This window comes from Nocardia sp. NPDC055050 (assembly GCF_053608345.1).
In genome coordinates this window covers 170,669-227,074 of record NZ_JBSGVG010000006.1, presented here as the reverse complement: position 1 = coordinate 227,074, position 56,406 = coordinate 170,669, and the positions used below count along the sequence as shown (strand labels likewise).

The following is a 56,406-nucleotide window of genomic DNA, read 5'->3' as shown; positions in this document are numbered from 1 at the left end:
CGCCTACGCGGGAACCTCGTTCGCGACGCCCGATCAGCTCGGCACGCTGCGGTACGGCACACCGATCATGCACGTCACCGGTGACCGTACCCAGGTCAACGGGTTGAGCACCGTCGGGTACGACGACGAGGGCGTGGCGGGCCAGCGGTGGGACCTGGTGCGCGACGGCATCCTGGTCGGCTATCAGCTCGACCGCGTGTTCGCCCCGCGTCTCGGGCTCGATCGCTCCAACGGATGCTCGTATGCCGATTCGCCGCACCATGTTCCGATCCAGCGGATGGCGAACGTGTCGTTGCAGCCGGATCCCTCGCGTGACACGACCACCGCAGAGCTGATCTCCCGTGTCGAGGACGGCATCTACATCATGGGCGACAAGAGCTGGTCGATCGATATGCAGCGCTACAACTTCCAGTTCACCGGTCAGCGGTTCTTCCGGATTCGCAACGGCGAACTGGACGGGCAACTGCGCGATGTCGCCTACCAGGCGACGACCACCGATTTCTGGGGGTCGATGGAAGCGGTCGGCGGGCCGAGCACCTGGCAGCTCGGCGGCGCCTTCAACTGCGGTAAGGCACAGCCCGGTCAGGTGGCGGCGGTGAGCCACGGCTGCCCGTCGGTGCTGGTGCGCGGGGTCAACATTCTCAATACCCGGACGGAGGGCGGTCAGTGAACGAGGGTCTGTTCCCGGCGGGCACGGTGGTCGAGCGTGCGCTGGCGGCGTCGAAGGCCGACGAGGCGATCGTGATCGTCACCGACGCGCACGAGGCGTCGCTGCGGTGGGCGGGCAACTCGATGACCACCAACGGCTCGTCGATTTCGCGGGAGTGGGCGGTGATCTCGGTGTTCCGTGACGGCCCGAACACCGCGCGGGTCGGTTCCATCAGCTCCACCAGCGTCGATCCCACCGAGATCGAGGCCGTGGTGCGCGCCAGCGAGGAAGCCGCGCGCACGGCCGCCCCGGCCCGCGACGCGATGCCGCTGCTCGAACCCACCGACGACGACACCGCCGCGTGGGATCTGGCGCCCGGCGCCACCGAGATCGACGTGTTCGCCGGGCTGGCGCGCGACCTGTCCACCGGTTTCGACGGCACCGACCGGCTCTACGGTTTCGCCCACCACCAGGTGCACACCACCTGGCTGGGCACCTCGACCGGTGTTCGCCGCCGGTTCAGTCAGCCGACGGGTTCGGTGGAGATCAACGGCAAGCGCGGCGAGGGCAAGGATCTGGCGAGCGCGTGGGTGGGGGTCGGCACCGCCGACTTCACCGACGTCGACACCGCGGGCCTGCTCGCCGAGTTGTCGCGGCGCCTGGGCTGGTCCGCGCGCCGCGTCGAGCTGCCCGCCGGCCGCTACGAGACCCTGTTGCCGCCGTCGTCGGTGGCCGATCTGATGATCTATCTGGCGTGGAGCATGGAGGGCCGTGGCGCGCACGAAGGCCACACCGCGTTCTCCCGCGCCGGTGGCACGCGAATCGGTGAGCGCCTCAGCGACATTCCGTTGACCCTGTACTCCGACCCGAACGCGAGCGGTCTGGAATACCGGCCGTTCGTGGCGACCCCGTCGTCGTCGGAGTCGCTGTCGGTGTTCGACAACGGTCTGTCCGCGCGGCGGGTCGACTGGATCGGCCGCGGCGTCATCGAATCGCTGGTCTATCCGCGCGCGACGGCGGCCGAATTCGCCGCCCCCGCCACGGTTCCCGGCGAGAACCTGCTGCTCACCGGCGGCGGCGAGGCATCGCTGGACGACATGATCGCCCGCACCGAACGCGGTCTGCTCCTCACCTGCCTGTGGTACATCCGCGAGGTCGACCCCGCCACCCTGCTGCTCACCGGTCTCACCCGCGACGGCGTTTACCTGGTCGAGGACGGCAAGGTCACCGGCGCGGTCAACAACTTCCGTTTCAACGAAAGCCCCCTCGATCTGTTGCGGCGGGTGTCGGAAGCGGGTGCCACCGAGATCACCCTGCCCCGCGAATGGAAGGACTGGTTCACCCGGACCGCCATGCCCCCGCTGCGCATCCCCGACTTCCACATGTCGTCGGTGAGCCAGGCCACCTGACCGGGGTGAACCCCCTCCGTTGGACGGCCCCGAGCGTGAAAGCATGATCGGGTGACTGGTATCCGGATGTTCGCCACCGACCTCGACGGCACCTTGCTGCGTTCCGATCGCACGATCTCGCCGCGTACCGCCGAAGCGATGGCCGGCGCGCAAGCCGCGGGCATCGAGGTGGTGTGGGCGACGGCCCGGGCCCGCCATTCGGTCCACGAGCTGGCGCAGTCGTGCGGTTTCCGCGGCAAAGCGGTGTGTGCCAACGGCGCGGTGCTGCTCGACCTGGCCGACGGCACCCCGCAGATCATCGACACGGTCTCGATCGACACCGGCGCGGCGGGTGCGGTGATGGCGCAGATCCGCGATCTGATTCCCGGTGTGGTGTTCGCCAATGTCGGCGCCACCCGGTTCGTCGCCGAGCCCGCCTATGCCGCGCTGTGCACCTTCGCCGATCACCACCGCAACCCGCACGAGATGGAACTGTCCGATATCTTGCCGACGGGCGTCGACGCGATGGTGAAGATCGTCGCCCGTCATCCCGAGTTACCGGGCGCCCAGCTCTACCGCAAGGCGGTGGCGGTCGGGATCACCGGCGTGGAACTGACCCACTCCGGCGCCGCGTACATGGAGATGGCCGCGGAAGGTGTGTCGAAGGCCAGCGCGCTGGCCCGATTGTGCGCGCTCGACGGCATCCACCTGTCGGAGGTCGCGGCCGCCGGCGATGCGCTCAACGATGTCGCCATGCTGACCTGGGCGGGTACCGCGCTGGTTCCGGCCAACGCGGCACCCGAGGTCATCGCACTCGCCGACCGGGTGCTCCCGGCCAACGACGAGGACGGTGTCGCCTCCTACCTGGAGGAATTGGCCGGCTCGGCACAGCGCGACTCGGCTAGCTGACCGATGTCGGCGCCCGGCCCACGCTGAGGTGCAGGATCGTATCGGTCACGCGCACGGTGTCCGCGTCCAGCGGGAAGTACCCCTGCTCCTGGGTGACATCGGTGCGGGTGTGTCCGGGTCCGAGTTCTGCCGCCGGGATCAAACCCCAGGTGCCGATGCGGTTCTGCAGCGTGTGTTCGAAGGTGCCCGGCCCGGGTTCGGCGAGTTCGAGGCCGTCACTGCGTCCCAGACTGCCGAGTATCACCCCGTAGTGCTCCCCCAGCAGCGATCCGACGATCGCCCCCGCCCCGGACCAGACGAGCTCCATCGGCCCCATCCGCATGACGCTGGTGTTGCGCCGCAGGTGCAGGTTGTGCGAGTACACCAGGGTCGGACCACGGCGTGCTTCGGTGGACCGGATGTCGAGCAGGTTCTGGGCCATCAGCGCGTCACGGGCGGCGGCCAGGCTGTTCCATCGCACGCCGTCCTCGGTCGGCTGGGCCGCCTGCCGGTGGTACCGGAGCAGGCCGAGCCCGGCGGTGAGATGAATTGCCGCCCTTCGCCACTCGGCGAGTGACGTGGCCGCGATCCGTTCCGGTGCACGGGTGTAGAGCAGGGCGAGCATGTCGTCGGCCATCACCCGCAACCGCTCGGCGTCGGGGGTGGCACCGGGCGAGACGCCGGCGTCCAGGACCGCTTCGGTGCGGCTCCAGCGCTCGTCGCTGCCGGCGGGCCCGCTGATGTCGAAGTCGAGTTCGAGGTAGTCGCGGGCGAATTCGAGGTAGAACCGCGGGCTCGGCGCACTCATCGTCTCCATCGCGGCGTCGAATCCGTGGAAGCGGACCTGATCCTCGACCGGCCTGCCCGCGTTGTAGTCGCGCAGCCAGGCGACCAGGTGCCGGTTGCCATCGAGTTCGCCGAACTCGTGCGAGAAGCCGGTCCGCATCACCTCGTCGAAGGCGCCGTGGCCGCCGCGAACGTAATCGTCCACGGCGAGCGCGGCAACCCGATCTGTTTCGAGAGCGATCGACCGGAACCCACTCGCCACCAACTCGGCGAACAGCTCATTGCGGACCGACGCGAAGCCGGGTTCTTTGTGCGTCGGTTCCCCGAGCGCAAGCAGTTCACAGGACAAACGGACGAAGTCGCTGATTTTCTGGCTCATACCTATCAACCGTATCGTTGAAAGAACGGTTGAGACTCGAGCAGCATCGATTCGGGATATATGTCGTAAAGTCTCAAATCAGTGAAAACCCTACGACCGTCCGACCTGGCCCGCGAGCACGCGATTTCGACCCAGGCGGTCCGCAACTACGAGCAGGACGGATGCCTTCCGCCGGCCGAACGCACCCCTGCCGGCTACCGGATCTACACCGACCTGCACGCGGCCGCGCTGCGCACCTACCTCACTCTGATCCCCGCCTACGGCCACGCGCAGGCGGGCGACCTCATGCGCGCGCTGCACGCGGACGACCTCGACAGGGCTCTCACGGTCATCGACCGCGGGCACAGCCAGCTCCTGCGAGACCGTGAGACTCTCGCTACGGTCCGCCGGGCCGTCGACCACCTGATCACCGAATCGAGCTCTGCCACACCGGGTTCGGCCACGACAAGAACCATCGGCGAACTCGCCCATCACCTGCGAGTCACCCCGGCCACCCTGCGGGTGTGGGAAGCGGCCGACATCCTGTCTCCCGATCGGGACCCGGCCACCGGCTACCGCCGCTACGGCCCCACCGACCTCCGTGACGCCGAACTCGCCCACATCCTGCGCCGAGGTCACTACCGCCTCGACCACATCGCCACCGTCATCGGGCAGATTCGCGCCGCGGGCAGCACCGAGGCGCTGGCGAAGGCCCTCACCGACTGGCAGGCCACCATCACCGCCCGTGGCGTCCGCATGCTCGACGCTGCCGCCGCACTGAGCCGATACACCGTGGACATCCGGGCGCACCGTCCCCGCCCCGGTGCGCCCGCCTGACCTCAGACGCGTTCGAGTACCGCCGACGCGCCGATACCGCCCGCCGCGCAGATCCCCAGCAGCGCGGTCTCTTTCCCGGTCCGGGCCAGCTCGTTGGCCATGGTCGTGACCATGCGGGCGCCGGTGGCGCCGAAGGGATGGCCCAGCGAGATCGAGCCGCCGTGCACGTTCAATCTTTCGATGTCGACGGTGCCCACCGGCTCGTCGCGGTCGAGACGGGCCTTGGCCCACTCGGTGCTCTCCAGCATGCGCAGCACCGACAGTGTTTGCGCGGCGAAGGCTTCGTGGATGTCGACGAGGTCGATATCGGCCAGCGTCATGCCCGCCTTGTCGAGGGCGCGCGGCATCGAGATCGCCGGGCCGATGAGTACCTGGTCGGCAGGGTCGACGCTGACGAAACTCCAGGAACGGAAGGCGGCTTGCGGGGTGAACCCGAGAGCGCGCGCCTTCTCCTCGCTCATCAGCAGCACCGCCGACGCGCCGTCGGTGAGCGGGCTGGCGTTACCCGCGGTGACCGTGCCGTTCTTCTCGAACACCGGTTTCAGGGTGGCGAGTTTCTCGACGCTGGTGTTCGCGCGAACGAGTCTGTCGACGTCGATCAGCGTCCCCGACGGCGTGCTGACCGGCACGACCTCGTCGTCGAAACGTCCCGAGGCGATGGCGGCCGCCGCCCGCTGGTGCGAGCGGGCGGCGAACGCGTCTTGATCGGCGCGCGAGATCCCGTTGATGCGGGCCATCTTCTCGGCGGACTCGCCCATCACCTCGCCGGTGGTGCGCTCGGCGATCTTGGGCTGGCGCGGCAGGATGTCGGTGAACGGCGCGAGCTGGCGGACCACATCGAGGTAGTCCGTCGCCTTGGGCTTGCCCAGCGCGACCGGCGCGACCGCGTGCACGACCTTCTGCGGCAGCTTGATCTCGGCATTACTGGTGGAATCGCTGCCACCGGCGATCATGATGTCGTACTCGCCGCGTTCGATCGCCGCGGCCGCCGAGGTCACCGCCTGCAATCCGGACGCGCACGCGCGGGTGACCGTGTACCCCTCGCACCCGAAGTCCAGGTTCAGGTCGAGGGCGATCTCCCGCGCGATATTGGGCGCGTGACTGGGTAGCACGACGCCGCCCCAGACGATGGACTGGATCTCGCCGGGCGCGATCCCGGTCCGCTCGATCAGCCCGCGCACGGCCGCGCCGGCCAGGGCGATGCTGTCGAGGCGGGTGAAGTCGGTGAACGCGCGTACGAACGGCGTCCGCGCGCCCCCGACGACGACGGCTCGGTTGCGTTTGTCGGCCATGTGAGTCCCTTCGGAAGTGCTGCCGAAGACTCACAGTATTCGATACCGGCGGTTCTACATATCGGATCGACGCAAATCAGGAGGGCGTGATCTCGATGCCGATCGTGCCCGCCTTGCCCCGGCGCAGATTGCTGCCGAGAATCACGAGCGGGCCGGTCAGCCAGTACTTCTTGCGCAGCAACGAACGGAGTTCGTCGGTCTCGGCCGCGTCCAGCAGCCGGGCGGTGCCGGTCACGATGTCACCGTGCGCATCCCCGCGCACGTTGCAGGGTTGCACCGTCACCTCGGGGTTGCGCCGGACGCGCTTGACCTTCCAGCTGTCGGTGACCGTCCAGACGAACAGCTTGTCGTCGCGGGCCACCGCCCAGACGGGCGTCCCCACGGGCGTGCCGTCCTTGCGGAAGGTGGTGAGCAGTACGTAATTCGCGGTCGCCAGTTCGCCGAGGCGGTTCGTCATGCCCACAGCCTAGTGGGCGCGGCGATCCGCGGCCGAGCGGCAAAAAGAGTACGGGCGCTTTCGCGAAACTGTTCGTAACCTCTGGGGCGAATCGACTCTCTGGCGAAAGGCCGACGATGACCGATACCGCGGTGCCTCTGCTCTGGAGCGGCGACCTGCCGAGCACCCTCGAGTTCTACCGGGCGCTCGGCTACACCGTCACCCATGAGCAAACCCGCCCCTACGTCTACGGCGCGATCGAACAACACGGCTGCGCCCTGCATTTCGCGCCCGCGCCGCCGGGCATCGAGCTGCCGGTGGAGCATGCGGGCGCGCTGCTGATGGTCGACGACGTCGCCGCACGCCATGCCCAGTACACCGCCGCCCTGCGCGCGCACTACGGCAAGATCCCGAGCAAGGGCTGTCCGCGGATCACCCGATTCCGTCCGGGCCAGTCCCGGTTCTCCCTGGTCGACCCGGTCGGCAACACCGTCCTGGTGATCCAGCGCGACGAGCCCAGCGAACTCGAGTACGGTGGCTCGCGCGAGCTGGAAGGGCTGGCCCGGGTGCTCGACAATGCCCGTATCCTGCGCGATTTCAAGAACGACGACCGCGCGGCGACCCGCGCGCTCGAGGCAGGCTTGCGCCGTTTCGGGGCCGCCGCGAGCGCCTTCGAGCGGGCCCGCGCCTACGCCGCCCTTGCCGAACTCGCTGTCGTCGCCGCGGACACCGACCGGGCCGCACACTGGAAATCCGAACTCGACTCGGTCGAGTTGACCGCCGAGGAGCGCACGGCGATCACCGCCGGTGCCTCCGATCTCCTCACCGCTTTGCTCACCGCGACCGACCGAACCGGGTCATCGGGGCGATCGGCCAGTAGGCTTCGGCTATGCGAGGTCGATGGCACGAACGCACCACCCGTGGGCGGCTGATCCGTTGTGTGGCAACAGCAGTCACGGTTGCCGCCGCCCTCGGGGTGAGCCCGGCCGGTCCAGCGCAGGCTGGTGCGCCGTCGTGCGCCGACGGTTGGCACGTCGACGTGCTGGCGGCCGACCTGGGTGGCCTGGAGAACCTCGAGTACGACGGCCGCGGCGGCTTCTACGTCAGCGGCATCGTTCGCGGAGAGATCCTGCACGTCGGCGCCGACGGCCGGGTCACCACGATCCGCACCGGCCTCGACAACCCCGCCGGGCTGCGGCTGATCGGCGGCGATCTCTACTTCGTCACCGGTGACGGCACCACACCGAACGGCGGCGGCACCCTGAGCCGGCTCGATACGGCCACCGGCGAGGTCACCGTCGTGCTCCCGAACCTGGTGCAGCCCAACGGATTACTGCTGCTCCCCGACGGCGACCTGCTCATCTCCCAGCTCTCCGTCCCCTGGCCGCCGGTGGGCATCAGCCGCTACCGCCCCGCCACCGGCGAATTCACCCTCGCCTGGTCCCCTGTCCCCCGCCCCAACGGCCTCGCTCTCGCCCCCGACCACCGAGCGGTCATCACCGAGGACGTCCTCACCTCCCAGCTCGTGCGGGTTCCCTTCGACGCCCCCGACCGGCCCACTCCCCTCGCCACTGTGAACGACGGTCTCCTGCCCGGACTGGACGACCTCGATGTCACCGCCGCGGGCCTCACCTTCGTCACCGGCGACTACTCCGGCAGCGTCTACCAGGTCGACCCGGCCACCGGCGCCTGGTGCACGCTCGCCACCGGTTGGACCACTCCCCGGGGCTCGCTCCCCAGCCCACCGCCGATCGGGCCCACCTCGGCCCGCCTGGCCCCCGACCTCACCACCGGAGCGTGGTCGCTCTATGTCACCAGCATCGACGGCACACTCCGCCGTCTGCGGCCACCACCCGGTATCGACCTCACGCCCTCCTTCCTGCGCTGAGCACGAGCAAGCTCCGAGCGAAGAGTCAGCGGGGCCGCTCGGCCCGGAACCGGAACATTCCGAGACCGGTTTCCACGTCGATGCCCGTGAACCCCGCGACCGCCAGCCGGTCGGCGAGCGTGTCCGCCGGGACCGGCACGCACGTGTCACCCACATGCTGGAGCCGGAACAGCGGACTGTCGAGGCCGTCCGAGCCGGCGAACACCCCGCCGGGTCGCAACACCCGCAGCGCTTCGGCGAACAGGTCGTCCTGCTGTGCGGGTGAGGGGACGTGGTGCAGCATCGTGAAGCAGACCACCGAGTCGAACTCCTTGTCCGGCAACGGCATCGCGGTCGCGTCACCGTCGACCACCCGCAGCTCCCGCGCGAACCGGGTGCGCAGACGCGCGGCCAGCACGGGGTCGATTTCCAGGCCGGTGAGCGAGGCCGCCCGGTCCCGCAGTGGCGCCACGTTCGCGCCGAAACCCGGGCCGATCTCCAACGCGGACGCCCCGAGGTCGATGTCGCGCATCACCCACGGCACGATCTTCGTCGCCGTCACCCATTCCCACGCCGTGGACCTGCACAACAGCCTGTGCCAGTAATTCATCGCCATAGCTACGACGGTAGGACCCGGGGGGCCGTGGCCGACAGTCACTACGCTGACAGACTATGTCGCAGAACGGACATGACCTACTGCTGGCCGCGGACACCGGTCCCACGGCCATGGTGCTCGGCGCGGGAATCCTGCCCGCCGGATACTGGTTCGACGAGCACCGCCACCCCCAGCATCAGATCGCCTGGGCGGGTAGAGGAGTCATCGGGATCGACATCGGCGCCCACCACTGGGTGCTACCGCCGACCAGAGCCTTGTGGATACCCGGCGGCGTCGCGCATCGCACCGGAACGACGGCCGGGGCCGATATGCGCGGCATCTTCGTCGAACCCGACCGGTGCCCGGCACTGTTCCCCGGACCGACGCTGCTGAGCGTCTCCCCGCTGCTGCGAGAACTGTTCGACCACATGACATCACGGCGATTGACAGACGACGGACGGACGCGGGCCGAAGCGATGGTGTTCGATCTGCTGGAGCCGGTCGAGGTCGTTCCGATCGGCGCGCCACTGCCGACCGACCCCCGTGCACGCGTCGTCGCCGAGGTCCTGCTCGACAATCCCGCCGACGACCGCACCCTCGCCGAACTGGGCAGGCACGCCGCGGCCAGCTCGCGCACCCTGGCTCGCGCGTTTCGCGCCGAGACCGGCCTGACCTTCGCGCAATGGCGGACCCAGATCCGCCTGGCGGCCTCGCTGACCCCACTGGCCGACGGTGTACCGGTGACCCGCATCGCCGCCCGGGTCGGCTATCACAGCCCGAGCGCGTATGTGGCCGCGTTCCGGCGGGCCGTCGGCACGTCGCCGGGACAGTACTTCGCCGGCCCCGTAGGCAATCGGTCGTCCTGACCGGTCGGGGTTTCACGCGTGGTGAGGCCAGCGGTGGCGCATCGTCGGTTGCCGTGGTGGACTGGCGGATTCGGCTATCGGGAGGTCAGCGTGCGATCGGCACCGCAGTGGGCACGGCAGGACGGATTCGGGATCCGGATGGAGTGGGGGCGAACCGGCGCGGCGATACTCGGGCCGGGGGCCGGGTGCCTGGTGGTGATCGACGTGTTGTCGTTCACGACGTCGGTGTCCGTCGCTACCGCCGCCGGCACCGCGGTCTTCCCGTATCGGTGGCGAGACGAGTCGGCGCGGGACTTCGCCGCGGAGAATACCGCCGAACTGGCCGTCGGACGGCGGGAGGCCGGTCCGTGGTCGCTGTCGCCGGCGGCGATCCGGCGCGCGCCGTTCACGCCACGCCTGGTGCTGCCCTCGCCCAACGGTTCCACCATCGCCGCCGCTGTCGAGGAAACGCCGGTCGTCGCCGCCTGCCTGCGCAATGTCAGCGCGGTCGCCGACTGGCTCGTCGCCCAGCACTGGGGCACTCCCGATCGACCGATCGCGATCATCGCGGCGGGCGAGCACTGGCCGGGCACCGACACCGTGCGGCCCGCGCTCGAGGACTGGCTCGGTGCCGGTGCGCTCGCCGCCGCGCTGATCGATCGCGGCATCACTACCCCTTCCCCCGAAACACACACGGCTGCGGCAGCATTCGAGGCGGCAGCCGACGTGGGCGCGCTGATCACGGAGTGCGCGTCCGGCCGCGAACTCGCCGCGATCGGCTTCGCCGAGGATGTGGCCATCGCGATCGAACGCGACGCCGACGCCACCGTCCCGGTTCTCACCGGCAACGCCTTCGTCGACCGCCGACCCCGCTAGCAAGCGTCGGCACGTCCGGAGCCGCTCGATCAGTCGTGGGAGGTGAGGATCCGTGGGCCGTCGGCGGTGACGGCGATGGTGTGCTCGCTGTGCGCGCAGCGGGAGCCGTCGGCCGAGCGGATGGTCCATCCGTCGGCGTCGGTGTAGACCTTCGCCGTGCTCGCCGCGAACCACGGCTCGATGGCCACCGTGAGACCGGGCCGCAGCCGGAACCCGCGCCCGGCCCTGCCGTCGTTGGCGATATGGGGATCCTCGTGCATCGTCCGCCCGAGCCCGTGCCCGCCGAACTCGGTATTGACCGGGTATCCGTACCCGCGAGCGACGGTCGCGATCGCGGCGGAGATATCGCCGATCCGGTTGTCGGGTTGCGCGGCCGCGATCCCGGCGGTCAGGGCCTCTTCCGTGGCCCTGACCAGTCGCTCGTCCGCGGGTGCGGGGGTACCGACGATGAACGAGATCGCCGAGTCGGCGACCCAGCCGTCGATCGACACGGCCAGATCAGCCGTCAGCAGGTCGCCGTCGCGCAAGACATAGTCGTGCGGAAGCCCGTGCAGCACAGCATCGTTCACGGCCAGACACACCGTATTGCGGAACGGCCCGCGCCCGAACGACGGCGAGTAGTCCCAGTAGCACGACACCGCCCCGCGCTCGCGAATCCGTTCCCGCACATACGCTTCCAGTTCGAGCAGGTTCACCCCGACCGCCGCACGGTCGCGCACCCCGGCCAGCACGTCGGCGACGAACCGGCCGGTCACCCGCATGCGCTCGATCTCCGCGGGTGATTTCAGCTCCACCATCACGCCTCCACTTGGTATTTTCATACCGACACTAGCCGCGCCGGTATAAAAATACCAAAATCAGCGGTTCAGGTTGCCCATGTCCACCGGAATCTGCGCACCGGTGATCTGGCTCGCCTCGTACGAGCACAACCAGGCCACGGTCGCCGCGATCTCCTCGGGCTGACAGATGTGGCTGGGCAGGGCGTTCATGAAGATGGGCGCGAGAGTGGCACCGTACTCCTCGAACAGCGGGCCCATCTCGTTGATCTGCATGCCGCTCGCCACGCCCGCGGGATGGACGGTGTTCACCCGGATCCGGTGCGCGCCGAGCTCGTTCGCCATCGTCTTGGCCAGACCCGTGATCGCGTGCTTGGTCGCGACATAGTGGCCGGTGAACGGCGTGCCCTTCAGACCCGCCACCGAACTGATGAACACCATCGCGCCACCCTCGCCCTGCGCGATCAGGTGGGGCACAGCGGCTTTCGCGGTGTGGAAGACGCCCGTCAGGTTGACGTCGATGGTCTCCTGCCACTGCTCGGCGGTGATCTCCCACGACATCGCCGCCGAACAGATACCCGCGTTGGCCACCACCACATCGAGTCTGCCCAGCTGCTCGATGCCCGCCGCCAGCGCCGCGGACAGCCCGTCGAAATCGCGCACATCGACCTTGCTCGCGACGATCTCGGCGCCCGCCGCTTCGACGAGCTTCACGGTCTCAGCCAGATCCGCCTCGGTCGCGCCCGCGTAGCTGGTGCTGGCGAACTCCGCGCACGCGTCGATCGCGATCACGTCGGCACCCTCCTCAGCGAAGCGCACCGCCTCGGCCCTGCCCTGCCCACGCGCCGCTCCCGTCACGAAAACGACCTTGCCCTCGAACCGTCGTGTCATACCCATACCTTTCGAACTTCGATGTCCTCCCCTGACACCTACCACCGCCACCGCCCGGGCGAGGCGAAAACGGAGATCCCTACTCAGCTTGGCCATCGTGTTCGCGAGGACATACCATCGGTCGCATGGTCCGACTCCCGCTCAGCCCCGCGCAGGTCGAAGCAGGCCGCCGTCTCGGCCGCCGCCTTCGCACCGCTCGCGGCGACCGCGACCTCGCCGAGGTGGCCCTGCGAGCGGGTATTTCCCCGGAAACGCTGCGCAAGATCGAGTCGGGACGGCTGCCCTCACCGGCCTTCGGCACGGTCGTCGGCCTGGCCGAGGCCCTCTCGATTCCCCTGACCGAGCTGGCCGAGTCCTACCGCGACGAACAGGTCGCCGAGTCCGCCTGATCGGCACACCGCGCACACTGCCCGATGCTGCGCTCGACCCGCCTACCGGCGGTTCATCGACTCCTCGTTCTCGTATCCCAGCGTCACATCATGGGTGATCTCGCCGCGGGTCACCGATACCTGACTCGCGACGGGCGGGTAGCCGCGGGCGACCACCGTGTACTCCCCCTCCGGCAGGTCAGGTACCAGGTACCGCCCCTGTTCGTCGGTGCGCGCCGTCGCTGCCGGATCGCCGCCCGAGTCCAGGACCGTGATCTGCACATCGGCGACGGGGCGGTCGCCGTCCACCCAGGCCGAGCCCAGCAGGATGGCCATCGGTTCGAGGTCGATGTCGCGATGCAGCGAGCCCGTCTCCGGCACGGTCAGCGCGACTGCCGCCGGCCGCATGTGATCGGCGACCGCGACCAGGGTGTAGGTACCACTCACGACGTCGCGGCACACGTAGGTGCCGTCTTCGCCGGTGATCGCCGCGCCCACCACCTCGCCCTCGGGATCGGTCAGCGTGATCGTGGCACCCCAGAGCGGTTCGCCGCGCCGCGCCGATCGCACGATCCCGGTGAGTTCACCCGCGCCGGTGAGCATCAGGTCGACGTGCTGGGCGCGCTCCCCGATCGACACGCTCACCGCTTCGGGCTGATGCCCGGCCGCCGCGGCGATGAGTACATAGTTGCCCGGCCGGGGCGCCTCGATCACGTACGCACCGTCGGCGTCGCCGTTGCCACGGGCCACCTGATGCCCGTGCTGATCGATCAGGGTGAGCGTCGCGGCGGGTACCGGACGCGCGTCGTCGCGTCGCAGCAGCCCCGCGATCACCCGACCGGTGGCGACGGGGTGCAGTTCGCCCGCCATCTCGTGCGCGTCGTGCAGGCTCACATCGCGCAGCGCGGTGGCATCGGACTGATCGTCCGGCGCCGGATCCTCCTGCAGCGGAATCTCTTTCATGAAGACCAGCACCAGGCAGGCCACCACGGCGAGGTCGGCGGCGAGCAGGAACACGCTGTGCATCGAGTCGGTGAATCCCTCGAGGATCGGGATCCGCAACTCGTCGGGCAGCGTGGCGATGCCGCTGGTATCGCTCAGCAGGCCGTCGAGGCGCGCGCCGTCGAAACCGGGCGGCAGACTCCCACCGAAGGCTTCCAGGATCGACGCGGGCAGCCCGTCGAACAGCACGGTCAGGAACACCGCGACCCCCAGGGTCCCGCCGAGCTGACGGAAGAACGTCGCCGCCGCGGTCGACACACCCATCTCGGTGCGCCCGACCGCGTTCTGCGCGGCGATGACCAGCGTCTGCATGCAGCCGCCGAGCCCGAAACCCATGATCGCGCTGAAGGCCAGCGGCTGCCACAGCGGACCGTCATAGGTGATCCTGGCGAACAGCGCGCACCCGATCGCCAGGATCAGCGCACCGAGCACCGGCAGCACCTTGTAGCGGCCGGTGGCTTTCGTGATCAGCCCCGAGATCTGCGCGCCCACCATGATCCCGAGGACCAGCGGCAACATCAGCAGCCCCGCCTCGGTCGGTGAGAAACCACGAACGACCTGCAGATACTGCGGAACCATCGTGATCGCGCCGAACATCGCGACACCCACGAGGAACCCGCCGAGGATCGCGATGCTGAACGTGGAGCTGCGGAACAGCCGCAGCGGGATCAGCGCCGAGTCCTTCATGAGGAATTCGACCAGGACGAACAGCAGCAGCCCACCCGCGCAGATGCCGTAGCAGAGCAGCGATTTCGGCGCGGTCCACCCCCAGATCCGCCCCTGCTCGGCCACGATCAGCAGCGGCACCACACCCACGATGAGGGTGATCGCGCCGAACCAGTCGATCCGGCTGCGTTGGCGGGTGTGCCCCACGTTCAGCACCTTCGCGACCACGAGGAACGCCAGCACCCCGACGGGCACGTTCACCAGGAACACCCAGCGCCAGCCCTCGATGCCACCGAGGCTCTCGTAATCGGACAGGAAGCCACCGACCACCGGGCCGAGCACTGTCGCGATGCCGAACACCATGAGGAAATACCCCTGGTAGCGGACCCGTTCGCGCGGCGGCACGATGTCACCGACGATGGTGAACGCCAGCGACATCAACCCGCCCGCGCCCAGCCCCTGGAAGGCCCTGCACCCGGCCAGCTGATACATGGTGGTCGCGAAGCAGCAGGCGGCCGAGCCGATCACGAACAGGGCGATCGCCAGCAGATAGAACGGTTTGCGCCCGTAGATGTCGGCGAGCTTGCCGTAGAGCGGCGTGGTGACGGTGGCGGTGATCAGGTATGCCGTTGTCGCCCATGCCTGTTCGTCGAACCCGTCGAGACTGTTCGCGATCCGGACGATGGCGACGCTGACGATGTTCTGATCGAGCGCGGCGAGGAACACCCCCAGTAGCAGCCCGGACAGGATGGTGAGTGTCTGGCGGTGCGTGAGGCGTGATTCGGCAACGACGGTATCGGTCATGGAAAAGCCCTGGTTCTGATCGGCTGGCAAGTGGGGGTCGATCATTCGGCCCACACGAGGGCCGACAACCCCGCTGCGAGGAAAACATTGCGCCGCGGGTGGAACTCTTCATGCACTGGTGCGCAGAGCTTACCCACGTCGGATTCGCCGCCTTCACCGAGGGATCAAGTTACCGTTCGTTTCACCCGGAAACGATAGGCCGCGGGGCTGTGAACTGTCAGTTCGGCGCGCGGGAATTCAGCGGCCGAGTTCGGCCAGCGCGCACAGAGTTTCCGAGCAGCCCGCGTCGATCCGGAGGGTGGCGAGGTCGTCGCCGCGGGTACGTCCACGATTCACGATCACCACTGGCACACCGTTTTTCGCGGCTCTGCGCACGAATCGCAGGCCCGACATCACCGTTAACGAGGAACCGGCCACCAGGATCGCCTGTGCTCGTTCGACCAGGCCGAAAGCGGCTGCCACCCGGTCCGGCGGCACATTCTCACCGAAATACACGATGTCGGGTTTGAGCATTCCGCCGCACGCCAGGCAATCGACCATCCGGAATCGGTCGGTATCGGTCACCACGGCATCGGCGTCGGGTGCCACTTCGATACCGGTGGCGCCCGCCGAAACATTGTCCGCGAAACCGGGATTGGCCGCTTCGAGGTGTTGCGCGAGGGTCATTCGGGATATCAGATTCTCGCACCGCAGACAACGCACTCGCGCATACGTTCCGTGCAGATCGATCACCTGACGCGCACCCGCCTTCATATGCAGCAGGTCCACGTTCTGGGTGATCACTCCCGACACCGCACCCGCCCGCTCCAGCTGGGCGACAGCGCGATGACCGGGGTTGGGCCGGGCGGCGTCCATCCGCCGCCAGCCGATGTGGTTACGCGCCCAATACCGCTGCCGGAACACCGGGTCACCGACGAACTGCTGATAGGTCATCGGCGTGCGCGGCGGCGAGCCGGGACCGCGGTAATCGGGAATCCCGCTGTCGGTGCTCAGCCCCGCGCCGGAGATCACCACGGTGCGGCGCCCGCGCAGCAGCTCGGCCGCGCGCGCCACCGCGTCGGTGGTGTCGTGGTCCACCATGGGTTCCACTCTACGAGCGGGGCGGCGGCGCGTCGTGCGCGGGACGAACACGCCGGGGCCGAGTTGCGTGTGGTGGCCGCGCGGCGACATGATGTTTCCTCCGCCCGGCATCGACCGCTGCAGAGGAAAACCTATGTCCGACACCGATGAGCACGGCCGCACCGCGCTCAATGCCGCGGTCGACGGGACCATCGTCGCCGTCCGCCGGATGTTCTATGTCCTGGGCGACGAGATCGACCGCACCGAGGGCCCGATCGAATTCACCTTCCACAACGGTTCGACCCTGCTCTTCGACGCCGGCGTCGACGGTGCGGAACTGCGCATCGGCGGCGCACCGTGGCGCGACCCGTTCGAGCCGCTGGTCGACCCGGTGAACATCGAATACGTCGCCAACTCCGGCAAGTACACCGCCTTCGACGTCACCGACGAGTCACCCTACGACGAGCTCGCGGGCCGCCGCGTCGACGCGGTCTCGGTCGTACCACTGGCCGACGGCCGCCCCCGCGCGGCGACCCTCTACCTGGGCACCGGCATGGTGAAGGCCGAGTCGATCGCCGACGAACTCATCGTGACCCTGATCTCCGCGTAGCTCACGACGCGGCTGCCAGCCATCTGCCGACCAGCTCGGTGACAATGGCCCCACCCTGGTCACTGAGGTGGATGTGGTCCACCAAGAGTTCGAGATGATGACTGTGGGCGACTTCGTCCCACGTTCGGCCGAGTAGGTAGTGTTTCGCCGCGGCGCGGAAGGCGAGCGAAAAGCCGAAATCGAATGTCGTTGTAGCACTGGCAGATCGGCGTAAGCGGTCCGCGAACTGCTCGTTGACGGGAAGATAGCCGATACCGGCCGTGGTCGCGACGTTCTCGATCGCGGCATTGAAGTCGGCGAGACGGTGATTGATCGGGGCATCGAGATCCTCCCCCAGGGGCGGCAACGAGAGCAGTGCGATCCGCGCGGACGTCCGGGATCCGATGCGACCCACAAGTGCGCCGAGATCGGCGCGATACCGATCGACAGACACGTCGGCGCGCACGTCGTTGGTGCCCACCAGCAGAACGACGGCGTCCGGACGGCAGCGCACCACATCGGTGTCGACCCGGCCGAGTAGATCGGCGGCGGTATTGCCGTTCACCCCGGCGTTGACGAACGTGTAGCCGGCGAATTCGGGCCGATCGCGCAGCGCGCCAACCCAATTCGCGCCGAGCGTGCCCTGGGTCATGCTCGCTCCCGCCGCGACCACCACGGGCCCGGAGCCGGACGGCCTTCCCCCATCACAGGCCAGGGACGGCGAGTTCTCTGCCGACCGAAGAAAGGTGAGGTAGACAACGGCGCCGACCGCACCCAGCACGCCGATCAAGACCATGACCGCGGCAACGGCGATCGGCTTCTTCGGAATCTTTCGCGACACGATCGCGTACCTCCAGGTCGAACAGGGTTAGTGATTACTAACCACAGTGTGGGCTAGTATTCACTAACTGTCCAGTGCCGGAAGGATCACGGGTGAGCACACGGGATCGGATCCTCGACGCCGCGGCCGAGATTCTGCGGACGCGCGGTGTCGCGCAGGCGACCACCAAGGAGATCGCGCACGCGAGCGGCGTCTCGGAACCCACGCTGTACAAGTACTTCGGGGACAAAGAGCGCCTGCTATTGGCCGTCCTCCAGGAACGAGTGCCCGGGCCGTCACGCGTGACCATCGCCGCAGGCGCGGGAACGGTCGAAGGCAATCTCACCGAACTCGCCGCCGCGACGCTCACGTTCTACCAGCGATCCATTCCGATGCTGGGCGCACTGTTGGCCGACCCGCAGCGCATGGCAGCGCATCGCGACGCGATGAGCCGCCATGGTGCGGGGCCCGATCGGGCGGTCGAGTCGATCGCCGGATATCTGCGGGCCGAACAGGAACTGGGCCGGATCGCCGCGACGGCCGATCCCCACACCGCTGCGGCACTGTTGAACGGCGCCTGCTTCCACGAGGCGTTCTTGCGCTACTACGCCACCGGCCCCGATGCCGAGCCCGCACCACGTCCGTATGCCGAGGCGCTTGTCCGGTCGGTGTCCATGTCACTGCGGTGACACCCGCCCTCCGCCCACGTTCGCGGCACCGACAGCGTGAGGCTCGGCTCAGCGGGGCATTGACGGTTGGCCGCGGCGCTGTCGCCGGTTCCCGTCGCCCGGTCGATCACGCAGGGCTACCTGCTCGCCACCACGACGACCGGCACGATCCTGTGCGCGGCGGCGTTCACCGGACTTGCGGCTGCCCGAGCGCGTCCGCCGCGAACGACTCCGACAGCTCGTCGATGACATCGCCGCGGATCTGCCTGCGTTCGTTGGCCAGCGCGGTCGTCGTGCAGATGCCGAACGCGCCGCGCTCGTCGTAGAGCACCGCCGCGCCCGCCGCGATCCCGTCGTCGCTGAGGTGGCTCTCCGCCTCGAGGCCCATTTCGTCACCGACGGGCATGCGCGAGAACGTGATCGACACATCGGTGTTGATGAAACCGATGCCCTCGGTGCCCCAGTTGGTGACCAGGCTGGTCTGCTCGCCGGTCATCGCCGCGTAGCAGAACGGCGACGACGGCTCCCCCGCGACGACCGGAATATTGCGCACCCACTTGCGTTTGCGGGCGTCGTTCTGATGTTCGGTCATATTCATCGACCACCCCTGCCCGTCACTGCCGAACAGGTGCATCGTCTGGTCGATGGTGGCCAGCGCACTCGGGGGCGGCAGCGGCCGATCCCGGTCCGGGCGCCACACCTCGCCCGGCGGCTGGGTCGAACGCTTCAGCAGGAGCGCGCTGCCACGGGCGACGATCTCGCCGTCGGCACGCACGACGATGCTCACCGAGCGGACCCGGTTGCCGTCGCGGACCAGTTCGCTGGCGATGGTCAGCGGCACGGCGGGCACCGGACGGTGCAGGTCGACGGTCAGTCGCGCCGGGGCGAACCCGCCGGTGCAGTACCCCGCCTCCACCTCGCGCGCCATCAACCCGCACACCGGCGGCCCGGACAGCGTGCTGGGCGCCCACAGGCTCAGCGAGTACCGCATCGGCGTGTAGACGCCGTCCGCGTGCGTGAAATAGCCAGGGGAGCTACTCATCGTGCCCCTTTCCCTCGCGGGCGCCGGGCGGGATCGCCACGGCGCACCATGCCTCACACTAGAACGTGTTGCAGTTTTGCGGCAAGTGCGGTCACTCCAGCTCACCCTCGGTTTCCAGGTAGACCTGCCGCAGTTTGTCCAGGGTCTCCTGCTCGGGGTGCTCCCACAGCTTGCGCTCGGCGGCCTCCAGGAGCCGTTCGGCGATGCCGTGCAGGGCCCACGGGTTGGACTGCTCCATGAACTTGCGGTTCACGTCGTCGAACACATAACTCTCGGAGAGCTTCTCGTACATCCAGTCGGCGACGACGTTGGTGGTGGCGTCGTAGCCGAACAGGTAGTCGACGGTGGCCGCCATTTCGAAGGCGCCCTTGTACCCGTGCCTGCGCATCGCCTCGAGCCAGCGCGGGTTCACCACGCGGGCACGGAACACGCGAGCGGTCTCCTCCGAGAGCGTGCGGGTGCGCACGGCATCGGGACGGGTCGAGTCGCCGATGTAGGCCTCGGGATTCTTGCCGGTCAGCGCGCGCACGGTCGCGACCATGCCGCCGTGGTACTGGAAGTAGTCGTCGGAGTCGGCGATGTCGTGTTCGCGGGTGTCGGTGTTCTTGGCGGCGACCGCGATGCGCTTGTAGGCGGTGCGCATGTCGTCGGCGGCAGGGGCGCCGTCGAGGTCGCGGCCGTAGGCGTAACCACCCCAGGTGGTGTAGACCTGCGCGAGGTCGTCGTCGGTGCGCCAGCTCTTGGAATCGATGAGCTGGAGCAGGCCCGCGCCGTAGGTGCCGGGCTTGGACCCGAAGATGCGCGTGGTGGCGCGCCGGGTGTCACCGTGCTCGGCGAGGTCCGATTGCGCGTGTGCGCGAACGTAATTCGACTCGGCGGGCTCGTCGAGATCGGCGACGAGGCGGACCGCGTCGTCGAGCAGTGCCAGCACGTGCGGGAAGGCGTCGCGGAAGAACCCGGAGATGCGAACCGTGATGTCGATGCGCGGGCGCCCGAGTTCTTCGAGTTCGATCACCGCGAGCGAGGTGACGCGGCGGCTCGCCTCGTCCCACACCGGCCGGACACCGAGCAGCGCGAACACTTCGGCGATGTCGTCGCCGGAGGTGCGCATGGCCGAGGTGCCCCACACCGACAAGCCGACCGACTTCGGGTACTCGCCGTGGTCGGCAAGGTAGCGGGCCAGCAGCGATTCCGCCATCGCCTGACCGGTTTCCCAGGCCAACCGCGACGGGACAGCCTTGGGGTCGACCGAGTAGAAGTTGCGACCGGTCGGCAGCACGTTGATCAGACCACGCAGCGGGGAACCGCTGGGGCCCGCCGGAACGAACCCGCCGTTGAGCGCATGCAGCACACGCGGGATCTCGATGCTGGTCTCACGCAGGCGCGGCACGACCTCGGTGGCGGCGAACCGCAAGATGGTGGCGACCTGGTCCAGCCGCTCGGCGTCGGCGACCACCACGGCGAGGTTCGTGCTCGACGCTGCGGCGCGGTGCCCGTCCAGGATCGCGGTCTCGAAGTCCGCGACCAGCTGCTCGACCGCGTCGACCGACCAGTCCGTCGCCTGCAACGCACCGAGCAGTTCGCGAGCACGGGCCTCGACCACATCCACGCGAACACGGGCCTCGTCGCCGGATTCACTGAGCCCCAGCGCCTCTCGCAGGCCCGGCACATTCTGCTCGCCGCCCCACAGCTGACGGGCGCGCAGCATGGCCAGCACCAGGTCGAGTTCCATCTCCCCCTCGGGAGCCTGGCTCAGGATGTGCAGGCCGTCGCGGATCTGGACGTCCTTGATCTCGCACAGCCAGCCGTCGACGTGCAGCAGCATGTCGTCGAAGACGTCCTCTTCGGGGCGTTCGGCGAGGCCGAGGTCGTGGTCCATCTTCGCCGCGCGCATCAGCGTCCAGATCTGCTGACGGATGGCGGGCAGTTTGGCCGGATCCAGGGCGGAGATGTTGGCGTGCTCGTCGAGCAGCTGCTCCAGACGGGAGATGTCGCCATAGGTTTCGGCGCGCGCCATCGGCGGGATCAGATGGTCGACGAGGGTGGCGTGCGCACGACGCTTGGCCTGGGTGCCCTCGCCGGGGTCGTTGACCAGGAACGGGTAGATCAGCGGCAGATCACCCAGCGCCGCGTCGGTACCGCAGGAGGCGGACATGCCGAGGGTCTTGCCGGGCAGCCACTCCAGGTTGCCGTGCTTGCCCAGGTGCACCATCGCGTCGGCGCCGAAACCGTCGGGCGCGGACAGCCAGCGGTAGGCGGCGAGATAGTGGTGACTCGGCGCCAGATCGGGATCGTGGTAGATCGCGACGGGGTTCTCCCCGAACCCGCGAGGCGGCTGCACCATCAGCACCACATTGCCGAAACGCAGTGCGGCGATGACGATCTCGCCCTGGGGATCGGCCGACCGGTCGACGTAGAGTTCGCCGGGCGGCGGCCCCCACGCCTCGACGACGGCCTCGCGCAGGTCCTCGGGCAGCGACTCGAACCAGCGGGTGTAGGTGGCGGCGCCGATGCGAATCGGGTTGCCCTCCAGTTGTTCCGCGCTCAACCACTCCGGGTCCTGACCACCCGCGGCGATCAGGGCGTGGATCAGCGCGTCGCCGTCCCGTTCCACCAGGCCGGGGATCTCGTCGATATCGCCGAGATCATAACCGGCGGAACGCAGTTCGGTGAGCAGGCGGATCGCGCTGGCCGGGGTGTCGAGACCGACGGCATTGCCGATGCGGGCGTGCTTGGTCGGATACGCCGAGAGCATGATCGCGATCCGCTTGTCCGCGGCCGGGATGTGACGCAGGCGGGCGTGCCGTACGGCGATCCCCGCCACGCGGGCACACCGTTCGGCGTCGGGAACATAGGCGGACAGACCGTCGGCGTCGAACTCCTTGAAGGAGAACGGCACCGTGATGATGCGGCCGTCGAATTCGGGCACCGCGACCTGGGTCGCGACATCGAGCGGCGACAGGCCGTCGTCGTTGGCTTCCCATTGCGCGCGCCCGCTGGTCAGGCACAGGCCCTGCAGGATCGGCACGTCCAGCGCGGCGAGCGCGGCCACATCCCAGGCTTCGTCGTCACCGCCGGCCGAGGCGGTCGCGGGCTTGCTGCCACCCGCCGCGAGGACGGTCACCACGAGGGCGTCGGCGCGACCGAGCAGAGTGAGGAGTTCGGATTCGGCGGTGCGCAGCGAGGCCGCGTAGACCGGGAGCGGGCGAGCGCCTTTGGCCTCGATCGCCTTGCACAGCGCCTCGATGTAGGCGGTGTTGCCCGCGAGATGCTGGGCGCGGTAGTAGACCACAGCGACCGTCGGGGCGTGCGGTTCGAGGATCCGCGAGGACCGGTCGAGCTCGCCCCAGGTGGGCAGCTGCGCGGGCGGTTCGAAACCGTGCCCGGTCAGCAACACCGTGTCGGACAGGAAGTTGTGCAGCTGCAGCAGGTTCTCGGCGCCGCCCGCGGCGAGGTAGTTGTGCGCGTCGGCCGCGACACCGACCGGCACCGTCGAGCATTCCATCAGCTCGGCGTCGGGTGCGATCTCGCCACCCAGCGCCACCATCGGCACGCCACTCGCCCGGATCGCGTCGAGGCCCTCTTCCCAGGCGCGCTTGCCACCGAGGATTCGCACGATCACCAGATCAGCGCCGTCGAGCAGTTCCGGCAGATCCTCCACGAGCAGCCGCGCGGGATTGCCCCAGCGGTACTCGGCGCCGCTCGCGCGGGCGCTCAGCAGGTCGGTGTCGGAGGTGGACAGCAGCAGGATCACAGGGTGAGACCTTCCTCGGGTTACGCGCCCATCGGGGTATGCGGTGCTCGCCGGGGAGGGTCTGGCTGTTCACAGTGGCGCGACCGCACCGGATTTCCACCGGTTTCCTCGACGCCCGCCGAGCAAGACGATGCTACTGGGCCAGTCCCGCCCGCAACTTTCCAGCCCGCTCCCCGCCGCTGGACAATCGATCAGCAGGCGATGGCGCGAGGACTCCGCGCCACTGCCTGATGATCTCGATCCGCGAGGCGGTGCTCAGCCGGTCGCTGTCGTCAATGGGTGGGCCGCCGGGTGGTGTCTTCGGCCGCGATGGACACGGCGAGCTCGGCGACGACATTGCGGATCAATGCGCCGTAGTCGTCGTCCGGGAGGATGCCGAGTCGTTCGCGGGCGGCGTCGAGGTGGCGGGTGGCGGCGGGGAACGCGCCGAGGCGGCGGAAGTTGTCGGCGAGATTGAGGTGCAGCGAGGGGTAGAAGCCGGCGACCCGCAGGCCCGCGTGGTGGTCGTTCAGGCGGGTGTCGGTGAGGGCGTCGGCGGCGTCGAGGGCGCGAACGTCCCAGACCAGGGCTTCGGCCGGGTCGTCGTAGACGTCGGCCAGGTAGTGAGCGAGGGTGCAGCGGTGCAGCGGGTCACCGGCGGGGCCTACCTCGGCCCAGACCTCGAGCAGCGTCGTGCGGGCACGTTCGGCGTCGCCGGTGCGGAAGTCGGTGACTCCCTGGGTGATTCGGTTCATGATCGGGTCAGCGGTGGTCATCGGGAGGTCTCCTCGGTGGGTTCGGGTCTGCACGGCATGGCCAGGGTCGACAAGTCGCCGTCGTCGGCGGAGCGGATCAGAACAGGCTGGTCGGGGGCGATGAGGTCGAGCATCACGTCGGGTCCGACAGCGGTGGCGACGGCCGGGTAGAGGGTGGTGACGGCGAAATGGATCGTCATGGCAGGGCCGGTGACTGTCGCCTGTGGGATGTGCCGCGCCGCACCCGGTTCCGCGCACGCGGCGGCCGCGGCGCTCGAACTCTCCTGCTCGACCGGACCGCCCGTCGAGGCGGAGCGTGTCGGTGAGGCGTGCGCCGTCCACGGACCGGCGGCCGTCACGGATACGGAACCGGAGTCGGTCGTGTGCAGGACCACCGTGGGCGAGTCGGCGTGTTCCATGGCGTCGAGCAGCGCCGCACGAGTGAGCACGACGCGGGTCCGAACGGGGGCGAGCGCGGCCAGCATCGCTCGGTAGTCGGGGAAGTCGTGCGTCGATCGGCGGCAGCGGCAGCGGGTGCCATCGGGCTGGGCGGCGTGGCGCGTCGTCGGCTCACCGCCTCCGCCCGTGCGGTCTCGGTCGACTGAATCCGTGGTGGCCATGCGAAATTCGATGCTGTCGCGATGGGGTCGGATCGCGACCACGTGCCGGCGACGCAACCAGGACGCGGCCGCACGGAGGTCGTCGGCGTCCACCGTCGCGTTCCAGACCGCGGCACCGGCGCGGGTGGGGCGGACGGTGCGGGTCGCCAGGCGGTAGCGATCCGTCGCGGTGAGGATCAGCTGGTGCCCGTCGGTCTCGAACAGCATCGTGTCGAGTACCGCCAGATCCGGATCGGCGACCGTGGCCGTCGCGACCTGGTCGATCGCCGCCGCCAGCACCGGTCCGCGCACCCACACGTCGTCGCGCGTTCCCGGCAGACCTCGCTCCGACTCCGGGTTTCGCACGAGCGGCGATCGAGCACTGCCTCGATCACCGGTCGGCACCGAGACTTGGTCGCGATGCCCGCTCCCACCGACTCCGGACGCCGATCCGTGGGTGGCCAGGAGGGCGCCGAGGGCGGCCGCGGCAGCGGCGCGGACCTCGCCCTGGTGCCGGTCCAGGTCGGCGAGGTGCGCGTCGAGGAGGACGAGCGCACGGGCGGGATCGGGTTCGGCGAGCAGGGCGGTCACCGCGGGCAGTGGCATGTCCATCGCGCGCAGGTGACGCAGCAGGCGGGCGGGAGCGGACTGTTCCGGGGCGTAGTAGCGGTAGCCGGTAACCCCGTCGACGACGGCGGGGGCGAGGATGCCGGCGTCCGCGTAGAAGCGCAGGGCACTGGCGCTCAGGCCGCAGGCGCGGGCGAAGGCTCCGATGGTGATCAGCTCGGTGTCGGGCACCGGTTCATGATCGGGGTTCGAGTGAGTCGAAGGTCAAGTCGTCGGTCGGCCGGTGCCCGCGGCGACCATCTCCGGGGAACCCGTGCCGAGATTGCGGTACACGTTCGCGACCACCAGCTGACCGAGAGCGTTGTTGCCCACGCCACCGATCACCGCACCGATTCCCGCCGGAATCAGGGTGCCGAACAGCAGCAGTGTGCGTTTGACCAGGTAGTTGACGATGAACCGTTTGGCCGGGGAATCGGGCATGCTCGCCAGACCGGGGATGTGGTCGGTGACGACCGAGAGCCACTGGCCCGTCTTGTGGCCCGCGGTCTCGTCGAGCACCTTGGTGCCCGCGTCGCCGAGCACGACCTTCGACACCAGGTGCGCTTGCCGCGAGTCGTCGGGTTCGAGGCCGTACGCCGCGGCGGCGCCGACGGACAGCACCGACGACGCCTCGAGGAACACGAGGGTGTCCACTCCGGTCGCGGCCAGACCCAGCACCGTGCCCACCCCGGGCACCGCGGCGGTGAGCCCCACTGTGACGCCGCTGGCGGTGACGACCACCAGGTACTGGCGCGAGAGCCGCTGCACGATCTCCACCGGCGCGTCCTGCGGGTGCCTGCGGCCCAGCCAGTCGACGTAGCGGTGCACCACCGGCGCCTGGGCCTGCGCGACCCTGTCGAGCGCGGGAACGACACGCTTGTCCACGAATTCACGCAGCATGCGGCGACTCTCCTGTCAGTACTCGGCCGGCGAAGGATCCGCCACTCACCCTAGCGACTACCCGCGAATCGCCCCGTCACGCGAGAGGGCCCCGTCACATCCGCCGGACCGCGCGGGCGGGCGACCTCGCCGCTGGGCGGAGCGGGCGGCGGCCCCGCACGGTGCGGTACGGGCCGTAGCGGGTGCGTCGTAGGCTTGAGCATCATGACCAGGAGCGCGCCCGATTCTTGCCCAGGGGTTCTGCGGTTGCATCACGCTGCCGACGGGCCGTTGGCGCGGATCCGCGTGCCGGGTGGGCGGTTGACATCGGCGCAGCTGCAGGCATTGGCCGACGCTGCGCGTGACCTGGGCAACGGGAACCTCGAGCTGACGTCGCGGGGAAATATTCAGCTGCGGCAGGTCCGGGACGCCTCCGAACTCGCGCAACGGCTGGGTGCGGCGGGTCTGCTGCCCAGCGAGACCCACGAGCGGGTGCGCAATATCGTGGCTTCACCGCTGTCCGGGCGAGTCGGCGGGTTCGCGGACGTGCACGGGCTAGCGGTCGACCTCGACGCCGGATTGCGCGGCGATCCGCAGCTGGCGCAGCTGCCGGGACGCGTGCTGTTCACCCTCGACGACGGACGCGGTGATGTGAGCACGCTGCGCGGTGACATCGGCGTTCAGGCGGTGGGCGCCGACGAGTTCGCGCTGCTGCTGGCGGGCTCCGACACCGGGCTTCGGGTCACCGCGGGCGACGCGGTCGACGTGATGCTCGACGCGGCGCGCGGCTTTCTCGATCTGCGGGGGACCAGCGAGTCGGGGCAGTGGCGGTTGCACGAGATTGCGGGCGGGGTCGAATCGGTGGTCGAGACGCTCGACCGCTCGCCCGTCGGCGAACCGCTCGAACTCGGTGCGACACACGCTGTTCCGATCGGCTGGCTCGATCAGGAGGACGGCCTCGTCACGCTCGGCGCCGGGGTGCCGCTCGGCACGTTGTCGGCCAGGACGACCGAATTCCTCGCCGCTGTCGAACGCCCCGTCTTCGTCACCCCCTGGCGCAGCCTGGTGATCACCGACCTCGACGAGGGACCCGCTGAAACCGTGGTGCGGGTACTGGCGCCGATGGGCCTGATCTTCGATGCGAATTCGCCGTGGTTGCAGGTCAGCGCGTGTGCCGGACGCCCCGGCTGCGCGAAATCGCGCACCGATGTTCGCGCCGACCTGGCCGCCGCCGTCGAATCCGACCGTGTCCTGCCCGAAGCGGCCGGACTCGACGAGCCGACCGAGCACACCGCCACCTCAACCGATCCCGAGAACGGAACCGCGACTGCGGCTTTAGAGCAGCGCAGGCCCACGATGGAACTCGTCGCGGCCGAATCCGTCACCGTCGCGGGCCGCCAGCACTGGTCGGGGTGCGATCGGCGCTGCGGTCGCCCACGCGGTCCCGTGACCGATGTCGTCGCCACCGATCACGGCTATCGCGTCGACACCGACGACGCGACCACCACGCCCTGACCTCACGGCGGCCGAGCGAAACTCGATCGACGGTCGCGGGATCGTTTCGTACCCTTGCCTTCTCACTACGAGGGGGTTCCCATGTCCACACTGCGGGTGACAGCCGAGCGGCTCGTCGTCGTACCACATCCGAATGCCGATCGGCTCGAACTGGCCCAGGTAGGGCTGTACCGGGCCGTGGTCGCCAAGGGTCAGTTCACGACGGGTGATCACGCGATCTACATTCCGGAACAGTCGGTGCTGCCCGGCGAGCTGATCGCCGAGCTGGGCCTGACCGGGAAACTCGCGGGCTCGCTGCGTAATCGGGTGAAGGCGGTGCGGCTGCGCGGCGAGGTGTCGCAGGGCATCGTGTGCACCCCGGCCGCGCTGGACGGAGTGGATCTCGCGGCGGCCGCGCTCGCGCGGACCGACTTCGCAGAGTCGCTCGGGATCGTGAAATGGGTTCCGCCGGTACCGGTCTCGATGTCAGGCCAGGTCGAGCCGGCGCCGGATCTGCTGCGGTGGGTCGACGTCGAGAACATCAAGCGGTTTCCCGGCATCTTCGCGCCGGGGGAACCGGTGGTGGCGACCGAGAAGATCCACGGCACCGCCTGCCTGCTCACCCATGTGCGTGACGGTGACCGAATTCTGGTGTCGTCCAAGGGGGTCGGTAGCCGGTCGCTGTCGCTGACCGAGGCCGACGGCAACCTGTACTGGCGCGCGATCCGCGCCCACGGGCTCGACGAGACCGCTCGCAAACTCGCCGCCGCGCTCGACGCCGACCGCATCGGCCTGTTCGGCGAGGTGTACGGCGCGGGCGTGCAGGACCTGCACTACGGCGCGTCCGCCGCGCACGACGAGTCGCTCGGCTTCGGACTGTTCGACATCGCGGTGGACACCGGCACGGCACCGGTCCGCTGGCTCGACCATCACGAGATCAGCGCCCTGCTCGACGATCTCGGCCTCACCGTCTCGCGCGTGCCGGTCCTCTACGAGGGCGCCTACGACGCGGAGTTGCTCATGGAGCTGGCCGAGGGCACCGAAACCGTCAGCGGCGCGGGAACCAACATCCGCGAGGGCTTGGTGGTGCGACCTGCCACCGAACGCCAGTCCCCGATTCTCGGTGGCCGGGCGATCGGCAAGATCGTCTCCGCCGCGTACGTGCTGCGCGATGGCGGTACCGAGTACGAGTGAACCACCGCGCTACGCGTGCACTGCCCGTCTCCGATCCGATGTCGCATCGATCACGGGAAAGTGCACGCGTAGCACGGCATTCAGCAGATCCAGGTCGCTACACGGGACGCGCTGAGCGCATTGTCTCCGAGACCACCGCCGCGGCGAGGGTGCCCATCACGCCGAGCACCAACCACACCCCGCCGATGTGCGGCGCCGCCCCACCGAGCGCGAGCGCGACCACCAGGCACGGCACCGGCCACCGCAGCAACCACCGTGCCCCGGCGCTGCGCACCCCACCGAGGCCACACACCAGGAAGAAGGCGGCGGCACCACCACCGAGCACCCAGCCGAGCCCGGCGGGCAGATGACCCGACGGGTGCGCCGCGACCAGACCCAACCCCGCGGCGACGGTCGCGATCGCACCACTGATCGCGCAGTGAACCGCCATCACCCGCTGATAGGGCATACCGACAGCGCCCGGCGACTGCCCCATCAGGCGCGGCACGAACCCGTAGCGCAAGGTCAGCGCCCACATCGCGATCAGGCACAGGAACGATCCCGCCCCGATGACGCACACCGCGACGGTCCACTCCTCCGCCGACACCGCCGCGATCACCGAGATCACCCCTTCACCCAGCACGATGATCAGATACTGGCCGAGCCGTTCCCCCAGGTGCGGCGCATCGGCGTGCAGCGCTTGCAGTTTCGGTGGCGTGATCTCGCGCGAGCGTCGACCCGGCCCGCCGCGTGGCGGCCCACCGCCACCGCGGCGCAACCGGGCCCGCACCCGCCGTTCGGCATCGACCATCAGCCGTTCCGAGTCGATGGCGAACATGATCCACAGGTCGATCGCGAGCCCCACCGCCCACAGCACGAACTTCCACGGTGCGGGCACCCACAGCGACACCAGCCAGGGCACGGTGCCCGCACCGATCTGCGCGATCGGCCAGTCCACCACGATCTGGCCACGCTGCCACGCCGACGACGACGCCACCCGCACCAGCACATAGATCGCGGCGAAGACGTTCATGTGCTCGTCGGGGGCACCGTCGACCGCGGCCATCATCACGCACAGACCGAACATGCACCCGAACACCATCGTGGTGCGCGCCTGCTCGCCCGCGACGTTGCTGTACACGGTGACACAGGCCCACACCACCCAGAAGGCCAGATACAGCACCACATACAGCCCGAATTCACCCAGCGAGGGGCCGCGGTGCAACAGGTGGGTGAGCTGGCCGATACCCGCCACGGCGACCAGGTCGAAGAACAGCTCGGTCCAGCTCGCGCGCCGTTCCTCGGTGCTGTGCTCGGGGTGTGCCATCGGCCCAGTATGTGGGCGGTGGCGGTGGGGTCCGGCTAGCCCACGGCCGTGTCGCGGCGGGTGTGCAGCTCGAGCACGCAGCACTTCACGCCGCCGCCGCCCTTACGCAGTTCGGACAGATCCAGCGCAACGGGGACGAATCCCCGCGCCCGCAGCTGCGCGATGAGACCGGTGGCGCCGGGGTCGAGGAAGACGTGTTCGCCGTCGCTGAGCCCGTTCAAGCCGAAGCAGAGCGCGTCGTTGGCGTCGGCGAGGATCGCGTCGGGGTACAGGGCGGTCAGCACCTCGCGAGCGGCCGGGCTGAACGCGGCCGGGTAGTAGGCCACGGTGGTGTCGTCGAGGACCATCAGCGCGGTGTCGAGGTGATAAAAGCGCGGGTCGACCAGCTCGAGCGACACCACCGGCACGTCGAAGTACCGTTCCACCTCCGCGTGCGCCGACAGCGAACAGCGGAACCCGACACCGGCCAGAATCCGCCGCCCGGCGAACGCGAAATCGCCCTCCCCCTCGTTGGTTTCGGCCGCGGCGGCCAGCTCACGCAGTTCCCGGGCCGCGAACCACCGATGGAAGGCGGGTCCCTCGGCGGCGCGTTCGGGGTGGGCGAACCGGGCCGAGAGCGCGTGTCCACCGATCACGATGCCGCTGTTCGCGGCGAAGACCATATCCGGCAGACCGGGTTCGCCGGGCACCGTTTCCACGGTGTGCCCGTGTGCTTCCAGGGTCGCGCGCAGGATCTCCCACTGGGCGAGCGCGCGCGCCCGGTCGACCGGAGCGGCCGGATCCATCCACGGATTGATCGCGTAGGTGACCTCGAAATGGTCGGGGCGGCACAGCACATAACGGCGCGGGGAGGCGGTCCGCGCGGGTGCTGAGACACGAAGGGGGCTGGCGGCGGTCATCAGGACTCCTGGTGGCAGCGCGGACGGTTTCACCGACCGTAATCGCCGTCTCATTGCGCCCGGAACACCGATTCGTTGTGCATTTCGATGTAAGAATGGGGAATCATTGCGTGCCGACGAAGGAGCGACGTGGACGATATCGATCGGCGCATTCTCGCGGAGCTGCTCGTCCACGCCCGCGCCTCGTTCCAGGAGATCGGTTCGGTGGTCGGGTTGTCCGCGCCCGCGGTGAAGCGGCGGGTGGACAAGATGGTCGCGAGCGGACAGATCACCAGGTTCACCGCGCAGGTCAACCCGGCCGCGCTGGGCTGGAAAACCGAGGCCTACGTCGAGGTCTACTACCGCGACAACATCTCCCCGGCCGAGCTGCGCCGCACCCTCGAACCGATTCCACAGGTCGTCGGAGTGTGGACGATCGCGGGTGAGGCCGACGCGCTCGTGCACGTGATGGCCACCGACATGGCCGAGATCGAGGTGACGGTCGAGCGGATCAGGGAGAACGCGCGCGTCGGGCGCACCCGCAGCTCGCTGGTGATGTCGCGCATTCTCGAACGCCCCCGCACCTGAGCCGCCGGACACCACGTCAGACCCAGGTTCTAGGGTTGTCGCCATGTCCGACGTGCGTGCCAGCTACCTCACCGACGGGGCCGAGATCTATCGGCGCTCGTTCGCGACGATCCGCGCCGAGGCGGATCTCGCCGGTTTTCCCGCCGATGTGGAACGGGTGGCGGTGCGGATGATCCACGGCTGCGGGCAGGTCGACCTGGCCCCCGACATCGCCTTCTCCGCCGGTGTGGTCGCCGCCGCGCGCGCCGCGCTGCACGCAGGAAAGCCGATCATCTGCGATGCCAATATGGTCGCCTCGGGGGTGACCCGCAAGCGACTGCCCGCCGACAACGCGGTGCTGTGCAACCTCACCGACCCGCGCGTGCCCGAACTCGCCGCGCGACTGGGCAATACACGCTCGGTGGCGGCGCTGGAGCTGCTGCGCGACCAGCTCGACGGCGCGGTGGTGGCCATCGGTAACGCACCGACCGCGCTGTTCCACCTGCTCGACATGCTCGACTCCGGTGCGCCGCGACCCGCGGCGATCATCGGCATCCCGGTCGGGTTCATCGGTGCCGCCGAATCCAAGCAGGCGCTGATCGACTTCGGCGGGATCGAGTATCTGACCGTCCGTGGCAGGCGCGGCGGCAGCGCGATCACCGCGTCGGCACTGAATGCGATTGCGAGCGAACAGGAGTGAGTGAGATCAGCACCGGCAAACTGTGGGGCATCGGCCTCGGTCCCGGCGACCCGGAACTGGTGACGGTGAAGGCCGCCCGGCTCATCGCCGAAGCCGATGTGGTCGCCTTTCACAGCGCCAAGCACGGCCGCAGCATCTCCCGCGCCATCGCGGAGCCGTATCTGCGCGCCGGGCAGATCGAGGAGCACCTGGTCTACCCGGTGACCGTGGAGACCACCGACCATCCCGGCGGATACCAGGGCGCGATCGACGAATTCTACGAGCAGGCGGCCGCGCGGCTGGCCACCCATCTGGCCGCGGGGCGCACCGTCGCGTTGCTCGCCGCCGGTGATCCGCTGTTCTACTCCTCCTACATGCACATGCACCGGCGGCTGGCCGATCGATTCGAGGCCGAGATCATCCCCGGCATCACCTCGGTGAGCGCGGCCTCCGCGGCGCTGGGAACTCCACTGGTGGAGGGTGAGCAAGTGCTGACGGTGCTGCCCGGCACCATGCCCGTCGAGGAGCTGACCGAGCGGCTGCGCGAGACCGACGCCGCCGCGATCATGAAGCTGGGTCGCACGTTTCCCGGAGTACGCCAGGCACTCTCGGATTCCGGCCGGTTGGCCGACGCGTACTACGTCGAACGCGCGAGCAGCACTCGTCAGCGAGTGCTCGCCGCGGCCGACGTCGATGAGGCCGACGTGCCGTACTTCTCGATCACCCTGGTCCCGGGTCCGACGCCGACCACCGTGATCCCCGCGCGCGGCGCTTCCGTCCGTCAGCCCACCGCCGCCGACGACCGCACAGGCACCGCGACTGCGGCGCCTGGCCGTCCGGACATCTCGCCGGATGAATCAGCGGAGGCGCCGGGCGAAGTCGTCGTCGTCGGTCTGGGGCCCGGCGACGCGGACTGGACGACGCCGCAGGTCACTGCCGCGTTGGCGGAGGCGACGGACCTCGTCGGGTACACCACCTACATCAATCGCGTCCCCGAGCGGGCGGGTCAGCGACGGCACGCCAGCGACAACAAGGTCGAATCCGAGCGCGCCGCGATGGCACTGGACCTGGCCAAGCGGGGCGCGCGCGTCGCGGTGGTGTCCTCGGGCGATCCCGGCGTTTTCGCGATGGCGGCCGCCGTTCTCGAGGTGTCGGCCGAACCGCAGTTCCAGGATGTCCCGGTGCGGGTGCTGCCCGGCCTGACGGCCGCCAACGCGGTGGCCAGCCGGGTCGGCGCACCGCTCGGGCACGACTACGCGATGATCTCGCTGTCGGATCGGCTCAAGCCGTGGGAGGTCGTCGCACAACGACTTTCGGCGGTCGCGGCGGCCGATATGGCCATCGCGATCTACAACCCGGCCTCGTCGCAGCGCCGCTGGCAGGTCGGCGCCATGCGCGAGGTCCTGCTCGAACACCGCCCGCCGCACACGCCGGTGGTGCTGGGCCGCGATGTCGGCGGGCCCACCGAATCCGTCCGGGTGACCACTCTCGGTGAGCTCGATCCCGACGAGGTCGACATGCGCACCCTGCTGATCATCGGATCCTCGACCACCACCATGTTCGACACGCCGGAAGGCACCCGCGTTTTTACTTCGCGTAGGTACGGGTCGGTACCGAGCCGGTAGTCCGCGCCGGACAGTCCACGAACCGCACGGTCGCTACCCCGCGTCACCCGGGCCGAACGGCCGCCGAATCAGCACCGCGGACCACTCCGGCGACCCCGCGACCGACCGAGACTTCCGCGATCCTCGGCAACCCCCGTGGCCCGCGAGGCCCGGCGACACGCCCGTGCGATGGCACACTTGTTCCGCGGGCATGCCCGCATGCACACCAGTCTGACAGCTCGTTTCCTGGTTCGATTCCCCAACGCGTCCCACGAGGACGATGAAAGGATTCACCACGATGAGAGTTCAGCACCACGCACAGAACACGCTCGGTACCCGATTACGGCGCGGTGTGACGGTCGGCCTGATAGCCGCCGCCATGGCGGTTCCGGTCACCGCGGCCGCCCAGGCGCCCGCTCCCCCGGCCCCGCCTGCGCCCTCAGCGCCGGCTCCCGAAGCGCAGACGCAAGCGGACCCCGTCGCACCCGCGGCTCCCGCGGCACCCGCAGCGCCCGGGCTGCCTGCATTGCCCGGCTTGCCCGGAGCGCCTCTCGCCGAGGGTGCCTCCAGCATCACCTTGACGGTCAACGGCTTGGACGGCGAGCCCATCGCGGTCGATATCGACACCACGGCGACCGTCAAGGACCTCAAGGCCCTCATCCAGGAGCAGACCGGCGTTCCGGCGGCCGATCAGCAGCTCATCACCGAGAGCGAGGTCAAGCTCGAGGACGCCAACACTCTGGCGTCCTACGAACTGGCCGACGGTGACATCGTGAACCTCGCGCTGGCCTGAGCCTGACGAGTCGATCACCGCGGCGGTGGTGCTCAGCGCGCGAGCACCACCGCCGCACCCCGGTCCGGCGAACGCGCCGCAACACCGGCACTATTGGTGGACTGCGCACCCAGGCGTAACATTCCACTTAGGAATGTAGTTCGAAGGGAGTTGACCGTTGACCGACACCGCGACTCGACGCCGCCCACTGAACTCCACCGCGGCCTCGCTACTCGGGTTCCTGCACGAGGGCCCGAAGTCGGGCTGGGATCTCGCCACGCAGGCCCAGCAACGCATCGGCGACTTCTGGACCATCACCCAGAGCCAGGTCTATCGCGAACTGTCCACGATGGACGCCGCGGGCCTGGTGACCAAAGGCGAACGCGGCGCCAGAGAGCGCACGCCGTACCGGATCACCGATATCGGGCGCGAGGCCTTCGCCGAGTGGATCGGGCGCGATCCCGGCGCCGAGACCATCCGCGTGCCGCTGCTGCTCACGCTGTCCTTCGGCGAGCACCTGGATCCCGCGCATCGCGATCGGATCATCGCCGCCAACAAGAACATTCATCAAGATCGCCTCGACCGCTACCTCGACGAAGACGAGACCGCCCTGGCTCCCCACCAGCGCGCGACTCTCGAATTCGGCATCGCCTACGAGCGCGCTGTCCTGCACTGGTTCGACCAGCTGCCGACCATCTTCACGCCGCCGAACCCGCGCTGACGGAGTTCGGCCCCGCCGCCCGGTTCAGCGCACCCGGTGCGATGCGGACTCACGCAACCACTCGACCGCGTCGCCGACCTCGGCCACGGTGACGGCGCCCGCGGGCAGCGGTGGCCGGTCGATCATGATCACCGGCAGCCCCGCGGTGCGGGCAGCGAAGATCTTCGCCTCGGTCTGCTCGCCGCCACTGTTCTTCGTGACCAGCACATCGATGCGATGCCGCGACATCAGCACGAGTTCCTCGTCGAACGTGAACGGCCCACGCGCCAGCAACAGTTTGGCGCGCGGCGGCAGCGGGACCTCAGGGGCATCGATGGAGCGGATGACGAAACCGTGGCCCGTGCAGCCGACGAACGCGCCGACGCCCTGGCGGCCGATGGTCAGCAGGACCTGTTCGTCGCGCGCGGTCAGTGCCGCGGCCGCCGCGGCGAGATCGGGCACGCGCGTCCACAGGTCACCGCGCCGCTGCACCCACTCGGGGCGGCGCAGATGCAGCGCCGGGATATCCAGCTCGGCCGCGGCGGTGGCGGCGTGCGCACTCACCTGCGCGGCGAAGGGATGGGTCGCGTCCACGACAGCGTCGATCGCGTTCTCGCGTAGCCAGGTTCGGAGGCCCTCGACACCACCGAACCCACCCACGCGGACCGCACCGACCGGCAGCCGCGGATTGGCGACTCGACCAGCGAGGGAGGACACGATGTCGAGTCCACGCTCACCGGACGCTCTGCGCGCCAACTCCCTGGCTTCGCCGGTGCCACCGAGGATCAAAACTCTCAGGACAGCCCTCCGAAATCATCAGCGCCGGCATCACCATCGAACTTCGAGTACTTCATGTAACTCTCCATCGTGGAAAACGAACCGGGGGGATTACCCGGAACGGCAACGACCCTACCCCCGAGCCGTGGGTTCTACACGTTCGGTCCGAAACTTTTACGGCGCGCGGACCCTGCGGGAACGGATTCACCGTGATCTGCGCGTGATCTGACCGTGATCGGTGCTAAGCGTCCACACTCCGGCGACCAGCGGGTTTTCGGACAATCCACTGAGCGACCGGCAAGTGCGGTCGCCAGGCCGTGAACCCGCCGAGCGGTTCACCCCGATAGATCTGAAATTTGCGCAGGGTTCCGCCGAACCGCGCCGACCAGTCGAGCAGCAGCGCTTCCGATTCCGCGGTGACCGCGTTGGCGACCAGGCGGCCGCCGGGGCGCAGCCGCTGCCAGCACTGCTCGAACATGCCGTCCTGGGTGAGACCACCACCGAGAAATACGGCGTCCGGAGCCGAGATATTTTCCTCGGCTAACCCTGAGCGCACCTCACCGCGGATCGTTATTCCCGGCACCCCGAGGGCGGTGATATTGGTCGCGATTTGTTCCCGGCGAGCAGGCAGCCGCTCGAACGTGACGGCGCGGCACAGCGGATGGGTACGGCACCATTCGATGGCGATACTGCCCGACCCGCCGCCGATATCCCACAGCATTTCCCCCGGTGCGGGGGCGAGAGCGGTGACGGTGAGGGCGCGAACCTCGGCTTTGGTGAGCTGGCCGTCACCGGCGAAGGCAGCGTCGGCCAGACCGGGCAATCGGGTGTCGCGACGCGTATCGGGATCGGCGCGGCAGTCGATGGCGACAATGTTGAGCGGGTCGCCGGGCGGGTGTGACCAGGTAGCCGCGGAGCCGGTGTGGCAGTGTTCGGCGGGGCCGCCGAGTTGCTCGAGAACCGTCAGCGATGAAGCGCTGAATCCCTTGTCGCACAGCATTTCCGCGATTCTGCTCGGCGTCGTTTCGTCTTCGCTGAGGACGAGAATCCGCCGACTATCGGACAATTCGGGCACGACGGTGGGCAATGGCCGGGCAACCACACTCACCACCGGGGTTTCGGCCAGCGGCCACCCGAGCCGCGCGCAGGCCAGCGACGCCGACGAGGGCTGCGGGAACACCCGCAGCGCCGCCGGGCCGAACCGGCGCGCCAGGGTGACACCGATGCCGTAGAACATCGGATCACCGCTGGCCAGCACGCCGATGCGGCGACCGGCATTGCGCCCGAACAACTCCGGCAGGGCGGGCAGCAGCGGCGTCGGCCACGGCACCCGCTCGATATCGCCGGCCGGGAGCAGCGCCAGTTGACGCGAGGAGCCGAACACCACGTCACAGTCCCCGATTTCCCGGCGGACGTTCTCCCCCAGACCCGCCCAACCGTCGGCCCCGATGCCGGCCACCACGATCGGGTGGCCGGTCCAGTCCGCCGCCGCGTCGCCGGACGCGGTCACCGTGGCATCCGACGCCAGACCGATTGCGGGAGCAGGCGCATCACGAAGAAGGCGATGGCAAGGCGGCCGGGCACCGCGACCCGGGTGGCGCCCTTGCCGAGACTGCGGACCACGGCGTCGGCGACCTGGTCGGGAGTGATGGCCAGGGGCGCGGGTGCCATGCCGGTGGTCATGCGCCCGATCACGAAGCCCGAACGCACCAGCAACAGCTGCACGCCCGTGCCGTGCAGGGCGTCGCCGAGGCCGCTGGCGAAGCCGTCCAGGCCCGCTTTGGCCGAACCGTAGACATAGTTCGCCCGCCGCACGCGCACGCCCGCGATCGAGCTGAAGACGACGATCTGGCCCGATCCCTGCGCACGCATCACGGTCGCCAGGGTCGTGAGGACACTGACCTGGGCGACGAAGTCGGTGTGCACGACCGCCACCGCGTGCGCCGGGTCGTGTTCGGCACGATCCTGATCGCCGAGGACGCCGAAGGCGAGCACCGCTGTCGCGATGCCACCGTGCTCGGCGGCCAGTTTGTCCAGCAGGGGCGCGTGGGTGGCGGTCTCGTCGGCGTCGAATTCCACGGTGTGCACAGCGGTCGCGCCCGCCGCGCGCACCTGCTCGACCTCGGCCGCCAACGCGCCGGCACGGCGAGCGGCCAGGATCACCACCCGTCCGGGTGCCAGCCTGCGCGCCACTTCGAGGCCGATCTCACTGCGCCCGCCCAGGACCAGCACCGGCCCATCGTTCTGCTGCATTCCCATAGCGCCAGTCTGTCATCCGGCCCGTCCGGCCGGTGCCGGCCTACCTCTGTTGCGTGCACGGCGCGAACCCGCGCAGCGACGCGCCGGTCGGCCCGGCTACCGTTTCCGGCATGCCGACCGCCACCACACAGCTGTCCCCCGCTGCCCTCGCGTTCGTCACCGAGCGGCATCTGGCCACGCTCACCACGCTGCGCGCCGACGGCACCCCGCACGTGGTCGCCGTGGGCTTCACCTGGGATCCGGAGAGCGGGATCGCTCGCGTGATCACCGACGGCGCGTCGGTGAAGGCACGCAATGCCGGACGAGGCGGCTACGCGGCGGTGAGCCAGGTCGAGGGGCCGCGCTGGCTGACCCTCGAAGGACCGGCGACGGTACTCCACGACAGCGCCGACGTCGCCGAAGCCGTGCGTCGCTACACCGAGCGCTACCGGGTGCCCCGCGAGAACCCGACACGGGTGGTCGTCGCGATCCAGGTGCGCCGGGTGTTGTCGTCGGGCACGTTGAAATAGCCTCCGAAACCCCGCTCAGCGCCGTGCGGGCGCTTGTCGCTACGACTCGGCCGCTTACAGCACCGTCAGGCCGTGCGGCCGATTGTTCATCGACTCCACACCGTCGTCTGTGACGACCACGATGTCCTCGATCCGCGCGCCCCATTCGCCGCGGAAGTAGATTCCCGGCTCGATGCTGAACGCCATGCCCGGCTCGAGCACCAGGTCGTTGCCCGCCACGATGTAGGGCTCCTCGTGCACCGACAGGCCGATGCCGTGGCCCGTGCGGTGGATGAAGGCGTCGCCGAGGCCCGCGTCGGCGAGCACGCTGCGGGCGGCGGCGTCGATGGATTCCGCGCTCACCCCCGGCCGCACCGCCGCGACCGCGGCGGCCTGGGCGGCCTCCAGGACCGCCACCTGTTCGACGATCTCCGGGCGCGGGGTGCCGAGAACATAGGTGCGGGTCGAGTCCGAGTAGTAGCCGGGTTCGACGGGGCCACCGATGTCGATGACCACCACATCGCCCTGCTCGATGACGCGATCGGAGACCTCGTGGTGCGGGTCGGCGCCGTGCGGTCCACTGCCCACGATGACGAACGCCGCCTCGGTATGGCCTTCCTCGACGATCGCGGCGGTGATATCGGCGCTCACTTCGGCCTCGGTGCGACCGGCCCGCAGGAACTCGCCCATCCGCGCGTGCACGCGGTCGATGGCCGCGCCCGCCCGGCGCAGCGCGTCGATCTCGGCCTCGTCCTTGACCATTCGCGACTCGCGCAGCACCGGCGTCGCCGAGGCGGGCAGACCGGTGGTCGATTCGGCGAGCGGGATCAGGTGCAGCGCGGGCATGGCATCGGCGACCGCGATGCGGGAACCGGCGTGCAGAATCGAGCGGACCAGCTGGTACGGATCGACGCCGTCGACCCAGTCGAGCACCTGCAGGCCGAGTTCGCCCGCCGCGGAATCGGCGAGCGAGGCCAGCTCGAGTTTCGGGATGACCACCGAGGGCGTGGATCCGTCGGCCGGGATCACCAGGCAGGTGAGCCGCTCGAAGGATTCCGCGGCCGAACCGATCAGGTACCGCAGGTCGGGGCCCGGAGTGATCAGCAAGGCGTCCAGATGCGCCGCGCGCATCAACTCGACCGCCCGCTCCAGCCGCTGACCGTAGACCTTCGCCGCGAACCTGGCATCCGTGTGCGCGCTCATAGGATCCGACGTTACCCGCCCCGCACCGAGGGCAGCCACCGAAGCCCATCGGCACGGCCACGGCCACGGTGTCGGTGGTTCGGGGCACAATCACCGGGTGACCGCTGACGAGAGCACCCGTGGACCCCTGTTGATCCTCGACGGCGCCAGCCTCTGGTTCCGCGCCTATTACGCCATCCCCGACAAGCTCAGGGGCGCGGACGGCCGCTCGGTGAACGCGCTGCGCGGCTTCACCGACATGGTGGCCTCGCTGGTCACCAAGCATCGCCCGAGCAGGCTCGTGGTCGGGCTCGACCTCGACTGGCGGCCCCCGTTCCGGGTGGCCCTGGTGCCCTCCTACAAGGCGCACCGACTCGACACCAGCACCAGCGCGGCGCCCGGCGCGGAGGAAGTGCCCGACACGCTCACCCCGCAGGTCGAGATGATCCTCGAAGTACTCGAGGCGGCGGGCATCGCCACCGGCGGCGCGGAAGGCCTCGAGGCCGACGATGTGCTCGGCACCCTCGCCAGCCGGGAGCGCACCGACCCGGTTGTCGTCGTGAGCGGCGACCGCGACCTGCTGCAGCTGGTGCGCGACGAGCCCGCCCCACCGGTCCGCGTGCTCTACGTCGGTCGCGGTCTGGCCAAGGCGGAACTGTTCGGCCCCGCGGAACTCTCGGCGAAATACGGTGTGCCCGAACAGAACGCGGGACCGGCATACGCCGACATGGCGACCCTGCGCGGCGACGCCTCCGACGGCCTGCCCGGCGTGGCGGGCATCGGCGACAAGTCCGCCGCCCAGCTGATCACGAGGTTCGGCTCGCTCGACGCGCTCATGGACGCCGTCGCCGCTCCCGATTCCGATATCGCCAAGGGTGTGCGCGCGAAACTCGTTGCCGCACAGGACTATCTGAAGGTCGCCGCCCCGGTCGTGCGGGTGGTCCGCGACGCCGACGTGATCCTGTCGCGTCCGGACGTCCTGCCCACCACCCCCGCGGACCCCGACCGGCTGCTCGCGCTGGCCGCCGAGTACAACGCCGAGAGCCCGATCACCCGCCTGGTCACCGCACTGACCGCGGCACACACCGGCTGATCCGCCGGCGACGAGTTCGCGACGGCGCCACCGCCCGTCCGTATCTGCGCCGCCGGAAACGACACCGGGCCGCCCGCGTAGTCGCGGACGGCCCGGAAAACACAGTGCGAGCGCCTAGTTGGGGCGGCCGACCTCGTAGGTGCCGTCTTCCTTGGTGATCTTGACGGTGACCTTCTTCGCCTCGCCACTGACCTTCAGCTCACAGGTGAAGGTCGCGTCGACCTCCACCGCCTGGCCGGAGGGGCAGCTGACATCGGAGACGTCGGCGATGCCGTAGGAGTCCTTCAGCACGCGCGAGACACCGTCCTGCACGGCCGCGTTGTCGAGTTCGTCCGAGGAGAACACGACCAGGATCAGACCGATCACGGCGGCGACCACGAGCACACCCGCGGCGATGAGCCCGATGATCAGGCCCTTGCTCTTGCCACCGGAGGACGGCTGCTGGCCCCACTGCTGTTGCGGGGCGGGCTGCTGGCCCCACTGCTGCTGCGGCGCGGGCTGACCCCACTGCTGCTGTGCGTTGGCGGCCTGGTTGTTCCAGTCCTGCGGCGGCGGCTGGGTCTGGCCCCACTGCTGCTGCGGCCCGGTCGGCTGCTGCGGCTGCTGGCCCCACGGCTGCTGCGGCTGCTGGGGCTGTTGTCCCCACTGCTGCTGTGGCTGCTGCGCGTTCGGGTCATTCCACTGCTGGGTGGGCTGGGCGCCCTGTTGTGGCGGGTGCTGCGCGCCACCCCAGTGCTGGGTGGGACCGGCGCCACCGGCCCCCTGCTGACCCCCCCAGTGCTGGGTGGGATCGTTGTTCCCCTCCCCGGGGTTGTTCGGTCCGTAAGGGCCGCTCATCCACTCGCCTCCACTCGCATCATTAGTCCATACGGTAGCCCCCCGCGCCGGGCCTGCCGCATTCGCACGACATCCGCCTCACGGTCGGTACGCGAAGAAATCAAATCACAGACGTGCCGACTACGCGGCGTCCACCGCGACGACACCCCGCCGTACCGCACGCACCGCCTTGGCGGCGGTGGACGCGATCTCGGGGTCGTCGGCGGTGTTGTGGATCTGATCGAGCAGGTCGATCACCTGCCTGCACCACCGCACGAAATCGCCCGCCGACATCGTCGTACCCTGGTCGCCGCTGGCCAGCAACGCCTCGGCCAACGCATCACCGCGCGCCCACTTGTAGACCCCGGTGACGAACCCCAGATCGGGTTCGCGGGTGGGCGGAAGTTTGTGTCGCACCTCGTCGGAGCGCAGATCCGACCACACTTCGATGGTGGCCGCGACCGCACGGCGGATCGGATCGGTCGGTCCCGCCGGCGTCAGCAGGCCGGTTTCCTGGCGCGATTCGTAGACCAGTGCCGACACCACCGCCGCGAGTTCGGCCGGGCCGAGTCCGCGCCACAGACCCTGGCGCAGGGCCTCGGCGACCACGAGATCGCTCTCGGCATAGATTCGGGCCAGGCGCCTGCCGTCGGCGGTCACCTCGCCGTGGGCGACGAAGCCGCGTTCCTCGAGCAGCCCGACGATCCGATCGAACGTGCGCGCCAGCGAATTCGTGGTGGCGGCAACTTTCTGGCGCATCGTCTCGGTCTCACGGGCGAGCCGCGAATACCGCTCGCCGGTGCGGCTCAGCTGCTCCCGATCGGGACGATTGTGCGCGGGATGGGACCGCAGACTGCGCCGCAGCGTCGAGAGCTGACGATCTTCGCCGCCGCGAACACGATCGTTGCGCTTGCCACGGCGCGGAGCCGAGATTCCGGTGCCGCGCAACGCCGAGGCCAGGTCGCGGCGGATGCGCGCGGTCCGATGATCGACCCGGCGCGGCAGATCCATGCGCCCGAGCGCTTCGGCGGGCTCCGGGAAATCGGCCGCGGACACCCGACCGGCCCAGTGGTCCTCGGTCAATACCAGTGGACGCGGATCGCCGGGCGTCTGGTCGGGTTCGAGGATCACCGCGAGCCCGGAACGCTTGCCCACGGGGATGGACACCACGTCGCCGCGACGCAACCCGATCAGCGCTTTCACCGCGGCACCGCGCCGGTCTGCCCGCCCCTGCTGCTGGATATCGCGTTCACGCTGCTTGATCCGGTCGCGCAGCGACAGATACTCCATGAAGTCGCCGTCGACGCCGCCGAGCTGACTCTCCAGCTTGCGCAGCGCGCCCTCGTTGCGTTCGATCCCGCGGACGAGCCCCACGACCGACCGGTCGGCCTGGAACTGGGCGAACGACCGTTCGAGCAGCGTTCGGGCTTCCTGGGCACCCATCCGGTCGATCAGGTTGATCGACATGTTGTAGCCGGGCCGGAACGAGCTGCGCAGCGGATAGGTGCGGGTGGAGGCGAGGCCTGCCACCGCACTGGTGTCGACCTCGGGCTGCCACAGCACCACCGCGTGACCCTCGACGTCGATACCGCGCCTCCCCGCACGACCAGTGAGCTGGGTGTACTCGCCGGGGGTGAGCTCGGCATGGGTTTCGCCGTTGAATTTCACCAGCCGCTCGAGCACCACCGTGCGGGCAGGCATGTTGATGCCCAGTGCCAGCGTCTCGGTGGCGAACACCGCGCGCACCAGACCCTTGACGAACAGTTCCTCGACGGTGTGCCGGAACGCGGGCAGCATGCCGGCGTGGTGGGCGGCCAGGCCGCGCTGCAGCGCCTCGCGCCACTCCCAGTAGCCGAGGACCTCCAGATCGCCCTTGGGCAGGTCACCGGTGTGCTTCTCGATGATCTCGTCGATCTGTGCGGCCTCGCCGGGACGGCTCAGATCGAGGCGGGCGCGCAGGCACTGGGCCAGCGCGCCGTCGCAGCCCGCGCGGCTGAAGATGAAGGTGATCGCGGGCAGCAGGTTTTCCTCGTCGAGGCGCGCCAGGACATCCGGTCGCGGCAACGGGCGGAAATTGCCGCCGCGTCCACCCCGTCCGCGCGGACCGCCGTAGCCGTGCATCCGGTCGGCGCTCTCACGCTGGCGGATGAACCGCACGAGGTCTTCGTCGACCACGACCTTGTGGTCGCTGGACTTGGTGTCGAACAGGTCGAACATCCGCCGGCCGACCATCACGTGCTGCCACAGCGGCACCGGCCTGGTCTCGTCGACCACCACCGCGGTGTCGCCGCGCACGGTTTCCATCCAGGCGCCGAACTCCTCGGCGTTGGACACCGTCGCCGACAGGCTCACCAGCCGCACATCCGGTGGCAGGTGCAGGATCACTTCCTCCCACACCGCGCCCCGGAACCGGTCGGCCAGGTAGTGCACCTCGTCCATCACCACGTAGGACAGACCGTGCAGCGAGTCCGAGGACGCGTAGAGCATGTTGCGCAGCACCTCGGTGGTCATCACGACCACCGGCGCGCCGGGGTTGATCGACTGGTCACCGGTGAGCAGGCCGACACTGTCGCGGCCGTGGCGGGCGGTGAGATCGGCGAACTTCTGATTCGACAGCGCCTTGATCGGCGTGGTGTAGAAGCACTTTCCGCCCGAGGCCAGCGCCATGTGCACGGCGAACTCACCGACGATCGTCTTGCCCGCTCCGGTCGGGGCGCACACGAGCACGCTGTGCCCGTCTTCCAGCGCCGCGCACGCGGTGCTCTGGAAGGGGTCCAGATCGAACGAGATTTCACCGGCGAATTTCGCCAGTTCGCTGGGCAGCCCCGGAGTGTCGGTCACCCCTCAGAGCGTATCGGAGTAGTCCGACACCGGGCGCGCGGTTTTCTCCGGCTCGCTCACCGGATCGGCGGACGCCACCGGCTCGGGGGTCTCGAGCGGAGAGGCCTGTTCGTCGTCGAGCGTGCCCCAGCCCTCCTTCTCTTCCCGGCGGGCCTTGCGCGCGTCACTGAACCGCGCGAACTGCACGGCGAACTCGAACAGCACGGTCAGCGCGATCGCCAGCGCCAGCATCGAGAACGGGTCCTGCGGTGTGACGATCGCGGCGAAGACGAACAGACCGAAGATCATCCCGCGCCGCCACGCCTTGAGCTTGGTGTAGGGCAGCACGCCGACCAGGTTCAGCCCGATGATGATCAACGGCGTCTCGAAACTGACGCCGAAGATGATCAGCAGCTGGATGATGAAACCGAAGTACTGATTACCGCTGAGCGCGGTGATCTGGACGTTGTCGCCGATGGTCATCAGGAACGACAACGCGTGCGAGACCACCACGTAGGCGAGCACGGCACCCGTCACGAACAGCACCGAACCGGTCACCACGAACCCGACCGCGAGCTTGCGTTCCTTCGCGTACAGCCCCGGGGTGATGAACGCCCACAGCTGGTACAGCCAGAACGGGGTCGCGATCACCACACCGGCGGTGAATCCGACCTTCAACCGGAGCATGAACTGGTCGAAGGGGCCCGTGGCGAGCAGTCGGCAGGCGCCGCCGGGGGTCAGGCTGGCGCGCGCCGATTCGGGCAGCGCACAGTAGGGGCCGCGCAGGATCTCACCCAGGCTCTCCATCCCGAAGAGGGTGTGCGCGTACCAGAAGAAGCCGATCAGGGTGGTCACCGCGATGGCGGCCAGTGCCAGCAGCAGCCGGGTGCGCAGTTCCTGCAGGTGCTCGACCAACGACATGGTGCCGTCGGGATTCGTCCTGCGCTTGGTGCGCCGGGGATCGAACGGAATGCGCATGGTGGGTGGTGGCCTCTAACCCTCGGTTCGGCGGATGCTCGGCGGCAACTTCTGACGAGACAGCACTTCGCCCCGGAGCGATGACTACCGCTCCGGGGTGATGGCCGAGGTCAGAGGGTTTTGTGGCCCTGCTGCGGTTCGACGATCGGGGTCTGTGCCTGCGGCGCCGACGCGGACAGCTGCTGCTGCGGCGCGGGGGTGGCCGCCGGTGCGTCGGATGCCGACGACTCCGCCTGCATCTGCCCGACCTCGCTCTTGAAGATCCGCAGCGAGCGGCCGAGACCGCGTGCCGCGTCGGGAAGCCGCTTCGCGCCGAAGAGCAGAACGAACAGCAACGCGATGATCAGCAGGTGCGTCCAGCTGAACGTGCCCATTATCAGATACCTCCAAAGACTGTGGTGATTACCGATGCTACCTGGGTTCGGAGCGTGGTGGACGCCGAGCCGCAGCGGTGTTCGCCACGCGTTCAACCCGCGACAGCGGCCGCCGCCCCGGTCAGCTCGGCGAACAACCGGCTCCCGGTGAACCGGGCGGTGTCGCCGGACTCGGCGATCCTGATCAGCTCCGTCAACCGCCGGTTGACCGGCGTCGGGTGCCCGACCATGTCGCCGAGGCGCACGATTTCCCCGCACAACCACGCGATTTCGGTCCGCCGACCGAGCGCGAGGTCATCGGCCATCGACGAACGGGCGAGCGGATCGATGGCGAGCACGCGCCCGAACACCCGCCGGAAGACCGCGTCGGGAACGCGCAGCAAATGCACCATCAACTCGGGTGGAACGGGGGTGAGCTGCGCGGGCCGAATTCGCGCAGTGTTCATCACGGCGAGGGCTTCGGACTGGGTCAGCGCGAGGCAGCGGCGGTAGTCACGCTCGGCGAGTTCCTCACGCAGCGGCTTGCCCGACAGCGCGTTGATCGGGTTGTTCAGATTGAGCAGCAGTTTCGCCCATTGCACCGGACGCAGATCGCGGTGGCGGCGCAGCGGCAGTCCGGCCGCCCGGAAACGGTCGGCGAAGCGGTCGACGACCGGGTCGTCCTGGATCGCGAGGTCGCCATCGCTGGCGCGGTGGAAACACCCGCGACCGCTGTGCACCACATTGAACATCACCATCCCGGCCAGGGCGATGCTGGTCGGCAGAATCTCTCTGATCACACTGGCGTTGCCGATGCCGTTCTGCAGGCTCACGACCGGCGTGCCGGGGCGTAATCGGCCCGCGACGGCACGGACCGCGGCGGCGGTGTCGGCCGATTTCACCGTCACCAGGACCAGGTCGGCCAGCTCGGGTTCGTCGGGCTCGAGCGCGAGGCCGAACCGGTCGGGCGTCACCTCGGTCGAACCGCCGTCCAGATCGGTGAGGCGCAGGCCGTGTTCGGCGATGTCGTCGAGGATCCGCTGACGGCCGACGAAGATCACTTCCATACCCGCGGCGGCCAGGTGACCGCCGATGAAAACCCCGACGCTGCCCGCGCCGAGGACCAGTACTCGCTGACTCACGCGGGTTCGGTCTCCCCCACCAGTCCGGCGGCCGCGTAGGCGGCCAGGGCGGCGTCGGCGCGCAGGCGCACCGCCGCCACCAGTTCGGGTGGCCCGAGCACGGTGACGCCGGTGCCGAAGCCGAGCAGCAGCCGAGCCATCCAGTCCGGCGAGGCGAAGCGCATGCCCGCCTCGATACTGCCGTCGGCGCGCGATTCGATGCGGTGCATGGGGTACTGGTCGAGCACCCAGGCGTAATCGGCGCGGATCCGGAGCCGGGCCAGCGGCACGTCGGGGTCGTCCTGGAACAGGTCGAGTGCCGCGGCGTCGTTGGCGGCGTGACTCGGCGCACGGGCGGGTTCGTCGAGTTCGGTGGCGTCCTCGATCCGATCGAACCGGAACAGGCGAACACCTTCGGCCTGCCTGCACCAGGCCTGCAGGTAGCTGTTGTTGTCGACCAGCACCACGCGAATCGGGTCGACGATACGTTCGGACACCTCGTCGCGGCTGGCGGAGTAGTAGACCAGGCGCAGGGCTCGCGCGTCGGCGAGCGCGGCGCGCACGGTCGCGACCACCGGCTTCTCGACGGGGACATCGACCGGTTTGCCGGTGACGACGGCGTCGGTGCTGGCGATCGCCGATTCGATCTTGGCGATGGCGGCGTGCGCGGCGGTCGGATCGACCATGCCCGGCATCTCCACGATCGAGCGCAGCGCCACCAGCAGCGCGGTGGCCTCGGTGGAGGTCAGCCGTAGCGGCCGTTCGATCCCGGCCGAGAAGGTGACCTCGATGCTCTCCTCGGAGAACGACAGGTCGATCAGATCGCCGGGACCGTAGCCCGGCAATCCGCACATCCACAGCTGATTGAGGTCGCTCATCAGCTGTTTGGTGGTGACACCCAGTTCGGCGGCGGCCTCGGCCGCGCTGATACCCGGGTGCGCGAGCAGGTACGGCACCATGTTCAGCAGGCGCGAAAGGCGTAGGGACAGACGCGAACTCACGACGTGACCTCCGTGTGGTCGAGTACCGACCGTAGCCGGTTCATCACGTCGGCGCGCAGTTCCGGTGGTTCCAGAACGAGAACATCGGGACCGAGGCCGGTGATCAGCCGGGCCACCCAGTCGCGGGATCGGACCGGCACCGCGAGCACCGAGCCGGGACGTCCGCCCAGGTCACGGGTGTCGACTTCGGTGCCGATGCGGCGCAATTCGCGACCGCGACCCTTGGCGACCCATACGGTGGCCGACCCGGTGACGGGAGCGTCGCCGGTGACCCGGTCGACGATCGCGCGCAGATCGGTGTGCGCGGGCTTGTGGACCGCGTCGACCGGACCGTACGGCCGCACCTGTCCACCGATCCGCGAGAGCCGGAACGTGCGAACGGCATCACGTTCGCGGTCGTGGCCGACCAGATACCAGCGCCCGTGCCGGGTGACCACCCCCCACGGTTCGACATCGCGGGTCACGAACGGATCGGTGACGGCGCTGTGGTGGCCGAACCGCACCGCCTGCCCCGCGTCGATCGCCGCGAGGAGTTCCCGCAACACCGGCTCCGACCCTCGGGTGCGGGCGGGCACCGCGGGCACCGACACCCCGACGTTGTCGGTCTCGACGGTGACCCCGGCCGCGCGCAGCTTCAGCAGCGCGCCCTCGGCCGCGCCCGCCAATTCCGGTGAGGCCCACATCTGCACCGCGACGGCGACCGCCGCGGCTTCCTCGCTGGACAGGTCGATATCGGGCAGCTCGTAGGCGTCCCGGTTGATCCGGTATCCCTCGAGTGTCGAGAACCGTCCCACCGGACCGACTTCCAACGGGATGCCCAGATCGCGCAGTTCGTTCTTGTCGCGCTCGAACATCCGGCTGAACGCCTCGTCGGTCGCGGAGTCCTCGTAACCGGCCACGCTGGCGCGAATACGTTCCGCGCTCAGGAACTGCCTGGTCGACAGCAGCGCGATGACCAGATTCATCAGCCGCTCGACCTTGGATATCGCCACTCGATAGAGGGTAATGGTCGCGCCCGCTCCCCCGCGCGTCGGCGCACACTTGGGCCACGGTCCCGCGACCATGGGACCCACCCGCCGAAAGGATCACAATGCTCGTCGCCTTCTCCGTTGCGCCCAGCGGTTCCGCCCACCACGACGGCTCGGTCGGCGAAGCGGTCGCCGCGGCCGTCCGGGTGGTCCGCGCTTCCGGCCTGCCGAACCGCACCGACGCGATGTTCACCACCCTCGAGGGCGAATGGGACGAGGTGATGGCAGTGATCAAAGCCGCCACCGACGCCATCCTGGTCACCGCACCCCGCTGCAGCCTGGTCCTCAAGGCCGATATCCGACCCGGGGTCACCGACGCGCTGCACAGCAAGGTCGACACGGTCGAGCGCTATCTCGCCGACGGGTAGCCGATGCCCACGGGTGCGAGAATGCGAGGGTGAACCTCCGTCCGGCATGCCGTGCCGCGGGCATCGGCGTGGTGTCGATCAGCGAGCACGTCGGCCCCGCTCGGGCACATCGGGCCGTCCCCACCTTGTCGGCTCGACTCGTTGTCGGTCTCGGGGCTCCGCTCGAGGTCGACTACGGCGGACAGACCTTGCGCACGCAGGCTGTCGTGGCCGGCTTGATGCGGCCGGGGCTCGCGACGCCGGTCACCACCCTGCTGCCGCGGCAGCCGACGGCTTACGTCGAGTTGTCGGCGTCGGCCCTGCGCCGCCTGATCGGCATGCCGCTGAGTGAGGTGGACGCGGGCGGTGTGATCGCCGACGCCGTACTGCCGTGGGTGCGTTCGATGTGCGAGGAGTTGGCGGAGCACCCGGCCGCTCGACGCGAGGCTGTTCTGCGCATTCGGCTGCTCGACCAGCTGAACCGGGCCGGGTACGACACCACCGCCGACCACGCCCTGCGCGCGCTGGATCTGATCAGAGCCGGTGGTGGAACGGCGTCGGTCGACGATCTCGCCGACCACGTACACCTGAGCGCCCGGCGTCTGCGCGAGGTGATGCGACGCTCGCTGGGGGTCACCCCGAAATTCGCCTCCCGCGTGGCCCGCCTCGAGTGCGCGGTTCACCGCGCAGGCACGGGCGCAACGTCCTGGGCCCAGGTGGCGGCTGAGTCGGGCTACCACGATCAGAGCCACCTCGTGCGCGAGTTCCGCGACCTCATGAACACCACACCGACCGACTGGCTCGCGGAAGAGGGCCGAAATCTACAAGGCAGGCAACGCCCTGCTCCACGACCATGGGAAACATGAACAGCCAACTGGTCCCGAAGCTGCTGGTCTCCGACGCGGACGCCGCAATCACCTTCTACACCCAGGCGCTCGGAGCCGAGGTGAGTCTGCGCGTCGCCGAGGACGCGGTGGTGCACCACGCCGAACTCACGCTCGGCTCCGTCGTGTTCGCGCTGGCACACAGTGCCGAGGAGTGGGGGTGGGCCGACCCGGAATCGGTGGGTGGCTCGCCGGTACTGCTCGTGCTCACTGTCGCCGATCCCGACGCGACAGCGCAGCGGATGGCCCAGCACGGAGCCGAGGTCGTGATCCCCGTCGACAACCGTCCCTACGGCAAGCGACAGGGCAGGGTGAAGGACCCCTTCGGGCACCTCTGGGTCCTCAGCGGCGAACTGCGATAGGCCACCGGGCCGCTGTGGCGAGTGCGGGTGCCCTCGCCACGGCCGGATCTCACAGCATGCAGCGGGCGATCGAGTCGGCCACGCACGCTGGGCGGTCGGCGTTTTCGAGCTCGACGGTGACGTGACGGTGGACTTGGACGCCGCCGGTGACCTCGGTGACCTCGGTGAGCGTGAGGTGGGCGCGAATACGGCTGTCGACCGGGACGGGAGTGAGGAAGCGGACTCGGTCGAGGCCGTAGTTGATGCCTGCCTTCGCCGCGCTGACGGTCATGATCTGCTGGGTCATCGGCACGATCAGCGACAGGGTGAGGAAGCCGTGGGCGATGGTGGTGCCGTAGGGGCCCGCGGCGGCGCGCTCAGCGTCGACGTGGATCCACTGGTGATCGTCGGTGGCCTCGGCGAACAGGTCGATGCGACGCTGGTCGACGGTGATCCAATCGCTGGGGCCGAGTTCGGTGCCGACCGCCGCCCGCAGCGCGTCGACATCAGCGAAATCCGTGGTCATGCCGTTCCTCCGAAACGTTGGCGCAGTGCGCGTTTGAGAACTTTATGGGTGGGGCCGAGGGGTAGCTCGGTCACGAATTCGACGCGGCGCGGGTACTTGTACTTCGCGACCTGCTGCTTGGCGAAGTCGATCACCTCCCGCTCGGTCAGCGCGCCCTCGGGCACAACGACCGCCACGACCTCCTCACCGTAATGGGGGTCGGGCACCCCGATCACCGCCACCTGCGCGATCCGCGGGTGCCGCATCAGGGCCGCTTCGACCTCGGTCGGATACACATTGAATCCGCCGCGCAGGATCATCTCCTTGATCCGGTCGACGATGCGCACCCGACCGGTGTCGTCCCTCGTGCCGAGGTCACCGGTCCGGAACCAGCCGTCGACCACGGCCGCGGCGGTGGCTTCCGGCCTGCCGGTGTAGCCGCTGAACACGTTGTGCCCGCGCACCACCACCTCGCCCACGTCGCCGACCGGCAGCAGTTCGATGCGATCGGCGATCGCGGGATCGGCGATCTCCACGTCGACGCCCCACACCGGATGTCCGACGGTGCCGGCCTCGGTACCGAAGCACGGCTGGTTCACCGCGGCGGTCGGCGAGGTCTCCGACAGGCCATAGCCCTCGAGTACCGGCGCGTGGAAGACCCGCTCGAATTCCTCGAGCACGGCGACGGGCAGCGCTGCGCCACCGCTGATACAGAGTTTCAGCTCGGGCAGTACCGGCGCCGAACCCGCCGCTTCGATCAACGACAGATACATGGTGGGTACGCCGTGGAACAGGTTGACCCGCTCGGCCGCCATCAGCGACACCGCCGCGGCCGCATCGAATCTCGGCATCAGCACCAGGGTGCCGCCCACCCGCCACTGCGAATTCATCGATACCGTCTGCCCGAACACGTGGAACAGCGGCAGCGCGCCGAGAGCGATGTCGTCGCGGTGGATTTCGTTGGCGTCGAAGGTGTTCACCGTCGCGCACATCACCATGTTGAGATGGCTGAGCTCGGCGCCCTTGGGTGTACCGGTGGTGCCGCTGGTGTAGAAGACGACCGCCGTATCGAGCGGACCACGCGAGACGAAGTTCGAGATCGCCGTGCCGGCAAGCTCTTCGGGCGCCACCACATCGATGCCCACGTTCCTCGCCGCTTCGCTCCCGGTCGCCGCGACCATCGGATGACAGATCAGCAGCGAGGCACCGCTGTCACGCAGCACATATTCCATCTCCGGCGCGGTGAGCAGCAGATGGACGGGCACCACCGTCGCGCCCGCGGCGAGGACGGCGAAATAGGCGCGCGGGAAATCGACGGTATTGGGACACAGCAGCGCTATCCGGTCGCCGGGTCGCACACCACGCGCGATCAGGGCGCCGGCCTGTTCGCGGGCTTCGCGCCACAGATCGGCGAAGGTGATGCGGTGCTCACCCTCGATCAGAGCGAGGTGATGCGGGCGGCGGCGGGCGGGTTCGGCGAGAATGCTCGCCAGGGAAAGTGTGGCGTTCACGGGTGGTTCCTAACGACAACGTTGGCGGAAAGCAGTGGCCACCGCACAAGGCGGGGCTGGATGCGATGGCAACCGGGGGCGAACACCGCACCGGTCACGGATGCTCGTCACGATCGACGACAACCGCGCCACATCGTCGACTGCACCGAAATCCATGCTCGGCAGCCGCTGCACCGGGGCCGTGATCGCTTGTGCGGCAAGGTCATCGGGTTGAACCTCGGCCGGCGCGCCCCCGTACCGGCCGAACGGCGTCCGCACGCCGTCGACCAGATACGCGGTGCCGGTCACAAGCCCATGTCCTTGGCGATGATCATCTTCATCACCTCGCTGGTGCCCCCGTAGATCCGGTTGACCCGGTTGTCGGCGTACAGGCGGGCCACCGGGTACTCGTTGATGTAGCCGTAGCCGCCGTGCAGTTGCAGGCAGCGGTCGATCACTCGCGAGGCCACCTCGGAGCAGAACAGTTTGGCCGAGGCCGCGTCGGCGGCGGTGAGTTCCTCGCGGTCGAGGGCCTCCAGCGCCCGGTCGACGACCGCCTCGGCGGCATCGACCTCGGCCTGGCAAGCGGCCAGTTCGAACTTGGTGTTCTGGAACTGCGCGACCGGCCTGCCGAAAACGTCACGGCCCCTGGTGTACTCGAGAGTGAACCGGATCGCCGCCTTGGCCTGGGCATAGGCGCCGAGGGCGATCGAGAGCCGTTCCTGCGGCAGATTCCGGCCCAGGTAGCTGAACCCCTTGTTCGCCTCCCCCAGCAGGTCCGACACCGGAACCCGCACGTCGGTGAAGGACAGCTCGGCGGTGTCGGAGACCTTCAGACCCAGCTTGTCCAGCTTGCGTCCCACCGCGTACCCCGGCGACTTCGTATCGACGACGAGCAGCGAGATCCCGTGGCGGCGATCTGTTTCCGACGGCGGAGCGGTCCGCGCGCAGACGATCACCCGGTCGGCGTGCACACCGCCGGTGATGAAGGTCTTCGACCCGTTGAGCACATAGTGCGTGCCGTCCTCGGACAGCTGTGCGGTGGTGCGCATTCCGGCGAGGTCGGATCCGGTGCCGGGCTCGGTCATCGCGATCGCGAACATGATCTCGCCCGAGACGAATCCCGGCAGCCAGCGCTGCTTCTGTTCGTCGGTCGCGAGGTTCTTCAGATACGGCAGACACAGGCCCACGTGCACGCCGGAGCCGCCGAAAGACACACCGGCGCGGGTGGTCTCCTCCAGCAGGATCGCCTGGAACTTGAACGATTCGATGCCGGCGCCTCCGTACTGCTCGGGCACCTCGATCCCGAACACCCCGAGGCCGGCCAGCTCGGCGTAGAACTCGCGCGGCACGATGCCCGCCTCGTACCACTGGTCGTAGACCGGTGAGACCTTCGATTCGATGAACGCCCGCACGGTCTTGCGGAATGCTGCGTGCTCGTCGGTGAAAACTGTTCTCTGCATGGGGTTTCTCCGCAATCTAGAGACGGCGTCCGCCGTCGACGTACACGGTCTGTCCGGTGACGAAACCGGCGTCGTCGGAGGCGAGGAACGCCACCACGTTCGCGATGTCGGCGGGCACGCCGACCCGTCGCAGCGGGGTGATCTCGGCGGTCTTCGCCTGCAAATCCTCGGCACTCACGCCCATCCGCGCCGCGGTGGCCGCGGTCATCTCGGTGGCGATGAAGCCGGGGGCGACCGCGTTGACGCGAATCCCGAACGGGCCGAGTTCCATGGCGAGGGTGCGGGTCAGGCCCTGGATGCCCGCTTTGGCCGCCGCGTAGTTGGCCTGACCGCGATTGCCGAGCGCCGAGACGCTCGAGGTGTTGACGATGGCGCCGCCACCGTTGTCCACCATGTGCTTCTGCGCGGCCTTGCTGCACAGGAACGCGCCGCGCAGGTGCACCGCCATGACGGTGTCCCAGTCCTCGACCGACATCTTGAACAGCAGGTTGTCGCGCAGCACGCCCGCGTTGTTCACCAGCACGTCGAGCGAGCCGAGATCGGCCACGGTACGCGCGACGGCGTCGGCCACCTGCGCCTCGTCGGCGACGTCGCAACCGAGGCCGATCGCGGTGCCGCCTGCCGCGTTGATCTTCCCGGCGGCCAGCACGGCAGCGTCGGTGTCGAGATCGACGACGGCCACGGCGAATCCGTCGTCGGCCAGTCGGGCGGCGGTCGCCGCGCCGATGCCGCGAGCCGCCCCGGTGACGAAGGCTGTTCTGTGGGTCATGGGTCGTACTCCTGTGTCAGACAATGGCGTTCACGCCGGTGAGGGCGCGCCCGATGAGCAGTTTCTGGATCTGGGTGGTGCCCTCGTAGAGAGTCAGTACGCGCGCGTCACGCAGATACTTGGCGACGGGGTATTCGTCGATGTAGCCGTAGCCGCCGAACACCTGGATCGCGTTGTTGGCGGCCGAGACCGCGGCTTCGGAGGCGAACAGCTTCGCCATCGACGCGGCGGTGCCGAAGGCTTGCCCGCGGTCGGCGAGATCGGCCGCGCGCCAGGCGAGCAGCCGGGCGGCGTCGGTCGCGACGGCGATATCGGACAGCAGCTCCTGGACCAGCTGGTAACCGGCGATCGGCTTGCCGAACTGTTCGCGCTCACCGGCATAACGCACCGCGGCTTCGAGGCAGGCCCGGGCCACGCCGACGCACCCGGACGCGACCCCGATGCGGCCCTTGTCGAGCGCGGACATCGCGATCCGGAAGCCCTGCCCCTCCTCGCCGAGGCGCAGCGCGTCGGGCACCCGGACGCGATCGAGGACGAATTCGGCGGTGGCCTGGCCGCGCAGCCCGAGCTTGCCCTTGATCTCGGTCCGGCCGAAGCCCGCCGCGTCCGTCGGCACCACGAACGCGGTGACCCCCTTGGGGCCGGGCCCGCCGGTCCGCGCGAACACCAGCGCGTGATCGGCCCAGGTCCCGTTGGTGATGAAGATCTTGGTGCCGGACAGAACCCAGTCCGACCCGTCGCGGACGCCGCGGGCGTCCAGATTCGCCGCGTCGGAGCCGGTGCCGGGTTCGGTCAGCGCGAAACAGCCGAGCTGTTCACCCGCGCAGATCCCGGGCAGGAATCGCTGCTTCTGCTCCTCGGTGCCGTAGGCGGCGATCGACTTGCCGAACAGCCCGAGCGAGACCGACACGATGCCGCGCACCGCGCTGTCACCGCGGCCGAGCTCCTCGAGCAGCAGGCAGTAGTCGAAGGTGTCGCCGCCGGAGCCACCGTAGTGCTCGGCGATCCCGATGCCCAGGAAACCGAGAGCGCCGAGTTTGCCGACGATCGCCGGGTCCACCGATTCGTCGCGATCCCACTGCGCGGCATACGGCACGACTTCCTTGTCCACCCACGTTCGGGCGAGTTCACGCAGGTCGGACTGCGCGGGGGTGAGCTGGAAATCCACGGAACCACTCCTGAACCAAACGGCGTTAGGTTTACTCGGGCACCGTATCCTAACGCTGTTCGGTTAATCAAGAGTCATTTTCGGCATCGGTGATACCGTTCGATTCCCGACGAGAGAGGAAGTACCGCATGGCGAGGCCGCGCGTTCCGCTGTTGAGCCGCGAGCGCATTCGCGACGCCGCGCTGGTCCTGATCGACCGCGACGGGCTCGCCGAAGTCTCCATGCGCAAATTGGGCGCCGAACTCGGCGTGCAGG

57 protein-coding genes (2 of these 57 only partly in view) are annotated in these 56,406 nt (G+C 69.0%); 24 read left to right on the top strand and 33 right to left on the bottom strand.

All coding sequences use genetic code 11. The features are described from left to right. The 3 genes in view from ACWGCN_RS09225 to ACWGCN_RS09215 are tightly spaced (at most 51 nt apart) and all read left to right on the top strand, a layout consistent with a single transcriptional unit that may run on beyond the window. Positions 1-670: the 3' portion of a TldD/PmbA family protein gene (locus tag ACWGCN_RS09225; RefSeq protein WP_378987943.1), read on the top strand. Its footprint begins 863 nt before the window's first position; 670 of the gene's 1,533 nt are visible here — the last part of the coding sequence; its start codon lies beyond the left edge, outside the window; its stop codon occupies positions 668-670. Positions 671-678: 8 nt separating this feature from the next. Next, the gene (locus tag ACWGCN_RS09220; RefSeq protein ID WP_452459117.1) at positions 679-2,058 is read left to right on the top strand and encodes a metallopeptidase TldD-related protein; all 1,380 of its coding nucleotides are present in this window, start codon (positions 679-681) and stop codon (positions 2,056-2,058) included. Between the two features lie 51 nt (positions 2,059-2,109). After that, positions 2,110-2,946, top strand: coding sequence for an HAD family hydrolase (locus ACWGCN_RS09215; protein ID WP_379313882.1), 837 nt, complete (start codon positions 2,110-2,112; stop codon positions 2,944-2,946). Here ACWGCN_RS09215 and ACWGCN_RS09210 read toward each other — a convergent pair. Next, a complete protein-coding gene (locus ACWGCN_RS09210) occupies positions 2,939-4,090 on the bottom strand; it encodes an erythromycin esterase family protein (RefSeq protein WP_452459109.1) in 1,152 nt (383 codons plus the stop codon). The two genes, ACWGCN_RS09215 and ACWGCN_RS09210, sit on opposite strands and share 8 nt — an antisense overlap. An 81-nt stretch (positions 4,091-4,171) precedes the next feature. Here ACWGCN_RS09210 and ACWGCN_RS09205 point away from each other — a divergent pair, with 81 nt between their 5' ends. Further along, positions 4,172-4,906 (top strand): TioE family transcriptional regulator, encoded by a 735-nt coding sequence (locus ACWGCN_RS09205; protein ID WP_452459108.1) that lies wholly within the window; start codon positions 4,172-4,174, stop codon positions 4,904-4,906. A 2-nt stretch (positions 4,907-4,908) separates the two neighbouring features. On the opposite strand, the gene ACWGCN_RS09200 is transcribed toward ACWGCN_RS09205, so the two are convergent. Beyond that, complete coding sequence (locus ACWGCN_RS09200; protein ID WP_452528998.1) at positions 4,909-6,198, bottom strand: acetyl-CoA C-acyltransferase; 1,290 nt, start codon at positions 6,196-6,198, stop codon at positions 4,909-4,911. Positions 6,199-6,274: 76 nt separating this feature from the next. Continuing rightward, positions 6,275-6,655, bottom strand: a complete 381-nt coding sequence (locus ACWGCN_RS09195) for a PPOX class F420-dependent oxidoreductase (protein WP_452449115.1) — start codon at positions 6,653-6,655, stop codon at positions 6,275-6,277. A 116-nt stretch (positions 6,656-6,771) separates the two neighbouring features. On the opposite strand from ACWGCN_RS09195, the gene ACWGCN_RS09190 reads away from it, so the two are divergent. Beyond that, the gene (locus ACWGCN_RS09190) at positions 6,772-7,566 is read left to right on the top strand and encodes a glyoxalase (RefSeq protein ID WP_452459503.1); all 795 of its coding nucleotides are present in this window, start codon (positions 6,772-6,774) and stop codon (positions 7,564-7,566) included. Between the two features lie 8 nt (positions 7,567-7,574). Continuing rightward, positions 7,575-8,522 carry an SMP-30/gluconolactonase/LRE family protein gene (locus ACWGCN_RS09185; RefSeq protein ID WP_452459504.1) on the top strand — a complete coding sequence of 316 codons (948 nt, stop codon included), beginning with the start codon at positions 7,575-7,577 and terminating at the stop codon, positions 8,520-8,522. Positions 8,523-8,547: 25 nt separating this feature from the next. On the opposite strand, the gene ACWGCN_RS09180 is transcribed toward ACWGCN_RS09185, so the two are convergent. Beyond that, on the bottom strand, positions 8,548-9,117 hold the full coding sequence (locus tag ACWGCN_RS09180) for a class I SAM-dependent methyltransferase (RefSeq protein WP_387443374.1): 570 nt from the start codon (positions 9,115-9,117) through the stop codon (positions 8,548-8,550). 56 nt (positions 9,118-9,173) lie between these two features. Here ACWGCN_RS09180 and ACWGCN_RS09175 point away from each other — a divergent pair, with 56 nt between their 5' ends. Both ACWGCN_RS09175 and ACWGCN_RS09170 read left to right on the top strand, forming a co-directional pair. Further along, positions 9,174-9,962 (top strand): AraC family transcriptional regulator, encoded by a 789-nt coding sequence (locus ACWGCN_RS09175; RefSeq protein ID WP_452459505.1) that lies wholly within the window; start codon positions 9,174-9,176, stop codon positions 9,960-9,962. Between the two features lie 90 nt (positions 9,963-10,052). Continuing rightward, the gene (locus tag ACWGCN_RS09170) at positions 10,053-10,817 is read left to right on the top strand and encodes a 2-phosphosulfolactate phosphatase (RefSeq protein ID WP_452459506.1); all 765 of its coding nucleotides are present in this window, start codon (positions 10,053-10,055) and stop codon (positions 10,815-10,817) included. A gap of 29 nt (positions 10,818-10,846) precedes the next feature. Here ACWGCN_RS09170 and map read toward each other — a convergent pair whose 3' ends face one another. Both map and ACWGCN_RS09160 read right to left on the bottom strand, forming a co-directional pair. Beyond that, a complete protein-coding gene (map, locus tag ACWGCN_RS09165) occupies positions 10,847-11,614 on the bottom strand; it encodes a type I methionyl aminopeptidase (protein WP_452459507.1) in 768 nt (255 codons plus the stop codon). Positions 11,615-11,674: 60 nt separating this feature from the next. Next, positions 11,675-12,490, bottom strand: coding sequence for a mycofactocin-coupled SDR family oxidoreductase (locus ACWGCN_RS09160; protein WP_378987979.1), 816 nt, complete (start codon positions 12,488-12,490; stop codon positions 11,675-11,677). 119 nt (positions 12,491-12,609) lie between these two features. On the opposite strand from ACWGCN_RS09160, the gene ACWGCN_RS09155 reads away from it, so the two are divergent. Beyond that, positions 12,610-12,873 carry a helix-turn-helix domain-containing protein gene (locus tag ACWGCN_RS09155; RefSeq protein WP_378627518.1) on the top strand — a complete coding sequence of 88 codons (264 nt, stop codon included), beginning with the start codon at positions 12,610-12,612 and terminating at the stop codon, positions 12,871-12,873. Between the two features lie 42 nt (positions 12,874-12,915). Here the strand turns inward: ACWGCN_RS09155 and ACWGCN_RS09150 are convergent, their stop codons facing one another. Then, positions 12,916-15,324 (bottom strand): MFS transporter, encoded by a 2,409-nt coding sequence (locus tag ACWGCN_RS09150; protein ID WP_452459508.1) that lies wholly within the window; start codon positions 15,322-15,324, stop codon positions 12,916-12,918. 237 nt (positions 15,325-15,561) lie between these two features. Then, entirely contained in the window at positions 15,562-16,404 is an 843-nt protein-coding gene (locus tag ACWGCN_RS09145; RefSeq protein WP_378987985.1) for an NAD-dependent protein deacetylase, read from the bottom strand. Between the two features lie 133 nt (positions 16,405-16,537). Here ACWGCN_RS09145 and ACWGCN_RS09140 point away from each other — a divergent pair, with 133 nt between their 5' ends. Next, positions 16,538-16,993 carry a hypothetical protein gene (locus tag ACWGCN_RS09140; protein ID WP_378627515.1) on the top strand — a complete coding sequence of 152 codons (456 nt, stop codon included), beginning with the start codon at positions 16,538-16,540 and terminating at the stop codon, positions 16,991-16,993. Between the two features lies 1 nt (position 16,994). Here the strand turns inward: ACWGCN_RS09140 and ACWGCN_RS09135 are convergent, their stop codons facing one another. Further along, on the bottom strand, positions 16,995-17,813 hold the full coding sequence (locus tag ACWGCN_RS09135) for an SGNH/GDSL hydrolase family protein (RefSeq protein ID WP_452459509.1): 819 nt from the start codon (positions 17,811-17,813) through the stop codon (positions 16,995-16,997). A 92-nt stretch (positions 17,814-17,905) separates the two neighbouring features. Here ACWGCN_RS09135 and ACWGCN_RS09130 point away from each other — a divergent pair, with 92 nt between their 5' ends. Next, positions 17,906-18,481, top strand: a complete 576-nt coding sequence (locus ACWGCN_RS09130) for a TetR/AcrR family transcriptional regulator (RefSeq protein ID WP_452459510.1) — start codon at positions 17,906-17,908, stop codon at positions 18,479-18,481. Positions 18,482-18,647: 166 nt separating this feature from the next. On the opposite strand, the gene ACWGCN_RS09125 is transcribed toward ACWGCN_RS09130, so the two are convergent. The 5 genes from ACWGCN_RS09125 to ACWGCN_RS09105 all read right to left on the bottom strand — a co-directional run bounded on the left by ACWGCN_RS09125 (position 18,648) and on the right by ACWGCN_RS09105 (position 26,095). After that, the gene (locus ACWGCN_RS09125; RefSeq protein ID WP_387443362.1) at positions 18,648-19,502 is read right to left on the bottom strand and encodes an acyl-CoA thioesterase domain-containing protein; all 855 of its coding nucleotides are present in this window, start codon (positions 19,500-19,502) and stop codon (positions 18,648-18,650) included. Positions 19,503-19,593: 91 nt separating this feature from the next. After that, entirely contained in the window at positions 19,594-23,256 is a 3,663-nt protein-coding gene (gene cobN / locus ACWGCN_RS09120; RefSeq protein WP_452459511.1) for a cobaltochelatase subunit CobN, read from the bottom strand. 272 nt (positions 23,257-23,528) lie between these two features. Further along, the gene (locus ACWGCN_RS09115; protein WP_452459512.1) at positions 23,529-24,011 is read right to left on the bottom strand and encodes a hypothetical protein; all 483 of its coding nucleotides are present in this window, start codon (positions 24,009-24,011) and stop codon (positions 23,529-23,531) included. Next, on the bottom strand, positions 24,008-25,387 hold the full coding sequence (locus ACWGCN_RS09110) for a DNA polymerase III subunit beta family protein (RefSeq protein WP_452459513.1): 1,380 nt from the start codon (positions 25,385-25,387) through the stop codon (positions 24,008-24,010). Before ACWGCN_RS09110 ends, ACWGCN_RS09115 begins: the two co-directional genes overlap by 4 nt. 33 nt (positions 25,388-25,420) lie before the next feature. Further along, on the bottom strand, positions 25,421-26,095 hold the full coding sequence (locus tag ACWGCN_RS09105; protein WP_378988003.1) for a hypothetical protein: 675 nt from the start codon (positions 26,093-26,095) through the stop codon (positions 25,421-25,423). 204 nt (positions 26,096-26,299) lie between these two features. Here ACWGCN_RS09105 and cobG point away from each other — a divergent pair, with 204 nt between their 5' ends. Together cobG and ACWGCN_RS09095 are read left to right on the top strand one after the other, a co-directional pair. Continuing rightward, positions 26,300-27,589 carry a precorrin-3B synthase gene (gene cobG, locus ACWGCN_RS09100; protein ID WP_452459514.1) on the top strand — a complete coding sequence of 430 codons (1,290 nt, stop codon included), beginning with the start codon at positions 26,300-26,302 and terminating at the stop codon, positions 27,587-27,589. 81 nt (positions 27,590-27,670) lie between these two features. Next, complete coding sequence (locus tag ACWGCN_RS09095) at positions 27,671-28,762, top strand: RNA ligase (ATP) (RefSeq protein WP_452459515.1); 1,092 nt, start codon at positions 27,671-27,673, stop codon at positions 28,760-28,762. A 97-nt stretch (positions 28,763-28,859) separates the two neighbouring features. Here the strand turns inward: ACWGCN_RS09095 and ACWGCN_RS09090 are convergent, their stop codons facing one another. Next, complete coding sequence (locus ACWGCN_RS09090; protein ID WP_452459516.1) at positions 28,860-30,068, bottom strand: low temperature requirement protein A; 1,209 nt, start codon at positions 30,066-30,068, stop codon at positions 28,860-28,862. Between the two features lie 35 nt (positions 30,069-30,103). Beyond that, positions 30,104-30,967 (bottom strand): dimethylargininase, encoded by an 864-nt coding sequence (gene ddaH, locus ACWGCN_RS09085; protein WP_452459517.1) that lies wholly within the window; start codon positions 30,965-30,967, stop codon positions 30,104-30,106. 129 nt (positions 30,968-31,096) lie between these two features. On the opposite strand from ddaH, the gene ACWGCN_RS09080 reads away from it, so the two are divergent. From ACWGCN_RS09080 to ACWGCN_RS09060, 5 genes are all read left to right on the top strand, one after another. Continuing rightward, positions 31,097-31,534 carry an Lrp/AsnC family transcriptional regulator gene (locus ACWGCN_RS09080; RefSeq protein WP_378988015.1) on the top strand — a complete coding sequence of 146 codons (438 nt, stop codon included), beginning with the start codon at positions 31,097-31,099 and terminating at the stop codon, positions 31,532-31,534. Positions 31,535-31,577: 43 nt separating this feature from the next. Beyond that, positions 31,578-32,213 (top strand): precorrin-8X methylmutase, encoded by a 636-nt coding sequence (locus ACWGCN_RS09075; RefSeq protein ID WP_378988017.1) that lies wholly within the window; start codon positions 31,578-31,580, stop codon positions 32,211-32,213. Positions 32,214-32,218: 5 nt separating this feature from the next. Further along, on the top strand, positions 32,219-33,817 hold the full coding sequence (cobJ, locus tag ACWGCN_RS09070; RefSeq protein ID WP_452459519.1) for a precorrin-3B C(17)-methyltransferase: 1,599 nt from the start codon (positions 32,219-32,221) through the stop codon (positions 33,815-33,817). A gap of 277 nt (positions 33,818-34,094) precedes the next feature. Beyond that, the gene (locus tag ACWGCN_RS09065; RefSeq protein WP_449965436.1) at positions 34,095-34,589 is read left to right on the top strand and encodes a ubiquitin-like domain-containing protein; all 495 of its coding nucleotides are present in this window, start codon (positions 34,095-34,097) and stop codon (positions 34,587-34,589) included. 157 nt (positions 34,590-34,746) lie between these two features. Then, positions 34,747-35,289: a PadR family transcriptional regulator gene (locus ACWGCN_RS09060; RefSeq protein ID WP_378988022.1), complete on the top strand. Its 543-nt coding sequence runs from the start codon at positions 34,747-34,749 to the stop codon at positions 35,287-35,289. Between the two features lie 24 nt (positions 35,290-35,313). Here the strand turns inward: ACWGCN_RS09060 and ACWGCN_RS09055 are convergent, their stop codons facing one another. From ACWGCN_RS09055 to ACWGCN_RS09045, 3 genes are all read right to left on the bottom strand, one after another. Next, positions 35,314-36,066, bottom strand: a complete 753-nt coding sequence (locus ACWGCN_RS09055) for a cobalt-precorrin-6A reductase (protein WP_378988470.1) — start codon at positions 36,064-36,066, stop codon at positions 35,314-35,316. A 220-nt stretch (positions 36,067-36,286) separates the two neighbouring features. Continuing rightward, positions 36,287-37,555: a precorrin-6y C5,15-methyltransferase (decarboxylating) subunit CbiE gene (gene cbiE / locus ACWGCN_RS09050; protein WP_452457585.1), complete on the bottom strand. Its 1,269-nt coding sequence runs from the start codon at positions 37,553-37,555 to the stop codon at positions 36,287-36,289. Beyond that, complete coding sequence (locus ACWGCN_RS09045; RefSeq protein ID WP_378988026.1) at positions 37,552-38,304, bottom strand: SDR family NAD(P)-dependent oxidoreductase; 753 nt, start codon at positions 38,302-38,304, stop codon at positions 37,552-37,554. Before ACWGCN_RS09045 ends, cbiE begins: the two co-directional genes overlap by 4 nt. A 110-nt stretch (positions 38,305-38,414) precedes the next feature. Here ACWGCN_RS09045 and ACWGCN_RS09040 point away from each other — a divergent pair, with 110 nt between their 5' ends. Further along, a complete protein-coding gene (locus tag ACWGCN_RS09040; RefSeq protein ID WP_452457584.1) occupies positions 38,415-38,813 on the top strand; it encodes a TIGR03618 family F420-dependent PPOX class oxidoreductase in 399 nt (132 codons plus the stop codon). A gap of 54 nt (positions 38,814-38,867) precedes the next feature. Here ACWGCN_RS09040 and ACWGCN_RS09035 read toward each other — a convergent pair whose 3' ends face one another. Next, entirely contained in the window at positions 38,868-39,995 is a 1,128-nt protein-coding gene (locus tag ACWGCN_RS09035) for a M24 family metallopeptidase (protein ID WP_379315142.1), read from the bottom strand. Between the two features lie 97 nt (positions 39,996-40,092). On the opposite strand from ACWGCN_RS09035, the gene ACWGCN_RS09030 reads away from it, so the two are divergent. Continuing rightward, positions 40,093-41,067, top strand: coding sequence for a 5'-3' exonuclease (locus ACWGCN_RS09030; protein ID WP_387443337.1), 975 nt, complete (start codon positions 40,093-40,095; stop codon positions 41,065-41,067). 114 nt (positions 41,068-41,181) lie between these two features. Here ACWGCN_RS09030 and ACWGCN_RS09025 read toward each other — a convergent pair whose 3' ends face one another. The 7 genes from ACWGCN_RS09025 to ACWGCN_RS08995 form a co-directional block, all read right to left on the bottom strand. Beyond that, a complete protein-coding gene (locus tag ACWGCN_RS09025; RefSeq protein WP_452457583.1) occupies positions 41,182-41,904 on the bottom strand; it encodes a DUF4333 domain-containing protein in 723 nt (240 codons plus the stop codon). A 120-nt stretch (positions 41,905-42,024) separates the two neighbouring features. Next, positions 42,025-44,724 (bottom strand): DEAD/DEAH box helicase, encoded by a 2,700-nt coding sequence (locus ACWGCN_RS09020; RefSeq protein WP_387443333.1) that lies wholly within the window; start codon positions 44,722-44,724, stop codon positions 42,025-42,027. A 3-nt stretch (positions 44,725-44,727) separates the two neighbouring features. Next, entirely contained in the window at positions 44,728-45,681 is a 954-nt protein-coding gene (tatC, locus tag ACWGCN_RS09015) for a twin-arginine translocase subunit TatC (RefSeq protein WP_452457582.1), read from the bottom strand. 110 nt (positions 45,682-45,791) lie between these two features. Then, positions 45,792-46,055: a Sec-independent protein translocase subunit TatA gene (gene tatA / locus ACWGCN_RS09010; protein ID WP_452457581.1), complete on the bottom strand. Its 264-nt coding sequence runs from the start codon at positions 46,053-46,055 to the stop codon at positions 45,792-45,794. Positions 46,056-46,147: 92 nt separating this feature from the next. Then, positions 46,148-47,176: a 2-dehydropantoate 2-reductase gene (locus ACWGCN_RS09005; protein WP_378988045.1), complete on the bottom strand. Its 1,029-nt coding sequence runs from the start codon at positions 47,174-47,176 to the stop codon at positions 46,148-46,150. Beyond that, positions 47,173-48,156 (bottom strand): helix-turn-helix transcriptional regulator, encoded by a 984-nt coding sequence (locus tag ACWGCN_RS09000; protein ID WP_378988048.1) that lies wholly within the window; start codon positions 48,154-48,156, stop codon positions 47,173-47,175. Before ACWGCN_RS09000 ends, ACWGCN_RS09005 begins: the two co-directional genes overlap by 4 nt. Beyond that, complete coding sequence (locus ACWGCN_RS08995) at positions 48,153-49,148, bottom strand: helix-turn-helix transcriptional regulator (protein WP_378988051.1); 996 nt, start codon at positions 49,146-49,148, stop codon at positions 48,153-48,155. Before ACWGCN_RS08995 ends, ACWGCN_RS09000 begins: the two co-directional genes overlap by 4 nt. 98 nt (positions 49,149-49,246) lie before the next feature. Between ACWGCN_RS08995 and ACWGCN_RS08990 the strand changes: the two genes are divergently transcribed. The 3 genes from ACWGCN_RS08990 to ACWGCN_RS08980 are packed head-to-tail and all read left to right on the top strand — an operon-like array spanning position 49,247 to position 50,777. Further along, on the top strand, positions 49,247-49,552 hold the full coding sequence (locus ACWGCN_RS08990; protein ID WP_378627478.1) for a thiamine-binding protein: 306 nt from the start codon (positions 49,247-49,249) through the stop codon (positions 49,550-49,552). Between the two features lie 29 nt (positions 49,553-49,581). Beyond that, complete coding sequence (locus ACWGCN_RS08985; protein WP_378988054.1) at positions 49,582-50,397, top strand: helix-turn-helix domain-containing protein; 816 nt, start codon at positions 49,582-49,584, stop codon at positions 50,395-50,397. Then, entirely contained in the window at positions 50,394-50,777 is a 384-nt protein-coding gene (locus tag ACWGCN_RS08980; RefSeq protein ID WP_378988057.1) for a VOC family protein, read from the top strand. Before ACWGCN_RS08985 ends, ACWGCN_RS08980 begins: the two co-directional genes overlap by 4 nt. A gap of 49 nt (positions 50,778-50,826) precedes the next feature. Here the strand turns inward: ACWGCN_RS08980 and ACWGCN_RS08975 are convergent, their stop codons facing one another. Genes ACWGCN_RS08975 through ACWGCN_RS08950 form a run of 6 tightly spaced genes read right to left on the bottom strand, consistent with a single transcriptional unit; the run spans position 50,827 to position 56,151 of the window. Beyond that, positions 50,827-51,282, bottom strand: a complete 456-nt coding sequence (locus tag ACWGCN_RS08975) for a MaoC family dehydratase (RefSeq protein ID WP_378988060.1) — start codon at positions 51,280-51,282, stop codon at positions 50,827-50,829. Further along, on the bottom strand, positions 51,279-52,772 hold the full coding sequence (locus tag ACWGCN_RS08970) for a long-chain-fatty-acid--CoA ligase (RefSeq protein ID WP_452457580.1): 1,494 nt from the start codon (positions 52,770-52,772) through the stop codon (positions 51,279-51,281). Before ACWGCN_RS08970 ends, ACWGCN_RS08975 begins: the two co-directional genes overlap by 4 nt. A 9-nt stretch (positions 52,773-52,781) precedes the next feature. Continuing rightward, positions 52,782-53,060, bottom strand: a complete 279-nt coding sequence (locus ACWGCN_RS08965; protein WP_452457579.1) for a hypothetical protein — start codon at positions 53,058-53,060, stop codon at positions 52,782-52,784. Beyond that, positions 53,057-54,214, bottom strand: coding sequence for an acyl-CoA dehydrogenase family protein (locus tag ACWGCN_RS08960; RefSeq protein WP_379314982.1), 1,158 nt, complete (start codon positions 54,212-54,214; stop codon positions 53,057-53,059). The genes ACWGCN_RS08965 and ACWGCN_RS08960 overlap by 4 nt, the downstream gene beginning before the upstream one ends. A gap of 16 nt (positions 54,215-54,230) precedes the next feature. Continuing rightward, positions 54,231-54,983 carry a 3-oxoacyl-ACP reductase FabG gene (gene fabG, locus ACWGCN_RS08955; RefSeq protein WP_378988073.1) on the bottom strand — a complete coding sequence of 251 codons (753 nt, stop codon included), beginning with the start codon at positions 54,981-54,983 and terminating at the stop codon, positions 54,231-54,233. Positions 54,984-54,999: 16 nt separating this feature from the next. After that, positions 55,000-56,151: an acyl-CoA dehydrogenase family protein gene (locus tag ACWGCN_RS08950; RefSeq protein ID WP_452457578.1), complete on the bottom strand. Its 1,152-nt coding sequence runs from the start codon at positions 56,149-56,151 to the stop codon at positions 55,000-55,002. Positions 56,152-56,279: 128 nt separating this feature from the next. On the opposite strand from ACWGCN_RS08950, the gene ACWGCN_RS08945 reads away from it, so the two are divergent. Then, positions 56,280-56,406, top strand: the beginning of a protein-coding gene (locus ACWGCN_RS08945) for a TetR/AcrR family transcriptional regulator (protein ID WP_378988079.1). It continues 509 nt past the right edge of the window; only the first 127 of its 636 coding nucleotides appear in the window; its start codon is at positions 56,280-56,282; its stop codon lies off the right edge, out of view.

Bases quoted from the DNA above. Each gene is read 5' to 3' on its own strand.
- ACWGCN_RS09090 (WP_452459516.1), bottom strand. From the start codon at position 30,068: ATGGCACACCCCGAGCACAGCACCGAGGAACGGCGCGCGAGCTGGACC.
- cobG (WP_452459514.1), top strand. From the start codon at position 26,300: ATGACCAGGAGCGCGCCCGATTCTTGCCCAGGGGTTCTGCGGTTGCAT.
- ACWGCN_RS09040 (WP_452457584.1), top strand. From the start codon at position 38,415: ATGCCGACCGCCACCACACAGCTGTCCCCCGCTGCCCTCGCGTTCGTC.
- ACWGCN_RS09075 (WP_378988017.1), top strand. From the start codon at position 31,578: ATGTCCGACGTGCGTGCCAGCTACCTCACCGACGGGGCCGAGATCTAT.
- ACWGCN_RS08975 (WP_378988060.1), bottom strand. From the start codon at position 51,282: ATGACCACGGATTTCGCTGATGTCGACGCGCTGCGGGCGGCGGTCGGC.
- ACWGCN_RS09115 (WP_452459512.1), bottom strand. From the start codon at position 24,011: ATGACCACCGCTGACCCGATCATGAACCGAATCACCCAGGGAGTCACC.
- ACWGCN_RS09145 (WP_378987985.1), bottom strand. From the start codon at position 16,404: ATGGTGGACCACGACACCACCGACGCGGTGGCGCGCGCGGCCGAGCTG.
- ACWGCN_RS09125 (WP_387443362.1), bottom strand. From the start codon at position 19,502: ATGAGTAGCTCCCCTGGCTATTTCACGCACGCGGACGGCGTCTACACG.
- map (WP_452459507.1), bottom strand. From the start codon at position 11,614: ATGGTGGAGCTGAAATCACCCGCGGAGATCGAGCGCATGCGGGTGACC.
- ACWGCN_RS09155 (WP_378627518.1), top strand. From the start codon at position 12,610: ATGGTCCGACTCCCGCTCAGCCCCGCGCAGGTCGAAGCAGGCCGCCGT.
- ACWGCN_RS09105 (WP_378988003.1), bottom strand. From the start codon at position 26,095: ATGCTGCGTGAATTCGTGGACAAGCGTGTCGTTCCCGCGCTCGACAGG.
- ACWGCN_RS09195 (WP_452449115.1), bottom strand. From the start codon at position 6,655: ATGACGAACCGCCTCGGCGAACTGGCGACCGCGAATTACGTACTGCTC.
- ACWGCN_RS09045 (WP_378988026.1), bottom strand. From the start codon at position 38,304: ATGGGAATGCAGCAGAACGATGGGCCGGTGCTGGTCCTGGGCGGGCGC.
- ACWGCN_RS09175 (WP_452459505.1), top strand. From the start codon at position 9,174: ATGTCGCAGAACGGACATGACCTACTGCTGGCCGCGGACACCGGTCCC.
- ACWGCN_RS08980 (WP_378988057.1), top strand. From the start codon at position 50,394: ATGAACAGCCAACTGGTCCCGAAGCTGCTGGTCTCCGACGCGGACGCC.
- ACWGCN_RS09200 (WP_452528998.1), bottom strand. From the start codon at position 6,198: ATGGCCGACAAACGCAACCGAGCCGTCGTCGTCGGGGGCGCGCGGACG.
- ACWGCN_RS08990 (WP_378627478.1), top strand. From the start codon at position 49,247: ATGCTCGTCGCCTTCTCCGTTGCGCCCAGCGGTTCCGCCCACCACGAC.
- ACWGCN_RS08960 (WP_379314982.1), bottom strand. From the start codon at position 54,214: ATGCAGAGAACAGTTTTCACCGACGAGCACGCAGCATTCCGCAAGACC.
- ACWGCN_RS09035 (WP_379315142.1), bottom strand. From the start codon at position 39,995: ATGAGCGCGCACACGGATGCCAGGTTCGCGGCGAAGGTCTACGGTCAG.
- fabG (WP_378988073.1), bottom strand. From the start codon at position 54,983: ATGACCCACAGAACAGCCTTCGTCACCGGGGCGGCTCGCGGCATCGGC.
- ddaH (WP_452459517.1), bottom strand. From the start codon at position 30,967: ATGACCGCCGCCAGCCCCCTTCGTGTCTCAGCACCCGCGCGGACCGCC.
- ACWGCN_RS09150 (WP_452459508.1), bottom strand. From the start codon at position 15,324: ATGACCGATACCGTCGTTGCCGAATCACGCCTCACGCACCGCCAGACA.
- ACWGCN_RS09210 (WP_452459109.1), bottom strand. From the start codon at position 4,090: ATGAGCCAGAAAATCAGCGACTTCGTCCGTTTGTCCTGTGAACTGCTT.
- ACWGCN_RS09140 (WP_378627515.1), top strand. From the start codon at position 16,538: ATGTCCGACACCGATGAGCACGGCCGCACCGCGCTCAATGCCGCGGTC.
- tatA (WP_452457581.1), bottom strand. From the start codon at position 46,055: ATGGGCACGTTCAGCTGGACGCACCTGCTGATCATCGCGTTGCTGTTC.
- ACWGCN_RS09065 (WP_449965436.1), top strand. From the start codon at position 34,095: ATGAGAGTTCAGCACCACGCACAGAACACGCTCGGTACCCGATTACGG.
- ACWGCN_RS09095 (WP_452459515.1), top strand. From the start codon at position 27,671: ATGTCCACACTGCGGGTGACAGCCGAGCGGCTCGTCGTCGTACCACAT.
- ACWGCN_RS09160 (WP_378987979.1), bottom strand. From the start codon at position 12,490: ATGGGTATGACACGACGGTTCGAGGGCAAGGTCGTTTTCGTGACGGGA.
- ACWGCN_RS09180 (WP_387443374.1), bottom strand. From the start codon at position 9,117: ATGGCGATGAATTACTGGCACAGGCTGTTGTGCAGGTCCACGGCGTGG.
- ACWGCN_RS09025 (WP_452457583.1), bottom strand. From the start codon at position 41,904: ATGAGCGGCCCTTACGGACCGAACAACCCCGGGGAGGGGAACAACGAT.
- ACWGCN_RS09190 (WP_452459503.1), top strand. From the start codon at position 6,772: ATGACCGATACCGCGGTGCCTCTGCTCTGGAGCGGCGACCTGCCGAGC.
- tatC (WP_452457582.1), bottom strand. From the start codon at position 45,681: ATGCGCATTCCGTTCGATCCCCGGCGCACCAAGCGCAGGACGAATCCC.